The organism is Alteromonas profundi, from assembly GCF_010500865.1.
Lineage (GTDB): Bacteria > Pseudomonadota > Gammaproteobacteria > Enterobacterales > Alteromonadaceae > Alteromonas > Alteromonas profundi.
Map to the genome: position 1 here is coordinate 57,672 of NZ_JAAAWN010000008.1, position 57,671 is coordinate 115,342.

The window sequence follows — 57,671 nt, forward strand, 5'->3', positions numbered from 1 at the left end:
TTGTCTTTCTTCGCACGCGCCGCATTTTCCGCAGGCCTTTTCCCGTCCATTATAGCAAGTCCAAGTAAGCCCATAATCCAGCTTCATTCTTAGTCCATCCTCAAGAATAGCGCTCTTACTTACCTTTAGGTAAGGGGTTACTATTTCAACAGGGGTATAGTTTGCAATGCCGCATACATCATTCATCTTTTCGACAAATTCTGGGCGACAATCGGGATAAATAGCATGATCTCCCGAATGGGCTCCGTAGTACACCTCTTTCGCATCTAAGCTAACAGCGTATCCCACAGCAAGTGATAGTAATATCATATTGCGATTGGGGACCACGGTTTGTTTCATACTAGGCTCTTCATAATGCCCTTCAGGAACATCAATATCTGAGGTGAGTGAAGAACCACCGATTAATGTATTAATAGCACTGATATCAACAATCTTGTGAGGAATATTAAGCGAGGTACAGACGTTCGCAGCGTAATCTAGTTCCTTTTTATGGCGCTGGCCGTAATTGAACGACAATGCATGTACTTTCTTGCCGTCTAGAAGGGCTTTGTGCAATACGGTGAATGAATCCATTCCACCTGAGTAGATAACAACAACGTTTTCAGACATAGTTTTAAAGAATTAAGAAATTATACCCGAATTTTATGTGATCCTTGGTAAAATCCCAACATACAATTGCGAAAGGGTTATATTTTGTCTGCATCGAGCACATTAAACATCAATGAAATGTTTGAAACTATTCAAGGGGAAGGGTCGTTTACGGGGATCCCTTCGGTATTTGTGCGCCTACAAGGGTGCCCGGTAGGGTGCCCATGGTGCGACACTAAGCATACTTGGTCTTTAGATGACGCCTTAGTTACAACAGCACACGAGGTCATCAATAAACCCCAGGAAGATGAGCAATTTTTCACAACCGACGAAAATGGATTATTGTCGCTTTTTAATGACGAAGGTTATGTGGCAAAACACGTGGTGATAACAGGCGGTGAGCCTTGTATGTACGATCTACGCCCGCTCACCACCTACTTGCACGATAACGGGTATACAACACAGATAGAAACAAGCGGTACCTATGAGGTATTGTGTGACCCACGTACCTACGTTACCGTTTCCCCTAAGATTAATATGAAAGGGGGCATGGAAGTACTTATTGGTGCTTTAGAGCGCGCCAACGAGATTAAGCACCCTATCGCCATGCAAAAGCATATTGATGAATTAGATGCGTTGTTAAAAGACGTGTCGAGCCTTGAAGGTAAACAGGTGTGCTTACAGCCGATTAGTCAACAAAAGCGCGCCACAGAGTTGGCAGTAAAAACGTGTATTGCACGGAATTGGCGTCTATCCTTACAAACGCACAAATACATTGGCATTGAGTAATACGAAATAGGAGTTCGGCAGATGGGGTATCGCTTAATAAGGTGTGTCGTTGCGTTCTGGTTGTGTGTATTTGCCACTTCTAGCGCGGCTGCACTTTGGACTATCACCTATCCTCGGCCCATAGATGAGGGCGATGCGCGTGCTGAATACCCCATTGCGTTACTAAAACTTGCTTTGGACAAAACCGGCGTAAATTACGAACTACGACCTTCAGATCGTATTTTGCTAACCGCAAAGGCTATGCGCCAGTTAAAGGAAAACCGCGAGGTGAATGTGGTATGGAGCATGACAGACAGCCAACGAGAGAAGGAACTAATGCCCATTCGCGTACCCATCGCAAAGGGGCTTATCGGCCTTAGACTGTTTGCTATTAATGAAGAAAAAGCGGCCAGGTTTAATCGGGTGAGGTCAATAGGCGACTTACTTAAACTCACGCCATTACAGGGCGAAGAGTGGCCGGATACAAAGATATTACAGGCCAGTGGCTTTAATGTCTTTACAGTACCCTCGTATGCGCAAGCTTATACTTTACTCATGCAAGGCAAAGGCGATTTTTTCCCCCGTTCTTTAATTGAAATTATGCCAGAAATGGAAGACCAAGGGCGTGCTGCTGTTTTGCGCATAGAACCGAGAATGGCGTTGTATTACCCTACTGCGATGTACTACTTTGTGAGTAATAGTAACCAGACCTTAGCGAATTTAATCGAAACTGGCTTACAGCGGGCAATCCAGGACGGCTCTTTTGATGCGTTGTTCACCGCTACTTTTAACGAGGTTATCGATGAATTGCACATCGAAGAGCGGGAGGTATACACCTTAGACAACCCACTATTGCCACCTAAAACCCCTTTAACGGACGAACGCTTGTGGTATAGAGCGGGCAGCGAGGCAGCATCTCAATAAGGGATGCCTGATTGTTCATTGCCTATATGGGCCTGTTTAAAGTCTCCGTATCGGTATAAAGAAAGCTTACCTTACTCGCTTATGTACGGGCTTACGTAGCAGGCATTAAAAAAGCCCTTACAACCTAGGTTGTAAGGGCTTTCTATTAACTATTATTTCGTCTATCAAGCGCAGTTGACGTTAAGACTCACCCGCATGTACATCTTTCATCGAACGGCCAGACGGGTCTGCATTATTTTTAAAGCTTTCGTCCCATTCTAGGGCTTCAACGGTACTACAAGCGATAGATTTACCCCCAGGTACACAATGAGCTGCACTTTCCTGTGGGAAGTAACCTTCGAAGATTGTACGGTAATAGTAGCCTTCCTTCGTATCCGGCGTGTTCACCGGAAAACGGAACTCGGCGGTAGCAAGTTGCTGGTCAGTTACTTGTTGCCCCACAAAGTCTCTAATAGAGTCAATCCAAGAGTAACCTACACCATCGCCAAACTGTTCTTTTTGACGCCAAAGTACTTCGGCCGGAAGCGTATCGCCATTGTCAAAAGCTTTACGTAAAATCCATTTTTCCATTTTACCGTCTAAACACATCTTATCCTGTGGATTAAGGCGCATCGCTACGTCAATGAAGTTTTTATCGAGGAAGGGAACACGCGCTTCAACACCCCATGCTGAGGTTGCTTTATTAGCACGCGCACAATCGAACATATGCAGACGGTCTAACTTACGTACCGTTTCTTCATGAAATTCTTTCGCGTTAGGCGCTTTGTGGAAGTAAAGGTAGCCGCCAAAAATCTCATCAGCACCTTCACCCGACAACACCATCTTAATTCCCATGGCCTTAATTTTTCGGCTCATAAGGTACATAGGTGTGGCTGCTCGGATAGTAGTTGTGTCGTAGGTTTCCAAGTGGAAAATAACGTCACGAATAGCATCTAAACCTTCTTGAATGGTAAAGTGAATTTCATGATGCACTGTACCAATCATATCAGCAACTTTCTTCGCTGCTTTTAAATCAGGGGCGCCTTCTAAACCTACAGCAAAGCTGTGTAAACGAGGCCACCAAGCGTCAGATTTATCTTCGTCTTCAACCCGTTTAGCCACATATTTTGCCGCCACGGCAGATACCAGTGAGGAATCTAAGCCACCTGAAAGCAATACTGCGTAGGGTACATCAGACATCATATGTGATTTTACTGATTTTTCGAACGCAACACGAAGGTCATCTAAGTTAGTGCTATTGTCTTTAACCGCATCGTATTCCATCCAGTCACGCTGGTAGTACTTAGTAACTTTACCTTCTTTGCTCCATAAGTAATGGCCCGGAGGGAATTCACTGATGGTTTTACAGATTGGGGCTAACGCTTTCATTTCTGACGAAACATAAAAATTGCCATGCTCATCGTAACCTGTGTACAAAGGAATTATACCTATGTGATCTCGGGCAATAAGATAGGCGTCTTGAGATTCATCATAAAGTACAAAGGCAAACATGCCTTCTAGGTCATCAATAAATTCGATGCCTTTTTCCTGAAACAGGGGCAAAATAACTTCGCAATCTGAACGGGTTTTAAATTCGTACGGCTGGGCTAAATTTGCTGCTAATTGCTTGTGATTATAAATTTCACCATTGACAGCAAGCACTTTGTTGCCATCTTGGCTTATCAGCGGCTGGGCGCCAGTATCAACATCTACAATAGCCAATCTTTCGTGACAAAGAATGGTATTGTCATTATTCCAGATTCCCGACCAGTCAGGGCCACGGTGGCGCAAAAGTTTTGATAAATCGAGGGCTCGGGTTCTGAGTTCAGACACATCGGTTTTGATATCAAGGATACCGAAAATACCACACATATAACGGATTCTCTCTGTTCACTTGTTAAAAAATAATTGGAATATTCTGTCGATTACGCTTTAAAGCGTGCGAAGGTATTATTGGTATTTTTGTTTGACTCTTTCGCTTGCCCTTGAATGTGCCAGTCTGACAGGAAATTGCAAGTATATTATGATGAGAAAATGGAAATTGTTGGGTGAAAGGTAGAGTTTTTACTGCATTGCTACTTAGAACGGTTAAAAAATATAAAAACAGGGTGTGGCGGCTTAAAGAATACTGGGTGCTTAACCCTTGCTTCGAAAGTAGGGAAAAAAGAAAAGGGCTGTATAATGTTAAATTTTGGTATCAACGCCCCGCAAAGTAGAAATCTAAGCAGGGCGAGAAACACTAGAAAAAAGAACCTAATTTTTACGCTGGAATTCGCTACTGGATTTCCAGTTAGGCCATTGTTCAGCATTGGCCACTTGCACCCCGACATCGAATAACATTTGGGTGTCTTCCACAATGCCACCAAGATCCCACTCATCGCGATATTCATCGCAAACTTGGTGATAGCAACCAGTATCAATCACTTTCATACGTTTGCGATAGGTAGCTGTAGCTTCATCAATGGGCTCATCACCACCTTCTGCATAAAGTGCCGGGATACCTTGTTTAGCAAAGCTAAAGTGATCTGAGCGATAATAATAACCTGCTTCAGGCTTATCTTCTTGGGTAAGTGTTCGGCCTTGTTTTGTGGCCGCCACGTTAAGGTAGTCTTCTAATTCCGATTTACCCATTCCTACCACTGCAACATTCTTGGTTTTACCCAATACATTCATGGCATCCATGTTTATATTTGCCACTGTATTTTCAATCGGTATAACAGGGTTTTCTGCATAGTATTTACTACCGAGTAAGCCTTGTTCTTCCGCCGTAACAAAAAGGAAGCTAACTGAGCGCTTAGGCGCAGGGCTCAATGATGCGTACGCCTCAGCCATGGCTAACATAGCGGCAGTACCTGTAGCGTTATCGCGCGCGCCATTGTAAATCTGATCGCCTTCTTTGCTTTCATCTTTTCCCAGGTGATCCCAATGTGCGGTATAAATAATATGCTCATCTGGCTTTTCAGACCCAGGCAATGTGGCCATCACGTTATGGCTAGTAGATTGCTTGAAGCTGTTATTTACGGTTACCGAGGCTTTGATATCCATGCTTTGATGATAAGGGCCTTGGTTGGCTTTGTCTTTTTCGGCATTAAAGTCGAGGCCTGCATCGGCAAATACTTTCTTCGCCGCATCTAACGTTAGCCACCCTTCAACGGCAACGCGACTTGCCCCCTTATCTTTGCTTAGCAAGCCATATTGTGGGCCGCTCCAACTGTTTGCCACAACCGACCAACCATAGGACGCCGGGGCTGCTTCATGTACAATAATTGCTGCTGCCGCACCCTGGCGGCTGGCTTCTTCGTATTTGTAGCTCCAACGCCCATAATACGTCATGGTAGAACCCTGAAACTTATCGCCTTCAGGGTTTGCAAAGCCGGGGTCGTTAATTAGAATGACGACAGTTTTTCCTTTAACATCAACCCCTTCATAATCATTCCAGTTATATTCTGGCGCGTTGATACCATAGCCTACAAAAACTAACTCAGTGTCATTTACGGTCACCTGAGATTGCTCTCGTTTTGAAGAGGCCACCATGTCTTGTTTATATTTAAATTGGTTCTTACCAATCTGCATGGTCATAGCAGGGTCGGCGGTAATCTCCATTAAAGCAACTTCTTGCAGATAACTATCGCCATTAGTGGGGCGTAAGCCCGCTTGTTGTAATTTTTTTGTTAGGTAGGCGAGGGTCTTTTCTTCTCCAATTGTAGTGGGCAAGCGTCCTTCAAACTCATCGGAAGAAAGTACTTTTAACGGTTCACGGATATCACTATCACTAATAGAGGCATAAACGTGTTCAAAATTTGATTCCGCTGGTTCGTTTACGTTTTGCGAAGTTGACGGGGTATCTTGCGGTGAACAGGCACTTATCCCCAAAAATGTGGGGATAAGTAGAAACGGTAAAAACATTTTTTTCATTGTTAGTCTTTGTTTGTTTTACAATGTTTAGCAGTATATGTAAAACCACTATGTAACCCAATAGGTAGTATGAAATTCGATGCAATGCCGTGGTGTCAACGCACCCTTTACACACATGCAGCCAAGCCCGTATTGGATGTTTTGTCGTTTTACCGCCTTCTTGACAGTCCGGTTTTCCCTACCGCTCAGCAATTAAACTGTTTAGCTAAGCAGTATTATGATGGCTGGGAAGGCCCTGCGTTTAAGGCGCAATCCTCATTTAGTGCAGATGACACGCGCTACTATGAAGCGATAATTAAAGAAGATGGCCAGGTACCCACACGAGAGGAAAGCTGGCACGATCTCTTTAACGGGCTCATTTGGCTACAGTTTCCAAAGACAAAATCCCTGCTTAATAGGCTTCACATGCAAGATATTTGTCGCAATGGGGCACATCCTCGTACACCAAGAAGAAATCGTATAACCCATTTCGACGAGTGCGGTGTCATATTCGCGGTGGAAGAAGCAAACCTTGATGTAGGAAATAGGTTATTAGGCGCGCTGGCAAAGCATGAATGGAAATCGGTATTTGTAGAACAGAACACGCAATGGCAGAAGTGTGTTCACCCAGTCATATTCGGACATGCTAATTTCGAAATGCTGTTAACGCCATTTACAGGGCTTACTGCGAAATGGCTATGTGTAAAAGTACCTAATGGGTTCTCAAGTAAGGAAAGAAAGACGCAACTGAGATTGTTAGACGCAGCCTTATATGCACGGATACGTGAACTTGATGATTTTACTCCATCAGCCATATTAAAGCCTGTTCCCTTGTTGGGGATCCCCGGTTGGTATCCTATCCAAGATTCAGCCTTCTATGATGATAAGGAATATTTCCGCCCGCTTAGCGCAAAGGCGAAAAACACAATACAGCTGCCGCTAACCTAGCTTAGCGGCAACCGATAGATGTAAAAATGAGAGGGACTAGAGTATGGTCACCACTAGGTAAATAGTGGTGATGATTACTGTAGGGGCCGCAGCGATGATAAGGCTTTTTTGCGTGGAGAAAGAGGTCCAGCGCGCTACGCCTACCGTGGTTAAATAGATTGTCCAGATAGACACAAGATTTATTGCCGTTAATAAGCCATACCACTTTGAGGTCACTTCCACTCCAAACAAATATGCTAAAGAGAGGGGGGCTAATACGCTGGGGGCAACTTGGTGGTTATCAGATAGCAATAAAATAACCACTGAAACAAGCGAGCTAAATACTATTGGCATAGATACCCACCAGGTAAAGCCATACCAGTCGGTAAAGCCAAATACATGGCTATCGTCATTACGGGTACATAGGTGTAAGTAAACCGCTAAGATGGCATTTATGATAATAAAGCCAATCGCCGTACCTATTACGTGCTGTGCCATAAATGATGACTGCGTCATAAAGCCACGGCGAGCATCGATTTCCGCAGGGCTTAAATCGCCTTCCGCCGAAATAAGTAAATCTTGATACCAAGTAATATCCACAAAATGGACATATAGGTACTGAGGCAAAATTGCCATAAGTAACACAATAATAAACGCAAGCCATGACCAGTTGTTTTTCTCACCCACTGCCGTAAAAACGCCACCAGGTTTAAAGTATATGTCATTACAAGCTTGCAAGGGGTTCGTCACAGTATGCATCCTATGCTCCAAATTTTATGTGATTATTGTTAGTAAAGTTTCTATTCAGAGTACTGATTACTCGTAACTAAGTACAGATAGCACATACAAAAAAGACACAAATTTTGGTAAAAAAATGTGTCTTTTTAGCGCCACATAGAGGTGAGCTATTACTATCCAGCTATTGCAAATACGTAAGGTTAAGCAACACCAATACTATACTGCTATAGAGAACGGATATAGGAAGCCCCACCTTTATAAAGTGTTTAAACTGGTAATTCGTTGCATTAAATACCAACAGATTAGTCTGATACCCAAAAGGAGAAATAAAGCTCGCGCTTGCGGCAAAAGCCACCGCTAATGCAAAGGGCATAAGGGGCGCCCCTATAATTTCGACTAAGCCATAAGCAAACGGAAACATGAGGGCAGCGGCCGCATTATTGGTAACAAATTCGGTGAGTAAAACGGTGACCAAATATACCACCACCAAGGCGATAAACCAGTCGGTACCGGCTAAAAAGGGCATTAGGGTAGAGGTAGTAAGGCCAATGACCCCTGAGGTTTCTAACGCAGTTGCAAGGCTCAAAGCGCCCACAATAACCACGATTAGGTTTAACGGTAAATTACGTTTCATCTCTCCGTTATTGGTAACTTTTACCCCTATCAGTACAGCTGCTAGAAACAATAGCCCTATAGCCAATGGCACAAGGTTGGTGGCGGCTAACGTTACAACACTAAGAAAACCTCCTAGCGTTATCCATTCTTGTTTATTGGTGAGCGGCCGAGTTATCTTCTGCTCGGAAAGAATAAAGAAGTTTTTGCTTAAGTTTTGACGCGTATTGAAATCGGGCCCCGTGGCTAACAACAAGTAGTCGCCGGCTTTCATTTTAATTTCGCCGAGCTTGCCAGAGAGTTGTTCACCATCTCGTCGAATGGCAACGACGGCAGCATCAAATAAGGCGCGAAACCCTAAATTTTTAATGGTTTGCCCTATTACTTGTGCACGGTTCGCTACCACAACCTCAGTTAAACTTTCACGAAGTACACCATCGGTTTCGGCAAACATGCTAAGGCCTTTAATATGGCTAAGGTTATCCAGTTTTTGCACGTTACCTGAGAAAATTAATTTGTCATTTTCTAAAATTATTAGGTCGGGTGTAACCGGAGATATTAGGTTGCCTTCTCTCACAACTTCAACCAAGAATAACTCAGGCAGGTTTCTTAAGTGGTTTTGTTCTACGGTTTTGCCGATAAGCTCAGAGTCTGCTTCAACTTCCGCTTCCACCATGTATTCATGGTAATCACCATTTTTTCCCGAAATTGAAGGCAATAAGGGCGTCAGTAAATACATTAACACCCCGCAGCTCAATCCAGCGACCATGCCGTATAGTGTAAAGTCAAAGAAATTAAAGCCGGGGTGACCATGCTCTTGCAAAAAACTATCGACAATTAAATTGGTAGAGGTGCCTATCAATGTCACTGTGCCGCCCAAGATAGCGGAATAAGATAACGGGATTAATAAGCGTGAAGCAGGGTGATATTGATTCTGTTTAATTGGGCCAATTAAACTGGCCACTATGGCAGTATTATTGAGCAACGCAGATGAAATAAAGGTCAGTGAAAAAAGTTTCCAGTAACTTGCTCTAAAGCTTGAACTGACGAGCTTTCTTCCTAATCGTTTTATTAATGCGGTCTTGTCTATGGCGCTGCTAACCAATAGCAATAAGACTAAGGTAATAAGCCCTTTATTGGTGAGGTTTAACAGTATCGCGTCTAGGGTGAGTTGTTGCGTAACAAGCAACCCTAACACCGTACCAGAAAACACAGTTGAGGGGCGCTGATTGCTAAACACCAGCGCCAAAATCGTACTGGCGAAGATCGCCAGTACGATGAACTGGTTAATATCCATCTATTTCCAGTCCTGTTTACAGCTTGCTAATATCCACAGAGTTCCAATGTGGGAAGTGTTTACGCACAAGCGCATTGAATTCTAGTTCGAATTCAGAGAAATTCGGTGATGCATGTTGCGCATCGCTTGCAATCTCATCAATTACCATACCGGCACCTACGGTACCATTGGTCAATCTATCGATAACGATAAACGATCCTGTTGGACGGTTTTTCTTATAAGCATCACATGCTATAGGTTGCGTAAATTTCACATCAACCACACCAATTTCATTTAGATTAAGGTGCAACGCATCTTTCTCTTCTAATGTGTTGACGTCAATTTGGTTGTCGATATGTGCTACTACGCCCGGTGTAGATTTTGTTGCAAACTTAAATAAGTATTGCTTGTTAGGCATTAATGGCTCTTCTGACATCCAAACCAAGTGGGTTTTAAATTGTGTAGATAGCAGAGGTAGATTGTCTGACTTAACAATCATATCACCCCGGGAAATATCAATTTCGTCTTCAAGGGTCAAGGTTACCGCTTGAGGTACATAAGCACGCTCTTGCTCACCTTCGAAAGTCACAACTTGCTTAACTTTTGACGTCTTACCTGAGGGAAGGGCAGTTACTTCGTCGCCCGGGGCAATTTGTCCAGAAACCACGGTTCCTGCAAAGCCGCGGAAGTCGAGGTTGGGACGGTTTACATACTGTACAGGGAAACGAAAATCATCATGGTTGTCATCTTCGCCAATTTCAATGTTCTCTAACATTTGCATTAGTGGCGTGCCATTAAACCATGGCGTATTTTCGCTTTGAGCAACCACATTATCACCCTCAAGGGCTGATAAAGGCACAAACTGGATATCTGGAATATCAAGTTGCTCAGCAAAGTTCAGGTAATCTTGCTTAATCTGGTTGTAAACGTCTTCTGAGTATTCCATCAAGTCCATTTTGTTGATAGCCACGATAACGTGTTTAATACCAAGTAAAGACACGAGGAATGAATGGCGTTTAGTTTGTACTTTTACGCCGCCTCGAGCATCAACCAATATGATCGCTAAGTCACAGGTTGACGCGCCTGTAACCATGTTACGCGTATACTGCTCGTGCCCTGGGGTGTCTGCAATAATGAACTTACGCTTATCCGTTGAGAAGTAACGGTAGGCCACATCAATGGTAATACCTTGTTCACGTTCTGATTGCAGGCCATCAACCAGTAGCGCTAAGTCTACTTTTTCGCCGGTGGTACCTACTTTCTTACTGTCTTTAGTAATAGCAGCAAGTTGATCTTCATAGATCATTTTTGAATCGTGTAGCAAACGACCAATAAGGGTGCTTTTGCCATCATCTACGCTACCGCAAGTAAGGAAGCGAAGCATATCTTTCTTTTCGTGCTGTTCTAGATAGGACAAAATGTCCTGTTTCAATAATTCGTTTTCGTTGTTCATGTTATGCGCTCACAAGGAAAAAGGGGTTTAATACTGATTCTTTCTGGTTGTAGGTAAGAGCTTCAGCATTGTCATCTAAAGGGTTAGCTGGGTCGAGAACCGTAACATTTGCGCCCGCGGCTAGTGCTACCGCGTGGGCTGCTCCAGTGTCCCACTCTGACGTAGGGCCTAAGCGTGGGTAAAGGTGAGCTTCACCTTCTGCAACCAAACACAGCTTTAACGAGCTTCCCATCGCCACTAACTCGGTTTCGCCGTTAAGCTCTGCAAGCAAGTTTTGAATCTCAGGGCTTTGATGCGAACGGCTACCTACTACTTTCCACACTTCACTGCCGTCATGTTTGCGCGCTGAAATTGGGGTAAATGTACCTTCTACCTCAGTCCAAGCGCCTTCACCAACAATACCAACATAGCTCTTGTTAAGCGCTGGTGCGTAAACCACACCCATTGTAGGCTTACCATCTTCAATTAGCGCAATGTTAACGGTGAACTCACCGTTCTTCTTAATAAACTCTTTGGTGCCATCAAGGGGATCAACCAACCAGTATGACTGCCATTGTTGGCGTTCGTCCCATGGGATATCCGCTGACTCTTCAGATAAGATAGGAAGCTCAGATTCTGCTTCTAACGCGTTCACGATTACATTATGAGCAGCAAGATCAGCTTCGGTAAGTGGGCTGGTATCTTGCTTTTCATAAATGGCGAAATCGTTTTCGTAAATGGCCATTATCTTATCCCCAGCTTGCTTAGCAATGCGTAGGATATTTAGTGCCAAAGTATTTTGTAACGTTTCCAAACTCGCCATTACACCAATCCCTTCTCTTGAAGCAAAGCATACAGGCGCTCCGCCGTTTGCTCTGCTGGTTCTTCCTGATACGTTAAGTGAACTTCGGGTTGCTCAGGCGCTTCGTACGCAGAATCAATACCGGTAAAGTCTTTAATTTCACCACTACGAGCTTTCTTGTATAGGCCTTTAGGATCACGTTTTTCGCATACTTCAAGAGGGGTATCGACAAATACTTCGATAAACTCACCCTCTTCTAGGAGGCTACGACAATAATCGCGATCGGCTTTAAAAGGTGAAATAAACGCGGTAAGAACGAGGGTGCCCGAATCTACGAACAATTTCGCTACTTCACTTATCCGTCGAATGTTTTCTACACGGTCTTTATCGGAAAAACCCAAATCTCCACATAGCCCGTGACGTACGTTATCGCCATCAAGCAAATAGGTATGTTTGTTTTTTTCGTGCAGCTTTTTCTCAAGTAAGTTGGCTAATGTCGACTTACCTGAACCACTTAAACCTGTTAACCAAAAAACACGGGGCTGCTGCTTCAATTTTGCAGCGCGCGTTACCTTATTAACTTCGTGTTTATGCCAAACAACATTGTCGGTGGCCATTAAAAGTACCCTTCCATTTTCTTCTTCTCCATCGACCCTGCGCTATCGTGGTCGATAACACGGCCCTGGCGTTCTGAGGTTTTAGTCAGCAACATTTCTTGGATAACTTCTGGTAATGTCGCAGCTTCAGATTCAACAGCGCCCGTCAGCGGGTAACAGCCCAAGGTGCGGAAGCGCACTGAACGCATTTCAGGCTCTTCACCTTCTTCTAATGGCATACGATCGTCATCTACCATAATAAGAACACCATCACGCTCTACCACTGGGCGAGGCTTAGAAAGGTAAAGTTGTGGAATATCAATGTTCTCTAGATAGATGTACTGCCAAATATCTAGCTCAGTCCAGTTGGACATTGGGAATACACGAATACTTTCGCCTTTGTTTACTTGCGAGTTATAGATATTCCACAATTCTGGACGCTGGTTTTTAGGATCCCAGCGATGGTTACTGTCACGGAATGAGTACACACGTTCTTTAGCACGTGACTTTTCTTCATCTCGACGTGCACCACCAAATGCGGCATCAAATTTATATTTATTCAATGCTTGCTTAAGGGCGGCAGTTTTCATGATGTCAGTATGTTTCGCTGAACCATGAGAAAATGGACCTACGCCCTGTTCTACACCTTCTTCATTGATGTGGACGAGTAAGTCAAAACCATACTTTTCAGCCTGCTCGTCACGGAACTTAATCATTTCCTGAAATTTCCAGGTTGTATCAACGTGAAGAAGAGGGAACGGGATTTTACCCGGCGCGAAAGCTTTACGTGCTAAATGAAGCAGTACAGAAGAGTCTTTACCTACCGAGTAGAGCATAACTGGGTTTTCAAACTCAGCAGCAACTTCGCGGAAGATTTGGATACTCTCGGCTTCGAGTTGTTTCAAATGCGTTACAGACGGGATACTAGCAGTCATTTTGAAGTCCGATTTTTATGTTATATACAAAAAAGTTATATGCGGGTTATTTTTCTGCATAGAAGATAACATATTTAATTTGGAAAGTGGTATGCCATTTTGCTATTTAAAATTGCCGTCTTATTCCAAGTAAAAAAACTGTCACAATAAAACAGGTAAAGATGAATGGAAGAAAACGATTGTTGAAAACAAAAAAGCCCCGAGTCGCGGGGCGCTTCGGGGCTTCTAATTGCTGCTGAGGATTTACTTCCTAGCGTTTAGCTTTTGCTGGAAAACATCGAAGGTATCGACAACACCTTCACGGGGCGTACCGGATTTACTTAAAATCATTATTGTTAAGCTGGATAAAATAAATCCAGGAACAATTTCATACATCCAATCGCCTAGGGCTTGTCCACCAATAGTAATTGGCAGATAAATCCATAGCAATACGGTAACCGCACCTACAATCATACCGCCTAGCGCTGCACGACGAGTCATCTCTCGTTTAAACAAGCTAAACAGTACTAAAGGACCAAATGCAGCACCGAAACCAGCCCACGCATTACTCACTAGCGTAAGAATGGTGCTATCTCTGTCATAGGCAAGGAAAATTGCCACTAGCGCTACCACAATTACACTGATTCGCCCGGCGATAACCAATTCTTTATCTGTCGCGTCTTTACGCAGAAATGCTTGGTAAAAGTCGCTGGTTAACGAGCTTGATGTCACCAATAACTGAGATGAAATGGTACTCATAATTGCGGCAAGTATTGCGGCCAGCAAAAAGCCACCGATAAGCGGGTGGAAAAGAATTTGTGAAAGATAAATAAAGACAGTTTCAGGGTCGATACTATTGCCGTTACCCGTAACGTACGCAAGGCCAAATAGGCCTGTCATTAGCGCACCAATAATTGAAACAATCATCCAGCTCATGCCAATATTACGGGCAGTAGGAATATCATCCACTGAACGGATAGCCATAAAACGAACAATAATATGTGGCTGTCCGAAATAACCAAGCCCCCATGACATCAAAGAAACAATGCCGATAAACGTAATAGCCTCGTTGGTAGACGCATCCATAAACGCGTCAAAAAGTGCAGGGTTAATGTTATCGAGGGCATCAATGGATGCGCCAATACCACCTAAATCGGCGATAACAACCGCTGGAACCATAACCAGCGACACAAACATAATACACCCTTGAACGAAGTCGGTCATACTTACTGCCATAAAGCCGCCTACTAGGGTATAAGCGACCACGACGCCTGCGGTTACATAAAGGCCTGTGACATAAGAAAGTCCGAAGGAGGTTTCAAATAGTTTACCACCAGCAACGACACCTGATGAGGTGTAAAGTGTGAAGAAAATAACAATAACAACTGAAGCAATAACGCGAAGCATACGTGAGTTATCGGCAAATCGGTTTTCGAAATAATCGGGGAGTGTAATTGAGTTGTTAGCAACCTCGGTATACACCCGTAAGCGCGGTGCTACAAGCATATAGTTTGCGAGAGCGCCGAGAGTTAAACCTACTGCTATCCAGCCCGCTGAGAGCCCAGATACGTACATAGCGCCGGGCAATCCCATGAGCATCCAACCGCTCATATCTGAAGCGCCGGCTGATAATGCTGTTACTGCTGGGCCTAATTGCCGACCGCCTAGCATGTAGCCTTCAACGTTAGTATCGGTCTGTCTATATGCGAATAAACCAATGCCAAGCATGACAATAAAATACAGACCCAAAGAAATAATCGTACCAGTAGCCATATAAATTCCCTATGTTTTTTTATTTATGCTAACACCTATGACACTGAGTCTCTATGCCAGTGTATACCCTTGCATAATTTTTATACGCCATTAGACAAATAAAGTTCGCGAGGCTCGGTTTACGTGCAGCTATAGGAGGAAATTAAGGCGTATCGCTAAAATATTTCGCGAGGGTTATCGTCTCAATCTTACCGCGGCCGTTACTTTTGGCTTTATACAGTAGGTGGTCGCAAACTTTGATGATCTTGGTAATATTTGATTCACCCTTAAACTCCACAGCACCGGCAGAAAAACTGGCGCTAAATCTTGTTTGTGTTGTAGTCCAGCTTGCATATGCTTCGATAGAGGATTTTATTTTAGTTAATAGGGTATAGGCGTCATGCTCATTGGTATTGTGAAGGTAAAGTAAGAATTCTTCCCCCCCATAGCGACAAAAACGGTGATTTTTGCCTATGTGCGCCCGTACGATCCGACCAAAAGTGGATAAAACCTCATCGCCAACAACATGGCCGTATCTATCGTTTATTTGTTTAAAATAGTCGAAATCGATAAGCACCATGCAAGATGTTGCATTGCTAGCCATCGATTTGGCAACGGCCTTAAACATGGCATTTCGGCTCATCGCGCCGGTTAAATCGTCGCGTTCAGCTCGTAGCGTTCGCTTACGCTGTGCACGCCAAAACCCAAATAATAGAGTGGCGAGCAGGATGGCGAAAAGCGCAAAGGCGAGCGCTTGGAATCGTTGCGCTTTTAATAGCAGGTTTTGTTTATCTTTTTCGCGGGATAATTTATGGAGTTTGCTTATTATTATGTCACGCTCTAGCGGAGAGTCGTTCACTGCGTTTTCTGCATTGTCTAGAGAGAAACGTGATTGGACCAACAGTTGTTCATACTTCTGTTGATAGAAAAACGCTTTTTCGAAATCGCCTCTTAGTTTATAGATATCTCTGAGCGTTTGGAGTTTACTTAACTCCACGGGTTTATTGTAATAGCCGTTATTCACCCGGGCATCCATAACATGAATGTATTTATCGATAGCATTTTCGAAGTCGTTGTCGCTACCCTCTATCGCTGTGTGATATAGGTTAAGAACATATGGCGTAGTGGTTAAGTTGACGGGTAATCCTATATTTTCATATTTTGATAAATCTTCCGTTAATTTGCCTATAAACTCTTTGTCGCCTGGAGCCATCCTATTTACGTAGACGCTAATTCTCATTATCAAAACAAAAAATTCTTCTTTAATACTGTTACTCTTTTTGGCAACTGAACTTGCATCTTTTAACAACTCAAGAGCGTCATCATACTGGGCTAATGTATTTAATGCCTCAAGGGCTCCAGCATAGTTAAATGCTTCTATGCTACCGTTTTTTTTCTGCAGTCCTATTAGGTCGTAATTATGCTTCAACGCTCTACTTGGCGAATTAAGGTGCATGTAAGCTTCAGCCAGCCATGCATGGGCTAACGTGCTGTCTAATGCAGTTTCTAAGCTGTTGGTTTGATCATAGGGCTTCAAGTGGGGAAGGGCATATTCTAGCTCTACAATTGCCTTCATAGGGTTAATTTCAGAATATTCCATGGCCAACCACATTGAAACTAGAGCAACTGCTTGCTGGTTTTCTGATTGGATAACTTCCTGCTTAAGAGAGTGAAGAGAAGGTATTGTTCGTTTTAACCGCTCGCTCGTAACGTCAAATTGGTTTGCGTTTTTTGCTATAAGGTAGTAAGCCTTTACTGCTGCATATCGAGTTACATTTAACGTCTCTAGGTAGCGCCATTGCTCTTCAGTTATGTCTTCGGGTTTTGCTATAGGTAATTTATGTTCTGCATCATCTGCTGCAGTCATTTCGTACATGACAGCTTTTATCACAGTAGCTACAGTGGAAGTATCGTCGATGATTTGACTGTCATCTATCAAGATGCTTATTTGCTCGTTGGTGTATCCGGAGGGAAGATTCCACTCATATATAACTGTCTTTAACAGATTAGAATACTGTCTGAATTTTTCATTTTCATCGGCTTGATTGGCAAAAGCGCGCGCCGAGACAAGTGAGATAAATAGCGTAAGAAAGATGAAGCGAAGCGTTAGTGATGCGGTGTAAGATAACCGTAATTCCATGATGTAACCTACTCTTTCCCTTTCCTTTAAATATGACTACGTGAAGACGATGACGATATTTAATACAACTGGTTAGACCTTAGTATAAAGGAAATAAAAGAGGAACACACTTTTTCAGGTATGCTTATGATTAAAAATAAAAAATCGGCCAGAAGCCGATTTTTTTAACGCAAGATCATGTGAGAGTGAACGTAAACTACTAAGCGGAAAATTGTATACGTTGTGTAATTATGTTCTTCATCTCGCCTAAGTCAGCTTCTTTACTACCTACAACCATAATATTTGCGTGTTGCATTTTGATACTTTCTCCATGGAATTGCTGGTCGTTGAACTCGCTAGGTACCCGGATATCATTGCGTTCTGGAACAATAAATACCGACATTTTTCCTTGTGGTGTATCTACTATCAAATGTAAGCTTCTAACTGTGCTCAAGTGACAAAAGTTGACAACTTCAACATCACCAATCATTTCGTCGAACCTAGCACCAAAGCTGGCTAGTTTTGCATTTACCATATCAAGATTTACCGGTAGAAGAGAATGAGATTCTTCTATCTGAGCATACTGCATGTGCGCTAAAGCTTGACCACCAATACTGATAGGTTGGTGATACCACATGGTAAAGCCTATACCCACGGTAAAGGCCACCGAAGCTGCTAACGCAATATACCATCGACTTCGCTTTTGGTATCGCGCAAACTCATTGGCAGATTGTTGCCAAATTAGCCTATTTGCTAAATCATCAGGTACGTCTACTTTCGCGGCTTTTCGCAATTGCTTATCGAATTGTAATTGCTCATTCCAAAATTTACGCTTACTTTCGTCCGCTTTGGCAGCAGCCACTACCTCTTTGTCCGTCGCTTCAGGATCGGCATAAATTCTACGTCTAAACTCTAGTTCATCCATTTGCTCGACCTCTATTCTCACCTTGTCTTTCTAGCGTCTCCCTAAGTTGGTTTCGCGCTCGAAATAACCGTGTCATTACTGTATTTTTATTTAACCCTAATTGGGTTGCAATTTCTTCGCCGCTAAACCCAAACAGTAGCTGTAACACAAGCGGCTCTCTATATTCATCGCTTAGGCCTCCAAGCATTCTATGGAGTTCGCGGTCGCTAACATCTGCATCCGCCTGTTGGGTATCGTCATGCACTTGTACATCTTCAATATCTACTGTTTCTAGTTGCTTACGCTCGAAGCGACGGGCGTTTTCACGTCGCAAAATAGTAATAAGCCAAGATTTCGCAGCTTGCTCATCGTTCAATGCATCGAGGGAGCGCCAGGCACGCAAAAAGGTTTCCTGCACGATATCTTCAGCCACGCTTTGGTCTTTAACTAACCAATAAGCGTAGCGATAAATATCAGCATGGAATGCGTGAATTAAGGCTTCGTAACGTTTTTGTTTTGCTTTCATGGTGGATAAGACCTGACTATTGCCCGATCTATTTCGTGCAAACATAAAAAACCTGTGTTTTTATCGTTTTTGTTATTATGGCATAACAAAAAGGAGCGCAATGAAAAACATTTCGCTCCTTTTATGCATTATCTTCCCGGCTTCTTGAACGGGTCTATTAATTAGTTTGTTGCGCCGCAATCCAGTTATCGATATTTTCTTCTAAAATTGACAATGGTACAGGGCCATATTTAAGCACTTCGTCATGAAAGCCTGGCCAGCTAAATTTATCGCCAAGGGCGTTCATAGCACGGTTTCTTAACTCGATAATCTTGAGCTTGCCAATCATATAGGCTGTAGCCTGCCCCGGCATTGCAATGTAACGTTCTACTGCTTTTTGTGCGTCATATTCTGCGTTTGGCGTATTTTGCACCAAATAATCGATAGCTTTTTCGCGACTCCATTTTTTAGCATGAATACCGGTGTCTACTACCAATCGACACGCTCGCCATAGTTCCATAGCTAAACGGCCAAAGTCGGAGTAGGGGTCTTGATAAAAGCCCATATCTTTTGCCAATTCTTCAGAATATAACCCCCAGCCCTCAGTATAGGCAGTAAAGCTAAGGTATTTCTGCATTTGAGGAACACCTTCTCGTTCTTGCGCTATCGCGCGCTGCATATGATGGCCAGGGATCCCTTCGTGATACGCCAGCGCCTCTAATTGATACGTAGGCATGGCTTGCATGTCATATAAATTGGCGTAATAAATCCCTGGACGACTGCCATCTAGTGCTGGGCTCTGGTAAAAAGCTTTTCCGGCAGATTGCTCTCTAAACGCTTCGACCCGTTTTACTATCATAGGGGCTTTAGGCAAGATCCCAAAGTAATCAGGAAGGGCTTCGCGCATCGCATCAATGGCCGCCTTTGTATCATCTAAATATTGTTGACGTCCCTGAGGGGTTGCCGGTAAGTAAAATTGTTCATCTTCGCGCATAAAGGTGAAAAAGGCGTTTAAATCGCCTTCAAAATTTACCTCTGCCATTACCTCTCGCATAGCGTCGTGTATGCGTGCAACATTTTCTAAACCTATCTTATGTATTTCATCGGCAGTTAGCTCTGTGGTAGTAAACCAATTTAGGCGGTTTTGATACCAAGCTTCACCGTCAGGTAAACGCCAAACGCCATCGCCCTGCGGGGTTAACCTTTTTTGATGTTCAAATGCTTCTATAAGTGCCAAATAAGCGGGCTTTACCGACGTAAGTAAAGCTGCTTTCGCTTCCTCTAAAAGGGTGTCGCTTTCTGCCTCATCCAATTTTAGTGAGTTAACTTTCTGCTGAAAATCGGCCCATAGGGTAGAAGGAGTCTCACTTAAGTCAAAGGGGGCGCCGGAGATCACGTTTTCAGACGCGTTAATCATTTGTTCGTAGGACCACGCAGGGGGGAAAACGCCCGCTTTTTCTCGTAGCTTCATTTGCTCAATAACTTGTTTGAAGTAAGCGCCAATATTGTCAAGACGGCTTATATACGCAAGTGCGTCTTCTTTCGAGGCAACGTGGTGAATGTTAATTAAAAAGCTAGGTACTTGTGTATGGGCGGCCCTAAATTGATGGACGATGTAGTTGTGGTGACGAAACTTATCATTGGCAATTTCTCTTTCCAGACTGAGTTTAAGCAACCGTAGACTTAGCTTTTCCCGTTCGTTTAACTTGTCGGTATCAAAGGTAGCAAGTTCAGTTAATCGGTTCTTCGCCGTGATAATACGCTGATCAACTTCCTCTTCAGACACATTATCCCATTTATCATAGTCCCACTTTTTACCTAAGTAACTTTGTAGTAGAGGGGAGCGTTTGAGGTTTTCATCGAAAACACGGTCGAAAAATTTGGCTAAACGTTCAGACTCATCTTGTACACGGACGGATTGAGGCGTAGGGGAGTCAGGGGATGTTGAAGTGTTCTCGGGCGCCGGTGAGCAAGCGCTAAGGCTTGCTAATATTGCCGCAATAGGCGTAAGCGCATGTAACTTCTTACTCATGGTAGTCTCCCTCTATCATTCATGCGCTAGTGCACCGCTAGCGCATTGTCATTCGTATATATAGTGTTAAACAGTACTTAGTTTTAGGCTCATTTATCCGGATATAGTGGAGATAGCGTCACTTCACCTTGCTTCAATCGGTTTAACCACTTTTTCCGTGCGTTATCAACGGCGCTATTTAATGCTTCTTTATTCCACGAGCCATTTACTTGGCTAAACTTGGCTCTTAAAAGCTCATCATATGGCCCTTGAATGTCCTTGGTTTCAGGAAAAGAGCGGGGGCTAAGAGTGCCTTTTTGTTGCGGATACAGGGTCGCCATCCAATTTTGTAGTGCGGGCGTTATTTCACTCGTGTCATTTCTTCCTAACGCATTTTTTAGTGCACTGAAAGCCTTTTTCTCGCTGTCGGGTAGCGAGGGCGGCGCACTCGCCATCTGATGTTTGGCGCGGCGTTTAAGTACGATATACGTCGCTAGCCACCCTACTAACGTTATCACCCATAGCCCTATAAATAGCCAAGTGATAGACCGGGGGGGGGCCTTTTGGGCCTTATCTTCGTGGGGTTGAGCGTCAGCTTGGGGTAGGCGCTCACCTTCATTTGTAGGCCTCTCTATTTCGCTTTGATTGTCTCCTGTCATAGGTGTTGTTGCGCTATTGGTGGCATTTGCAGGAGCGATAGACACGGTTCTTGCTGGTAGGGTAGCGTACTCAGTTTGTTCGGTTAGGGTATTGAACCAAGGGATGGTTACTTCTGGCAATACCATATCTCCGGATTTTGTAGGTATTAAGGCTAATGAGGTAGTACGTTGAGCGATTAACGCGTTATCCTTTTCCACCGTAGTAGTTGTGGACTGATCTGGATAGAGTTTAAAGTTAGGCGGATAAAATTCGGGTATGTCAGGTAGTTGCTCTTCAACTACACCTATCGCTGTCAGGGTGACAACGCGGGTCACCGGTTCTCCCACTGTAAATGTCTCACCTTGCGGCCACTCTTCGTCAATTCTGACCATTTCTGATGGCAGCCAAGGGTAATCGATATTCGAAGGAATAGGTTTAATCGTTACTGTGATATCAGGGCCTACACGGCTAACCTGTTGAGTGCGGTTAAAAAAACCAAATCGTTGGGTAGTATTGGTTGCCATCACTTCACCGCTGAAAATGGGCCCGCGAATAGTAAATTCACCAGAAGATTGAGGAACAATAGCAAACCGGCGCTCAATAACTTGGTAACGGCGACCATTGATAATATCGGTATATTGTTTGTCATCACCAAGCTGGCGAATATCCGCATTGGGCATTTCGGGGCTTTGTAAGCTTCCCCGTTCTATACTCGAGGCGAGATGCAGTTTTACTGTATAAAGAAGTTGCTGGTTTAGGTATGCATTTTTAAGATCGATATCCGTAGTGACAAAGTAATCTCTCGCAACTTTGCTTGAAGATTGCACTGGGATGACGTCTACCGCAATGGGGGAGGTTTTCTTACCTTCAATAGTAAATGCCGGAATGGTGAATGTACCCTCAGCACGGGGAAACAAGGTTGTAGTCCAGGTGGTGGTACGGGTGGTATCAAAATTGACGATTGATGTTTGGCTACTCACTGACGTTCTTCCCACTACAAAGTCTTTCAGTAGCGCAGAACTATCGAAGGCATCTCTGTCCGCACTGCCTTGGGCGGTAACCGTCAATCTTATCGCCTCATCTACCATGACAGGGTTCTTATCAATCGTTGCTTGAACGGCGTCTACATCAGCAGCGGCTGAAAAGCTGCTTAACAGCAATAATAAACTTGCCGTGAATAAAAATACTCTCATCTACCAATCACTCCGATTTGAAGGCATACGTTGACGTTGTCGTTTTTGTGCTTCTAATTGCATTTTGCGCTTTAATAAAAACGCGGGGTCATCGGGTACCCGTCGCATTAAACTTTCAATCCGCTGTTGTTGCTCTTTTTCTTCATCTGTTAGTTCACCTTGCTGAGCGGCTGCTTGTGATGGTTTATCGTCGGTATTACTGTTTTGCTCATTTTCCGGTTGAGCATTTTCTTGTTGTTCTCTATTTTCATCTTCTGCGGTATCGTTGGGTGGCTCATCGCCATTTTGTTCTTCTGAACCCTGCTGCTCACCACTGTCTTGGTCCTGAGAACCTGAATCTTGCGATGCGTTGTTTTGCTGCTGCGCGTCATCTGAATTTTCGTTTTGTGAACTTTCACTGTCATTTTCAGGTGACTGCGGGCTTTCTTCGTTTTGAGGCTGTTCATCAGATTGACCGTCTTCATTTTGCGACTGCTGGTTCTGCTGTTCTTGTTGTTCCTGTTCTTGCTGCTGTTTTAACGCTTCTAAAAGCGCTTTGTTATCTATCGCATCTTGATGATCGGGTGCTGCCTCAAGCACTTCCTCATAGGCCGCTATCGCTTCATCTAGTTTTCCTAAATGGGCTAAGCTGTTCGCTTTGTTGTATAGGCCATCAATAGTATTGACCTGTTGGTAGGCATTTAGCGCAGCCTCATAATTCCCAGCTTTATAGTGCGCTGCGCCTTGCCAAGCAGGATCGTCGAATTGTGATGCGGCGGTTTCATAGTTACCCTCACTATAGTGTTGAAAGCCTTCTTGATCTTTATTTAAAAAAGGGGCTTTCCACCATCTTGTATCACTTGTAGAGGAGGAAGCCTTCGTTTGTTGTGCATACGCAGTGTCACTTGAAAAAGGAAAATAAACGCAAAGTACAAGACTGAACACAAGCCCTTTTCTAAAACCTAAGGCAATAAATGGCAACATGACTAGCAATAAATAGGGCCCCAGTTCGCGCCATTGATCCCCTTCGTTCTCTTCACTTTCTTGTTCGGTTTGAACGCCAGTCTCAAGCAAAGAAAGTGACGCGAGGGCTTCAATATCATCATCGTTATTGGTTAAACGTTCAGCAATTCCATCGCCAGCATTGGCAATACGAGTGACTGCATCTGCGTTTACCCGAGGGATCACAATACCGCCGCTATTATCTTTAAGTAATTCGCCATTTTTCTGCGTAATCGGTGCTCCTTCATCGGTGCCCACGATAAGTGCGTTTAACGTAAATGGCATAGACGAGACAAACGCCTGTAGCTCTTGTTGCTGTTGCCTATCTATCCCGTCGGTTATCCAATAAATCGCGCCTTTGCTATAGCCTGCATTAGTGAGAAGTTGGGCGGCCTGTTCGATACCCAACAAAGGGTCGCTGCCAGGAATAGGCATTATTTCGGGGGCTAGGCTTGGGATAAGCGTAGTGATATTCGCCGCGTCTTTAGTCAACGGACTAATCACAAATGCATCTCCAGCGTAGGCCACTAATCCCATTTCCCCCTCGCCGATACGATTAACTAGGTCGATGGCTTTATATTTAGCCCGCGTTAAGCGGTTCGGATTTACATCGGTAGCGCGCATAGATAACGACATATCTACCACTATGACATGGCCTGTTTTAAGCTGATATACCGGCTGAGGGAGCCGTTCCCAAGTAGGTCCCGCCATCGCGAAGATACTGAGTAACCAGATAAAAAAGAGCCAACTGTAAGGAGGCCTTTTACCTTTTTGAACCTGTCCAATGAGCATATGCTTATATAAATGAGGCGGGATGACGCTTTGCCATCCAGATTGCTTTTTATGCGCCATTTTTAGCCATATCAATAGGCCCAAAGCAGGGACGATGGCCCACAGCCATTCAGGTCGGATGAAGTGAAAATCTTGAATAGGCATAGCTATAACTTTACTCGCTTATTAACACTCGCGCGCAGATTGGAAAACACGCTGCTTATGAGGTGGGATAGTGCCCATATGAACGACAATAAAAGTGCGCCTGCTAGGGGATAATAAAACAACGCTGTAAGTGGACGCATCTTGCGGGTTTCCCCTTTAATCGGCTCTAAGGTATCAAGGGTGGCGTAAATAGATTCTAATTCATCCACATCACGTGCCCTAAAATACTCTCCGCCGGTTGATTGCGCGATATCCCTTAGCATGTCTTCATCAAGTTCTTGTGAAGGGTTTACCTGGCGAGTGCCAAAGAAGCTTTGGATAAGCATTTGATCAGCGCCCACCCCTATGGTGTATACTTTAACGTTTTTATCCATTGCGAGGGTTTTGGCCTGTTCGGGGGTGATATTGCCGGCCGTATTTTGCCCATCCGTTAGCAGAATAAGTACATTATTCGACTCATCCTTTGCATCAAAACGCTTCACGGCTAAACCAATGGCATCGCCGATAGCAGTTTGCTCGCCAACTAAACCTATCACCGCCTCAGATAAAAGAGTAGACACTGTATCTCTATCATAAGTAAGAGGCGCCTGTACGTATGCGGTATCAGCAAATAGAATGAGCCCTAATCTATCGCCCACCCGTCTTTGAATAAAGTCAAAGAGTACCGACTTGGTCATAGTCAATCGGTTAACCTGTCGACCATTTAATTGCATATCATCAATTTTCATGCTGCCAGATAAATCCACGGCAAGCATCATTTCTCGGCCCTCGTTGGGTATACTAACAGGCTCGCCAAGCCATTGCGGCCGCGCCGCCGCAGCTAACAGTAACAACCAAATTAAGCTGGCGAGTAGCATTAAGCGTGTATTAGATTTCACTGGGGTATCTAAACGGGACGCCTCAGGTCGCAGACTAGGTACGCGCAAAGCGGCTAATGCAGTTTTTTGTTTTGGTTTCACCAGCCAGCGAATAATTATCGGTAAAGGGGCAAATAGCCACACCCACCACCAAGCAAACTCAAGCATGTGTTGTCTCCTTAGCATGAGAGACATGAGAAGGCGCTGTAGAGGAGGGAGAGAATGAACCATGCCGTAGCCATAAATCAGCCGCTGCTATGCAGGTTTCAAATTGAGCGTTATCTTTCACCGGTGCGTACAGTTGTGTTTGCAGTGTATCTAGCCCAGCTGCAAGCTTTTTATTATGTTTATCTGCAATATGGTGAAGCATAAATTGGCGCCAACCATTGCCGTACAACTTTGCCACCTCTTCGCGGGAGAAATAGTACAAAGCGGTTCGCTTAAGCACTTCATTAATTTGCATAGGCCAATTTTCATCAGTGTCTTTAATTAATGTGAGTAAGTGCCTTGCCTCTTTTCTAGGCCGATTAAAGGCACGCTTGCGCTTCCAGTAAATGAAGAACCCTATAAGCACGCCCACTAAACTTAAGATAAGCAACCACCAACCCCAATCGAGCGGCCACCAGTTAATCTCTGTAGGGGGATGTATATCTTTGAGTTGCGCAAGGGGATCTTGCCCAGGCATGGGTTGCGTTACTTGCATTACATGCGCTCCCTTTGTAACCCTTGTAACTGCGTATCAAGGGGGCTCCCAGCTGTAATATGATAGCGGGCAACATTGGACTGTTTAAGCTGTTGTTCCATGTTTACTCTGGCGTTGGTACGCCACTGCGCGTAGGCACGTTGTTCTTTTTTGTCACCAAGCAGCCAGCGCTGTTGTGTGATGCCATCTGACACATTAACGTCTTGCAAAGTTGAGGTGGCAGGTAAAGCATGTTCGATAGGATCATCTACAATAATCGCGCGTACCTCACAGTGCCTTGATAGGTGGCTGAGGTGTTGTAATGCCGTATCGTTTATATGCTGAAAGTCTGAAACTAAATACACCAAACTTCCAGGGCGGGCTAATCGTCTAGCTCGGGCACAGGCATCAGAAAAGGCATTGGCGCATTGCTGCGGACTAGGTGGCAATGCACTGCTATTGTGATGCACTGCAGTGAGTTCTTTGCAGATATGTAGCACCGCCTTTTTTCGGGTCAATGGCTTTATTTCTTTGTGCGTCGCCTGATTAAAAATAAGCGCGCCCACTTTATCCCCGCGTGCCGCGGCTGACCAACTTATTAAGGCACTAATATGTGCTGCTTGCACAGACTTCGTAAGAAGTTGAGTTCCTACCATCATTGAGGGGAGAAAGTCGCAAAATAGAAATACGGGACGCTCTCGCTCTTCGCGGTAAATTTTAGTGTGGGTTTTGCCGGTTCGCGCTGTTACTCGCCAATCAATGGCTCGAATGTCATCACCAGGTTGATAATGACGCGCTTCGTCAAACTCCATGCCTCTACCTTTATGCTTTGTAAGGTAGCTTCCCGCCAGTTTTGCCTGCGGTGTTCGTTTCGGCGTCAAACTAAAAAGCTTTGCTAACTGTTGATAACGAAGCAATTCGCCAGTAGATAGCGTAACGCCATCACTTTTCAGCATGTCCAGCTGTGATTGTATGTCGCTCATAGCTTATGGAACGGCTACAGTGGCTACAATTTTATCCAGTACATCGTTCACCGTGATACCTTCAGCTTCCGCTTGATAAGACAGAATGATACGGTGTCTTAGAACGTTATGCGCCACGGCTTGTATGTCATCTGGCCCGACAAAGTCTCGTCCGGCTAACCAAGCATGGGCGCGAGCACACTTATCTAAGCTAATGGTCGCTCTTGGACTGGTGCCTAATGCAATCCATTGGGCAAGGCTGTCGTCATACCGCTCAGGCTTACGTGTTGCCATGATCAGCTGTACTAAGTATTGCTCGAGTTCCGGCGCCATATAAAGCCCGAGAGCCTCTTTTCGCGCGGCAAAAATATCTTCTTGCGACAAGGTAGGGGGCATTATGGGCGGAACATCGAGCGCTTCTCCGCGGGTTAATCGTAGAATTTCAAGTTCTGTTTCAGCGTCTGGATAATCTATGTCCACATGCATTAAAAATCGATCTAACTGCGCTTCTGGCAGGGGATAAGTTCCTTCTTGTTCCAGCGGGTTTTGTGTGGCCATTACAAGAAAAAGCGGGGGCAAGGGGTAGGTTTTACTTCCTACCGTTATTTGCCGCTCTGCCATGGCTTCTAACAAAGCCGATTGCACTTTGGCAGGGGCGCGGTTTATTTCATCTGCTAACACGAGGTTATGAAACAATGGGCCTTGTTGGAACACAAACTGGCCGGTCTCGGGACGATAAATGTCGGTACCGGTAAGGTCGGCGGGTAATAAGTCTGGCGTAAACTGTACCCGATGAAAATCGCCATCTATGCCATTCGCTAGCGCGTTGATAGCACGGGTTTTAGCAAGCCCTGGCGGGCCTTCGACAAGTAGATGCCCATCCGCTAAAAGGGCAATGAGAATGCTCTTAGTTAGCGCACTTTGACCAATGATTTGTTGGTCGAGATACTGGTGTAATTGCTGAAACTGCTGTGCCGCCATATTTTCAAACATCCCGTTTAAATTCTAGTTATCAGGAAAATCAATCATTCAATCTTAACTATCTCACACAGGCGTGAGACGATTGACATAAAACAGACTATGGTTTTCATATATGGTTCACTTTAGCAATTCTCAAGGCGTTAAACTTGTTGATTTTCACGCTAGAGTGCTTAATTTCAGCTAGATAGGCGAAAACTTGTGCCGAAGGCTCGTCGATGATGCGCATAATTTGCTATTTTGTTCATAGTTTGTAAAAATCATATCATTACAGGTCAGACCACTTAAATGATTTTAAGCAATGGTCAATAACGTAGGTGCAATATGGCTACAAAACAAACAGTTACTACCCGAGAGGGTGATCGCATCGCCATTGTGGCGGGGTTACGTACCCCATTTGCTAAAATGGCCACGTATTTCCACGGTGTTCCTGCAGTTGATTTAGGCAAAATGGTTGTTAATGAACTGCTGGTACGTAATGGCATTCAAAAAGAGTGGATAGACCAAGTTGTTTACGGTCAGGTTGTACAAATGCCAGAAGCGCCTAACATCGCCCGAGAAATCGTTTTAGGGACAGGGATGAACGTACATACTGACGCATATAGTGTGTCTCGCGCCTGTGCTACCAGTTTTCAATCCACGGTGAATATTGCTGAAAGTATGATGGCAGGAACCATACAGGTAGGTGTGGCAGGTGGGGCCGATTCAACCTCTGTGTCGCCCATTGGCGTGTCAAAAAACCTCGCCCGAGCGCTCGTGGACCTTCAAAAAACCAAAACGCTTGGTCAAAAGCTAAATATTTTTAAACGTCTTGGTCTTAAGGACCTCGCTCCGGTACCTCCTGCGGTTGCCGAGTATTCTACCGGCCTATCGATGGGACAAACCGCCGAGCAAATGGCAAAAAACCATGCTATCTCACGTCAAGAACAAGACAAGCTGGCCCATCGCTCTCATACGCTTGCAGCCCAAAGCTGGGAAGCAGGTAAGTTATCCGATGAAGTAATGACGGCCTATGCAGAACCTTATAAAGGCGCATTGGAACGGGATAATAACGTTCGTTTCGACTCGAGCTTAGAAGGGTATGCCAAGCTTCGCCCTGTTTTTGATAAGAAATATGGCTCGGTTACCGCCGCCAATGCGACCCCTCTAACTGATGGTGCGTCTGCGGTTGTAATGATGACCGAAAGTCGCGCAAAAGCGCTAGGTTATACCCCACTTGGTTATATCAAAAGCTATGCTTTCTCGGCTATCGATGTATGGGAAGACATGTTAATGGGGCCATCTTATGCTACGCCAATAGCGTTAGATCGCGCAGGCATGACGCTCAATGACCTAACGTTAATTGAAATGCATGAAGCTTTTGCCGCGCAAACCCTCGCCAATATTAAAATGTTTGCCAGCGATAAGTTTGCTAAGGAAAAACTGGGGCGTGAAAAGGCGACAGGTGAAATCGATATGGATAAATTTAACGTAATGGGAAGTTCGATTGCTTATGGGCATCCTTTTGCGGCCACAGGTACCCGAATGATCACGCAAATGCTTAACGAATTGAACCGTCGAGGTGGTGGGACTGGGCTAGTCACCGCGTGTGCAGCAGGTGGTTTAGGTGCAGCCATGATTGTGGAGACAGAATAAGATGACTGAACAAACAGAACTTAGCCAAGAACAGCAAACAAATTCGAGCGCTTTTACGTTAACTAAACAAGATAACGGCATCGCTATATTATCTATGGATGTTGCTGGCGAAAGCATGAATACGCTAAAAGCAGAGTTTGGTGATGAAATATCTGCCATGCTTGATGACATCGACGCCGATAATAGTATTAAAGGGGTAGTGGTTACGAGCGGAAAGCCAAACTCTTTTGTCGCAGGTGCAGATATTACTATGCTAGCGGCATGTAACACTGCAGAAGACGCCGCGTCTATCGCTGCCGGCGGCCAAGCAATTTTTGATAGAATTGAAAAAATGTCGGCTACGTTTGTTGCGGCTATTCATGGTCCGGCACTTGGCGGTGGTTTGGAGCTTGCCCTTGCCTGTCATTACCGGGTGTGCACCGACTCACCAATTACGCAATTGGGCCTACCAGAAGTACAGTTAGGTTTGTTGCCAGGCAGTGGTGGAACGCAGCGACTCCCGCGCTTAATCGGCGTTCAACAGGCGATGAAAATGATGCTTACTGGCTCGCCCGCGCGTGCGAAGCAGGCCAAAAAGTACGGAATTGTCGATGATGTGGTGCCATATAGTGTGTTGATTGAGGTTGCAGAAAAATTTGCACTGAAATCGAAACCTCACCGTGAAGCGCCGCAAAAAGGCGTAATGAATAAGTTATTAGAGAACACTGGCCCTGGCCGGAACATGATGTTCAAAAAAGCACGCGAAGCGACGTTTGCCAAAACCAAAGGCAATTATCCTGCTCCAGGCTACATTATTGATGTGATCGAAAGGGGGATGAATGACGGGATGGAAGCTGGGCTTAAAGCGGAAGCAGAAGCCTTCGGTAAGCTTGTTATGACCCCTGAATCATTTCAATTACGGCAGATCTTCTTCGCGACCACAGAGATGAAAAAAGAGCATGGTGTTGTAGGCGTTAAACCCGAAAAGATGAACAAGGTTGGGGTGCTAGGCGGTGGTCTTATGGGCGGTGGGATAGCCTATGTAACCGCCACTAAAGCCGGCGTACCTGTACGTATTAAGGATGTACGAGCTGACGGTATAGCGAATGCGATGAAGTACAGCTACGACATACTTAATAAGAAGGTGAAGAAGCGCTTTATGGCTAAGAGCGAAATGCAAAAGCAACTTTCGCTTCTTACAGGTACACTCGACTACAGTGGCTATCAAGATATAGATATTGTGGTTGAAGCTGTGTTTGAAGACCTAGAGCTAAAGCAAAAAATGGTGGCTGATATTGAAGAGAACTGTAAATCTAGCACTATTTTTGCCTCTAATACCTCATCAATACCGATTACGCAGATAGCAGCAAAAGCAGCGCACCCAGAAAATGTGATTGGCTTACACTACTTTTCACCGGTAGACAAAATGCCATTAGCAGAAGTTATCGCCCACCAAGCTACCTCTGAGCAAGTGATATCTTCTACGGTTGAGTTTGCTAAAAAGCAGGGGAAGACCCCCATAGTGGTAAAAGATGGCGCCGGCTTCTACGTTAATCGTATTTTAGCACCGTACATGAATGAAGCTGCCAGTCTCATTCTGGCAGGCGAGCCAATAGAGCATATCGATAAGTCGTTAGTGAAATTTGGTTTCCCCGTAGGCCCGGTTAAACTTCTTGACGAAGTCGGTATTGACGTAGGCACTAAGATTATTCCTTTCTTGGTAGAGGCGTTCGGTGAACGTTTCACTGCCCCTAGCGCTTTTGACAAAGTGTTAGCAGATGATCGAAAAGGGAAAAAGAACCAAAAAGGCTTTTACACATATCAAGGTAAAAAACCCGGTAAAGAGGTGGATGAAAGTATCTATGAACTGTTAGGTTTATCACCTTCTACTACACGAAGCGAAAAAGAGATTGCAGAGCGTTGTGTAATGATGATGTTGAATGAGGCAGCTCGGTGTCTAGATGAAGGTGTAATACGTAGTGCCCGAGACGGTGATATAGGGGCTATTTTTGGCATCGGTTTTCCCCCTTTCCTTGGAGGACCATTCAGGTACATGGACACACTAGGCATTAGTGAGGTGGTTTCACGTTTGAATCATTACAGCGACACAGTAGACGAAAAATTCAAGCCCGCTGAGATCCTGTGCTCCATGGCAGAAAAGAAAGAAAGTTTTTATTGATATGTAATCAGCATGTAAAAAGCCGGGTGTTTCCCGGTTTTTTTGTGTCTAATCGTCGAAAGTGCTGGTTAATTGACCACTTTTACGTAAAATCTCGGCGGTAATTTTATTCTCTTGTCAAATATTTGGCGAGATACTCAATACGTTAACTCAGTAACGTGCTAAAACCACGAATGGAGGGCAAATGTTAGGCCTTATCGTTTTAAGCGTGCTAAGCAGTATTTTCTTTTATGTCGAAGCGGTGAAGTGGGGGATGAATGCAAAGTGCTGGGGGGCCGCTGCATTAGTGTTAGGTCCATTGTTATACCCAATGTTTAGTATTGCTCGGCACGTTCAGTGGCGCCGCTCTGTGGGCTTTAATAACTTACTTATTATTGCGTAAGGCGTAGTAGGTGAGATATATACGTTAATAATCGGCCTTACAAGGCATTCTTCATACATAAAAAAAGAGAGCAGAGGCTCTCTTTTTTGACGAAATATAGATGATTAGATAGCCTTCGGCCAACCCACACCGTTACCTGATTGAGGGCGGTACTGGTGCGGTTGTGTAACTGTGTCTTGCTTTTTCTCGGGAGCTTTATTCACACCGTCTTGTTTATCAGCAGCAACTGGGGTAGCGGTAGATAGTACTAGTGCAACAGCATACTCTTTTAACATTCTTTTATTCCTCTGATTTTTATTTTTTGAACGAACAAACAAAACCGACAGAAAGGTTATTCATCGGTTACAGAGGATATTGCGAGACCCGTGCCAGTTTTAAAAAAATCAATTATAACAGTGGCTTGGGTCTTTGTTTCGTAGCGGGTGTGGTTTTTTTGACGCTTTTTTATGCTTTCGTTTAATAAACTAAAGTAGGGGTCAAATTTTTGATTGCCCCAGTAGCGTATGAAGCTGTTGATTTTCGGTGAGTAATTTTTCAAACCGTTCGGCATTTAGCGGGCGGCTATAAAGGAAGCCTTGCAACATTTCACAGTCGTAGCGTCGAAGAATAGACAGTTGTTGCTCATCTTCTACTCCTTCAGCCACCACTTTAAGCCCTAAATTATGGGCAATATTGATAATAGCGGCTGCCATATGGCGATCGACGCTGCTTTTGGCAATATCGTCAATAAATGCCTTATCTATCTTTAACGTATTGAGTGGAAAACGTTTTAAGTATGCTAATGAAGAATAACCCGTACCAAAGTCATCAAGGGCAAGATGAATACCTCGTTCACGGAGACGATGCATCATCCTTAAGCCATTTTCTGGGTTCTCCATAAGTGTGCCTTCAGTAATTTCACACTCTAGATGTAACGGCGAAAGCCCTATCTCATTTAGGATTTTGTCGATTCGATCATCAAGGTCGGGCAATTCAAACTGCTTGGCTGAAATATTCACCGCTACGCGTCCGGTAAATACGCCACGGTTAACCCATCGTTTTACATCGGCGCATGCTTTACGCAGTACTTGTTCACCTATTTCAATAATTTGGCCGGTTTGTTCGGCAAGAGGAATGAATTGACCTGGACTAACTATACCTTTTTGCGGATGCTCAAAACGCACCAGGGCTTCCATACTTACTAATTGGCCTGATGCAATATCCACCTTGGGTTGATAGTAAACAGTAAAGAGATCGTCTTTAATACCCTGGCGAATTAAGTTTTCTATTTGAAGCTGGCGTACAGCGTTTTGGTTCATCTCTCCACTAAAGAATTGGTAGCTGTTGCCCCCATTATTTTTAGCAAAATACATGGCGGTATCTGCATTTTTAAGCATTTCTTGGGGCGTGGTACCGTCGTCAGGGAAAAACGCGATACCCACACTTGCGCCAAGTACAAATTCTTGTTTATTAATAATAAAGGGACGCGAAAGGGTATCGAGTAAATTTTGGGCGTAGTGCGTTACTGTGTGAATATCCGCATCGTCTTCTACAAGTACGCTAAATTCGTCACCGCCAAGACGGTAGCAAGTGGCACTTTTTCCTGTAATACGCTGTAACCTTTTGGCAATTTGTTTGATAAGAATATCGCCGGTTTGGTGCCCTAATGAATCGTTAATCTTCTTAAAGTTGTCCATATCTAAACACAAGAGCGCGTGTGTAGAGGTTTTGCGCACTAAGTTTTGATGACTTGCTTGGAAAAATGAACGGTTCGGTAGTTCGGTAAGAGGGTCTATATTGGCTAACTTTAAAAGCTCTTTTTCGGTGCTCTTACGTGAAGTGATATCACTAAATACGCCCACAAAATGACTGATTTTCCCATCTTCGTCATGTACCGCATCTATATTTAACTCCATTTCGTAGCGGTCGCCGTTTACGCGAACAGATTCTACCTCGCCTGACCAATTGCCTTTTGATTTAAGCGTTTTTTTAATTTCTTCGGTAAAAGCCTCTGGATAAAGATGGAAGTTCATATAGCTTGCTAGCGCTTGATCGCGGGTTTCGCCGGTGTATTCACAGTAAGCATGGTTGACAGAAATAAACTTAAACGCAGTATTGGTAATAAAGACGCCTTCGGAGATATTTTCAATAGACCGCTTAAATAAATTAAGTTGCTCTTCCGCTTCTTTTAGGTGGTTGATGTTTTTTAGTGTGCCAGTCATTCGCACGGGTTGCTGATTATGATCGCGCTCAACAACCTTTCCCCGATCTAGCAGCCAAACCCACTTATTATTAAAGGTTCTGGCACGATAGGCAAGTTCATAAAAATCGGTTTTGCCCTCTAAATGAGCCCGTAACGCGTCTTTTACCCGAGGCAAATCGTTGGGGTGAATATTTGCATCGAACGCCCCTGTAGTTCTAATGTCGTCTTGTGGGAAGTCTAGCGTTCCCCAAGTGTTAGCTCTATGTACTTGGCCTCGGTACACATCCCAGTCCCAAAGTTCGTCGCCAGAGCTCCATAGGGTAAGCTTTAAACGTTCCTCAGATTCTTTAATCGCTAACTGATTTGACTTTCTAATTTGATACTGGCGGATTACGAAAGTAAGAAATACCGTGAGTAATAAGGCGTAAAACACTAACGCTACTGTATGCAACCAAGGGGGGCGAGCAATATCTATGGCTAATGTGCGACTGTCTGACCAGAGTTTTCCCGCTTCCTTTGCTTGCACTTCAAATTGGTAATTACCAAAGGAAACATTGTTAAACTGCGCGGTATGTTCACCATCTGCGGTGAGCCAGTGTGTATCATAACCTTGAAGTCGATAGCGATATTCTACCTCTTGGGGATATACGGGGTTGATTAAACCAAAGGCCACACTGAATCTTGATTCAAAATACGCGAGACTGGTTTGGGCTAAGTAGGTAATGTTTTGTTGAAACGATGAATTGTTTTCAGGGGTAGCTGGCGTTGGAGCACTTTCCATTATTTGATTGTGCGCCTGGCCGAACACATTAAATTCAAATAATTCCGGCGTACGGCTTTTCGCCATGGGTTTCGGCGCTTGCTTGAAGCGAACTCGGTTAAACCCCTTGTTACCCCCGAAGTAGATATCACCAGAACGGGTGGCCAGCACAGCACTTTCTCCAAGCGAATTAAACTCTAATTGCATATTCGATATGTTAGCCACTTCCCGTAAAGAGGGGAGTTGGACTTGGTGTACACCCGCGCTATCGGCGTACCAAATAGCGTTATTTATACCAATGGAAGAGAATATGTAACCATCTTTATCGTTGCGTGCTTGTTTACGTTCTACTTGAAAGCTTGCTTTAGAGAGTTCAACAACACCGTCGGAGCGCGTGGTAAGCCAAAACGACTCTGAGGTTTCATAGACACTGTATACCAATGAATTTAAGCCATTTTCAGAATCTAGCCGCTGAATGATCCGCTCGCTCGTAGGGTCGAATACTACAATACCATCCTCGCGCCTTAACCATATATATCCATTATTGTCAGTAAAAATAGGTAAGTGAAACACTTCTACGTCAAGGTCGAGGGTGTAAGATTTAACAAGGGCCGACTCTGAGGCGGCAGAAGCATTGTGCACATTAACCGAGTACAGGCCTTGGTTTACACCCCACACCCATAAGTTATTGCCATCGTAATGAAGATAATCGATAAAGTTACCTTTGAATAGATGTGACTTTAAGTGTAGGTAGCCATCTATATAGGCGTATTGCAATAAGCCGACTGACGACGCTACCCAAAAATGGTTCGCCTCATCAATAATTAGATCCCAGTAGGTGGTTTCTTTTTTCTTAGCCGGTATAGAGGGGATATAACTCACTTTGCCCGAAACATTGTCTAAACTTCCGATTCCATTTTGTTGCGACGCGAAGAAAATATTGCCATTGCTGTCTTCATCAAGCCCCCAAATAATGGCATTTTCCGCACTTTCTTGGGCATCAGTGGTGCTGGGGTGAAACTTAATGCGGGAAAAGTTTTTGTTGTACTTAAAGGCCCCCTGGGAGGTAGCAAGCCACATGCTCCCAAACCTATCTTTTTCTTGCGCGAATATGAAATTTTGGGTTAGTCCCGTCATATTCCCAATATCTGCATCTACATGAATGAAGTCGTCGGTGGATATCTTAGATACTGATATGTTTTTGTTATCTAAAATAAAAAGGCCGTTGTCTTGGGTTCCTAGCCAAATGCTATCTTCGGTTGTTTCTACGCTAAAAATAGCCGTGTTTTTACTCTTGTTTTTAGCTTTAAACTGTAAGTTATTAACCAAACGTCCTGCTGCATCAAGAATAAGTACGCCTTCATTTGTGCCTAACCAGTAATGGCCCTCTATGACCTTAATAGCTTGTGTAGAACTGATATCTAGTACTAGCCCCCATGGATTAACTTCGGACGTTGTATACAACTTTCGCTCTGTTTTGTCGAAAATCTGCAAAGGTGTTTGATGAGACCCAACCCAGATTCTGTTAGGTTCATCAAATATAACTTTTGTATCTACGGGGGTGCTGTGTATCTGAGTGACGATTTTAACAACCCCTGTTTCAGGTGAAAGAGAGTAGAGGTATTTAGGGTCAGTGAATAAAATATCGCCGTTAGTTGACTGAGTTATAGCCGTAACAGAGTCGTATTTCATCACACTATTAGCACGGGTGAAACGCTGGAAGTCGTCAGTGAGGGGGCGGTATTTTGCGAGTCCGGAATGGGTGCCAACCCAAAGTTCACCCGCTCTATCAACCAATAATGTATAGATTAGCCCGCTAGGGAGAGCATGGGGGTCAATATCGGAGGGGTGGTACTGTGTTATATCATAGCCAGAATAACGATTTAGGCCATTCATGGTTGCTAACCAAATATAACCTTTTTTATCCTCCGCAATGTCGAGAACATTCGTACTAGATAAACCGTTTCGGCTGTCTAATTTTGTAAATTGGAGATTCGAAATCTCGATAGCCATAGCGTCGGAGAAAAGTAATCCGAACAACTGCAGCCACAAAAAAACAATTGAGCTAGTTAGGGTTGAGCGCACCTACACACCTTTTGGCATTACGCCTTATCATTATAATTTATATTTAGGACTGGCCGAGTCCCTAACAACCAGAGTAATAAATATGCCCAATTAAGGTGCTCGCTACAAGGACTTTTTATTTTTATACAGGTGATGGTCTATTTGTTGAGCTATCACGGCATTAAAGTAGGTAAAGATGCGTAAATTGCCCACTAATAATAGGGAACCTGTTCCTTAAATGCTGAAATGCTTTCAACTGTGCGATCGCTTGGAGAGTCCAAGGGGGCAAACGAACCGCTAGCGTGCAAAATAAGTTCTCCACAATGTTCACGCTTTGCTAAGCGTTGTGCATACTGCTGAATATCTTCAAATGCGAGGTTTTCAATACATTCAGCCAATTGGGTATTGCGGTTAAAGGCCAAATCTTGGGTGCCTAATGCTACCCACAAGCGCTGAGACTTCATTGACAAGGAGAGATCACGTTCTTCTAACTGTTTCAGCATGTTTTGTTTAATTGTGGGCCAATAAAAGCGATAAAACTCAATTTCATCGAGCTGTTGGAACAAAAAGGCTGTCATAGCTTCTAGAAGGTTTTTGGCTGAAGCGGTTGGGCTTTGTACGTAAAACGCCATGCCGGGGTGCTGGTTATGGGGTACATAGCCCGTGCCAACGATATAACCAAGTTGCTGCTCGGTACGCAGGGCATTGAAAAAGGGGGCCGCTAACATTTGCTCTAATACCATACACAGTGCGGTATCAAAAAGTTGTGCGGTGGGGGCCTGCAAATAAAGGACAACCGCTGCATCTTCATGTTCACAGTGCACATGGTGGTAGAGTGCTTCGCCGGGAAGCAACTTTGACACCGCACGAGACAAAGGCATTCCTGTGGTATTTATACAGTGCTTTCGTAAGCGATCAGTAAAGGTTTGTGCATTCTCTAATGACCAATTTCCATGCATAAAGCTATCTACATAATATTCTTTAAATGCGCGTTCTCGCGCGTCTAGCATTTGCGCGTAACTGGCTGAGGATACGGCATCTAATAGCTCAATTGGTGCGTGGGTATTACGCTGAATAAGCACGCTTAAGCGAGAAAATAGGCGGTTTGTCGGTTTGTTTAACAGGGAGTTTTGGAGCCCCTGAATTTGCAAGGCTTTATAATGGTTAAAGCTTTCCAATGAGGGAATAAAATCCATCACGGTCTGAAGTAATTGTTCAGCTAATAATGTCTGCTGGTCGGTGAAACCTCGGGTATGAATAGTGAAACCTGCTTGGTGGCCATAAATACGATAATGAAGACCTGCTATTTCGGCGCGATAGTACTTAGCTTGTAGATGGTCGTTCAATGCACTTAGCCAAATACGTTTTGCAGCTACAGCTTCAATAGTATTGGTGAAAGCCTGCATATCAAAGGAGATGTAAATATCGCCCTTCGGACTTCTAAACTGGTGATCTTGCGCAAAGCATACCCGCATACCGTTATCGTCATGCAATTTGGTTGGTTTGTCGTAGCCCATCTCAGGCATTACCAAATGATACTCACTGCCTAAGTAAGGGTTTGGAGGGGGTAGGCTTAAGGCGTCTATAACAGGCGGGCGCATACATTTTTCAAGCAAACCTACACTTAAGGGTGCAACACTGTAGTGCGCATCGTAAAAAGCACAGCTCTTGTCGGTATAAACATCAGGTGCGATAACTTTTAGCCGCAAATTGTTTGCATTGAAAAAGGAAAGCGCCTCACTAAGCTTGTGAACATCAAAGCTCCCTATCGTGGTTCTTAAACGGTTTAACTGGTGAGGAGTGAACAAAAAAAGGTGCTGAGCATATTCGCTTATCAAATTTAGCGGTTTTACATTCTCTTCGTAGTTTAATGCCAGTGCGGTTAGTTGTGCTTTTTCTTCATATCGCCAGCGCTCTTCAAGGGCGCCTTTTATTAGGTTTAAGTAACTAAATAAAGCTAATAAAACCTCATGGTATTGAGCTAACCCTTGCTCGGTTAGCTGAAAACTTATATTGAAGTCTTTAAATTTATCCCCTTCGATCCCCGAACCTGCAATCAAATTCAGTGCCCAGTTTTTCTGCTTCAGATAGGCCAATAAGCTGCCTTTCCCCTCATCGCCAAGAAGATGGCTGATGTAATTAAGCGGCTTAGTTTCAAAGTCGTTGTGTATGCCCGGTAGCGCGAAGGTCACTATCATACGGCGAGCCGTTTGTAGTGGCTTAATATTAATTTGTATTCCCAATTGTTGCTTTGTATAGAGGGTCGGCCAGTCGTCTTTGGCCAATTGCCCGGCAGGTAACCCACCAAAGGCCTGCGTAATTAATGCTTCTAATTGTTCAGGCGGAACGGGGCTAGCTATGCACAGGCACATATTGTTTGCGCAATAGTATGTTGAATGAAGCTGTTTTAATGCCTCTCGCAACTCTGGCACAGTGAATTTTGAAAATATGGCATCATTACCTACCGAAAATTTACTAAAGGGGTGGGCAGGGTTGCAGGTTTCTTTATGAATTTGGTAGAGCCTTCGAAGATCGTCTTTTTTCTTAAACTTAAACTCGGCGTCTATAGAGCGAATCTCATTGATTAATGCGTCTTCATCTAAGATGGGTTGGCGCAGCATGTTGGCAAACGCAGGGAGGGTTTGGATTACGGCATCGCCATTACAATGGTAATGGTAGTTAGCGTACTCTGTTCCCGTCCACGCATTTATACTGCCGCCATGTTTCTCAATGTAGTTATTAATGGCGTTGGGCTTAGAGAACTGCCGACTTCCCATGAATAGCATATGTTCTAATAGGTGCGCTAAGCCTTGGCATTCATTGGGATCATAAAAGTGCCCAGCACGCACCGACATAGATACGTAGGACGTATCGCTGTCCGGTTGAGGACAAAGCATGACGCGCAGTCCATTCTCTAAGGTAAAATGATGGGCGTCTTCAAAATTCAAATTATTCTTCACATGATCTCGATACTAAAATTCGGGCCAAAAAATTCAGGAAACCACGAACCGCTTTTCTCCCTGACATGCGATAAGGTAATTTTATACCTAGTGCAAGGCTAATTATGCTAGGCGTAACAACCTCACTCTGCTATCTTTAGCGCATATATTCAATAGTATGCGCAATGTTATGTCAGGTCAAAGCAGCAACGATGACATTTATCTCTTTGTTATGCGTCATGGCGAGGCTGAATCTCCCCGTATAGATGATAAAAGCAGACAGTTAACGTCGTTAGGAAGAGCCCAGTCTACCCAGGCCAGCCAGTGGTTAATTTCGCACTATTGTCCCCAAGGGCATGTAGGTCTCGCCGTGGTAAGCCCTTATCGACGTACCCGTCAAACCTTCGACATGGTGGCGGCAGATATTACTGCTGATAAGCTTGAAATCAGTGATGATGTGGTACCTGATGGCTCAGCCGAATTAGTGGCTGATTATCTGCTAGCGCGGGTGCACAGTGCTTTTCATTCAAAACAGCCGTTAAAAAAAGTGTTGGTAGTGAGCCATATGCCGCTGGTAAGTTATCTTGTGGACGCTTTATGCGATTCTTACACCACAAGTCTTTTCGCGACAGCCTCAATTGCAGTGATCAAATATTCACCGAAAACCCAAAAAGGTACGTTAGTGAGTCACTATCAAGGGCTCTAGTGCCATACTAGCCAGTCACCCTTCTTGTTTTTCTTTCTAATTTAAAATTAAATGCATTTTTTACTGCAGAAGATTTACTTTTGTCCGATAACCCTATTGAGAGCGTCAAAGTTTATTCTATAGCAGGAAGGGAAATGACCACGAAATCTATTCCTGAACTTCTCAAACGATCACTGCAGTCGCATATGGCGGAAGCGGATCTACGTGAAGACGAGGAGATGCAGGAAATTATGGCTAAACTTTCTACGTTGTCGGACAAGGTCGCTGCTGCTAAGGCGCAGGTGCTTGCCCGACGGGCGAAGAAAGTAATCGATGAAGCTTAGTCGTTTAGGCTATCTTCTGACGGCCGATAATATTCTGGCATTACGCGTACCGTTTTTATCATGTTCTCTGTTATATCAACAATTTCAAGAGGATAGCCCGCTAAACGTACGCTAACCTTGTGTTCCGGTATTTCTTCTAGGTATTCAAGCAATAAACCGTTGAGGGTTTTAGGCCCTTCGATAGGTAAGTTCCAACCCATCTCTTTATTAAGATCGCGGATATTGGCACTACCATCTACCAGCACTGAACCATCTTGTTGTAAATGGGCTTCTTTGCTGTGATCCGGCACTATGCTAGTGGTGAAATCACCAATAATCTCTTCCAGAATATCCTCAAGAGTAACTAGGCCCATAATATCGCCATACTCATCTACCACTAGAGCTATACGTTCTTTTTCAGCCTGAAACTTATACATTAAGGTATGCAGCGGGGTAGACTCTGGCGTAAAGTAAATTTCGCGCACGGCACGAAGAAGGCTGGCTTTGGTAAATTGGTCCTTCGACAGCAGTCGCAACGCGTCGCGGGCGTGAACAAACCCTACCGAATCATCGATACTGTCGCGATAAAGCAGAACTCGCGTATGTTGCGCTTGGGTCAGTTGCTTTTGAATTTTTCGCCAATCATCATTGATGTCGATGGCTACAATTTCGGCCCGGGGCACCATGATATCTTCAGCAGTTACATTCTCTAAGTCGAGAATACTCACCAGCATATCTTGGTGTTTTTGCGGAATAAGGCTTCCCGCCTCGTAAACCACGGTGCGAAGTTCTTCGCGACTGAGTGAGTCATCACTACCATTAACAGGATTGATTTTTAGTAGTGCTAATATGCCATTGGTAATACCGTTGATGAAAGCCACAAACGGATAAAGGATCGTAAGTAGTGGCAGTAATATTACTGAACTTGGAAACGCAATTTTTTCTGGATATAAAGCCGCCAATGTTTTAGGTGTAACTTCGGCAAATATAAGCAAGATTAATGTTAAGCCAAGGGTGGCGGCGAAGGGGCCCCAATAGTCGCCGAATAAGCGAATACATATAATGGTAGCTAGGGACGCCGCAGCGATATTTACAAGGTTGTTTCCTATTAGGATTAACCCAATTAGCCTATCGGGTCGGTCCAGAAGTTTTTGAACCCTCTGCGCTGAACGGTTGCCTTCATTTTGTAAGTGCTTTAGTCGATAACGATTTATCGACATCATTCCAGTTTCTGAACTGGAGAAGTACGCTGAAAGTAATATGAGTACGCCGAGCGCGATAAACAGCGTACTCGTTGATATGTCGTCCAACTATTGGTGTCCTATCTGGTAATGGTCTTCAAATGTAGTAATTTGAGGGTAGGGTTTCAAGAAAAAAATGTGATTCATAGGTTGTAACTGCAGGTAAAATTAGCCTTTTGTCACATGTCGGGCACATTATAACAAAATTTCACGCACTAATTTACTACCAAAATAAGCTAGTGATAGTAGCACTACTCCCACAATGGTAAGGGCAATAACTTGTTTCCCCCGCCAACCGCGTAACTTTTGGCCAATTAATAGCCACAAATACACCACTAAGGCGGCGATAGACAGCACGGTTTTGTGAGCGTAGGTTTTATTGAACATGTCATCCAGAAATACAAAGCCACTTAGTAAAGACACAGACAATAAGCAGGTGCCTACCACTAACAACTTAAACAGAATGCCTTCAACTAACATAAGAGGGGGCAAGGAAGAATGCAGTAAGGCTGCGCCTTTCTGTTTTAGGCGGTAGGTTATGTAGGACATTTGAAGTGCGTATAAAAAAGCAATTACTAAGGTGCAGTATGCAAGAAGCGACAAACTAATATGGATAACTAATCCTGGCTGAAGCTCAATATGCATAATATACGACACGGGTATAAGCAGTGAAGCAAGCACACTTAAACACGCAAAGCCAAATACCACAGGCAACAAAATAAGATTAGGAATGGTACGCGCAAATACCAGCATTGACGCGGTAATTATCCAAGAAACCAATGAAAGCACATTGGTGATACTCATATTTTGCCCTGGCGCGCCCATGATAGCGTCAATCAAAAAACAAACGTGCGCAATTACCCCAACACTGGCAATGCCTAAGCCTGCCTTTTTATTTGGGCCTTCTTGATGGAAAAATTTTCCTACTAGCACAAAAGCTGCCACAGCATATAAAGCGGCCGCCACGAGTGCGAAAACGGTGTTCATGATATTTCCTGCATATAGATGGTGTTTTACACCAATGTGGCGGTATTGATACTGTAATTAGCCATTAAATTCAACCATCTCCTTGTTTTTCTTTAAAGCGATGCCACTTCAATAGCCTACCTAGCCTAAGGTTACCGGGACTATCGTGGTAACCTTAGGCAGGGAGGGGCTTTTGGGGCGGCCAAAAGCGAGTGGTGAAATGCCACGTGCAATGAATGTATAAATTCCGTCATTCGAAGGTACGTTCAGCACGCATTTTACGATACAATAACGTCATTACGTCTGAAATAAATAGAAGTTTCATACTATGTTTGAGAATTTATCTGAACGCTTAGGCCAAACATTACGCAATGTAAGTGGTAAAGGGCGTCTTACCGAAGACAATATTAAAGAAACACTTCGTGAAGTGCGAATGGCGTTACTTGAAGCCGATGTCGCGCTACCCGTGGTTAAATCTTTTGTGGCACAAGTGAAAGAGCGTGCCGTTGGAACAGAGGTTACTAAAAGCTTAAAGCCCGGACAGGTGTTCATTAAGATTGTTCAAAATGAACTTGAAGCGGTTATGGGCGAGGCCAATGAAAAGCTTAATTTAGCAACTCAGCCACCTGCTGTCATCTTAATGGCGGGCTTGCAAGGGGCGGGTAAAACTACCTCTGTAGGTAAACTTGCTAAGTACCTCGTTGAACGGGAAAAGAAAAAGGTGATGGTGGTGAGTGCTGACGTATACCGTCCTGCCGCTATTAAACAGCTTGAAACCTTAGCCAATGAAGTCAATGTCGCCTTTCATCCTTCCAGCATAGAAGAAAAGCCGGTGGATATTGTAGAAGGGGCCATTAGCGAAGCTAAGAAAGGTTTCTACGACGTTCTATTAGTCGATACCGCCGGTCGCCTTCATGTGGACAACGATATGATGGGTGAAATTAAGCAGCTTCATAGCGCAATTTCGCCTATTGAAACACTGTTTGTAGTCGATGCTATGACAGGGCAAGATGCCGCTAATACGGCAAAAGCGTTCAATGACGCGTTGCCGCTCACAGGTGTTATTCTTACCAAAGCAGACGGTGATGCTCGTGGTGGTGCGGCACTTTCTGTTCGTCATATTACTGGTAAGCCAATCAAGTTTATTGGTATGGGTGAAAAAGTCGACGCCCTTGAGCCATTCCATCCAGAACGTATTGCTTCTCGCATTTTGGGAATGGGTGACGTTTTAAGCTTAATTGAAGAAGTTGAGCGCAAAGTTGATAAGTCGAAAGCAGAGAAGCTTGCCAAGAAAGTACAAAAAGGCAAAGGCTTTGATCTGCAAGACTTCAAGGATCAACTTGAACAAATGAAGAATATGGGCGGCATGATGGGGATGATGGATAAACTCCCCGGCATGGGCGGTATGGCTGAAAAGATGAAAGATCAGGCCAACGAAAAGCAGTTCAATCAGATGGAAGCGATTATTAATTCTATGACCCCGGGTGAAAGAGCACGCCCTGACATAATTAAAGGGTCTAGAAAGCGCCGAATTGCTGCAGGCTCAGGTACACAAATTCAAGATGTGAACCGATTGCTGAAACAGTTTACTCAAATGCAAAAGATGATGAAAAAAATGTCTGGCGGCGGTATGAAGAAAATGATGCGCCAGATGAAAGGGATGATGCCCCCCGGCGGTCCTGGCGGTCCAGGTGGTTTCGGTGGCGGTGGTTTTCCTCCCCGCTAACAATGGCAATGCCCACCTGTAAAATACTAACCTTTATTCGATAGTTGCTGTTTTCGTCGCGCGCGTTCTTAAGCGCGCGTGTCTTAAGCAGCATATAACGGTACTTATCGCTTTCCTCTAGCAAGTCAATTATCACCTGAACAAAGCCCATGCTAGTTGAGCGGGCTAGACGGCGTACCAAATGCGACTTCCCCTATTTATTGTAAATGTTACAAAAGCGGGTATATCTTTTTCTTCAAGACACTAACACTTTCCAACACAATAAAGCTTCCTAATTCTTATCCCTCTTTATATCTCCCTAAAATTACTCAGAATACTCTTGTATTTATAATTGTGGCATGTCAATTGAACTCTTATTCATTTAAGGCTAGCAAGAGAATGAAAGGTAGGGGTGAACGACTGAGCCCCTAAATAGAGGGAAAATAAATTAGGGATGAAAGGAAGATGACTGACCCAACGTTAACAATACTAATGTACTTTGTCATACCTTTATGGCTAGTGGCAGGTATTGCCGATTGGTTTTGTCATCGTCGAAGCAATATTTCGACCACCAGTGGTGCGAAAGAGTCTTTAATTCACTTATTGATGTTCACAGAGGTGGGCGTGCCTCTAGTGCTCGTACTCCTATTTGAAGTTAATAGCTTCATAATTTTTATCAGTATTCTGTTCTTTTTTCTGCACGAGTTAACTGCACTTTGGGATGTTTCTTACGCAGTAAGTAAGCGAAAAGTAGGGCCCATAGAACAGCACATTCACAGCTTCTTGGAAATGATCCCACTTTTAGCGCTTGTGCTTATCGTCGCCCGACACTGGACGCAATTTACTTCTCTATTTCAGCCCGGTGGTTTTCCCCCGGAGGTATCGCTACAGTTTAAACAAACCCCATTGCCCCCCGTATATTTAATAGTGGTATTAGCTGTAGCATTGATGTTGGAGTTTGGCCCCTATTTGGAAGAATATATTCGTGGCAAAAGAGCCGAGGGTGGCCATGCTCGCCGTTAAAGAAACCTAGCAAGGTCATGCATTGACATAGGTGTGATTTTAATAGCGAGATGGTCACCACATCGTTAGATGAACCAAGTAATAGCAACTTATAGCCGTTTCTACCCAGCCATAAAGAGGTATTAGTATGAACAGTAAACATGAAGATAAGGAAACCAAAAGAGACGCAATGAAAGATTCCGATGCAGAGGCTGCAAGTCCTTATGCCGACTCGGTAGCAGGTGAAGAAGACCCTGGCGCTGCACTAGAGCAATTTGTGGAAGAGCAGCGAAAAGAAAGGAACAAAGAAAAATAGCCGGGCTATTTATACGCCTAACATTGAATTCGTATAAAGGGCACTAGGGGGGGCATAATAGGCCGCTCCTTTTTTTGTCTGTGCTCATCTTCCACCCAACAATTATCCCCTGAGTGTGTAAATTTTTCGCCTGCATTGTAAGTATCTCCCATAACCAACCTGTTGCTAATATTATGTTGTTGTTTTTTATGTTTTTTTCTCTATGGAATCTTACTTGCTTTCCCACCTGCGCAATATCTTTATATTTTCCTAAATAATATTTTTTGTTTGCAAAAGATGTGCGTTTAATTTTTCAACTGCAAGGAACTAACATGGCTGAATCATTTAAGTACGATGGAAATAAAGGACAAGGCGGCGAGTTGCATCAAAAGGCAGGTGATGGATATCCTACCATGACGACCGCGCAAGGCTGCCCCATACATGACGACCAGAATTCGTTGAAAGCAGGTACTCGCGGGCCTACGACGATGGAAGATCACGTGATGCGAGAAAAAATCTTCCACTTTGATCACGAACGCATTCCTGAGAGGGTCGTTCATGCGAGAGGGTATGGCGCACATGGTTATTTCGAAGCGTATGAATCTCTGTCGGACATTACCTGTGCCGAAATTTTCCAAACCAAAGGTAAAAAGACCCCCGTATTCACGCGCTTTTCAACAGTAGCGGGGAATCAGGGATCCCCCGACCTCGCGCGTGATGTTCGGGGCTTCGCGGTTAAGTTCTATACCCAAGAAGGGAACTGGGATCTGGTTGGCAATAACATCCCCGTGTTTTTTATCCAAGATGCTATTAAGTTCCCCGATCTCATCCATTCAGCGAAACAAGAACCGGATCGTGGTTTCCCTCAAGCGCAAACAGCACATGATAATTTTTGGGACTTTGTGAGTTTAAGCCCAGAGTCCACCCACATGCTTATGTGGATAATGTCAGACCGTGCTATCCCTCGCTCGTTTCGTTTCATGGAAGGGTTTGGTGTTCATACATTTAAACTAATCAACGCCAAAGGCGAAATGAAATACGTAAAATTCCATTGGAAGCCGAAACAGGGCCTTCAATCGGTTGTATGGAACGAAGCATTGAAAATCAACGGTGCTGACCCCGATTTTCACCGCCGCGATCTTTGGGACTCAATTTTGGCAGGTGACTTCCCAGAATGGGAATTGGGTATGCAGATTTTCGACCAAGAATTTGCCGATAATTTTGAATTCGATGTGCTAGATGCCACTAAAATCATTCCCGAAGAACAAGTGCCCGTGAAAATCGTGGGTAAAATTGTGCTCAACCAAGTAGTTGACAACTTCTTCGCTGAAACCGAACAAGTGGCTTTTTGCACTCAGAATATTGTTCCTGGCATAGATTTTACTGACGATCCGTTACTGCAAGGCCGTAACTTTTCGTATTTGGATACCCAACTAAAACGCTTAGGCAGTACCAATTTCACTCATCTTCCTATCAATGCGCCTAAGTGCCCCATGCGTCACTTCCAGCAAGATGGCCATATGGCTATGCAGAACCCTAAAGGACGCGCTAACTACGAGCCTAATTCATGGGAAGCAGATGAAACTAATCCGCGTGCATGTCCAGCACACGGCTTTAAATCACATAACGAAGACATAGCGGGTCAAAAAGTTCGTCATCGCTCAGAAACGTTTGCTGATCACTATAGCCAAGCACGACAGTTTTATTTGAGTCAAACCGAAACTGAACAAGAGCACATACGTGATGCATTTACGTTTGAGCTTTCAAAAGTCGAACACTTGCCCATTAGAGAGCGCGTAGTTTCACACCTTTTAAACGTAGATAAAGCGCTAGCCCAAGGAGTAGCGGAAAAGCTAGGATTTAGCGAAATGCCGGCGCCAGCAGAAGCCGCTATGCCTACCAGAGAAGACTTATCTGTCTCTGATCCCTTAAGTATTTTAAAGAATGCTCCACAAACCTTTAAGGGCCGCAAGCTGGGTATTTTAGTTAGCGACGACTTAGATGGCGAGTTGCTTGAGCAAGTGAAAGATGCGTTATCCAAAGAAGGGGCCATGTTCGAAATTGTTGCCCCACAAATTGGCGGCGTTACGTGCGATAAGGGCAATCACATTGAGGCCAATCAAAAGGTTGATGGTGGCCCTTCAGTGTTATATGACGCTGTACTGCTGCTTATGTCTAAAGATGGCGCTACTATGCTTGCTGAGAAGCCAGAAGCACGAGATTTTGTGTCTGACGCGTTTGCGCACAATAAATTTATCGGCTATACCGAGAATGCCATGCCACTTATAAAAGCGGTGTGTCTAGATAGTAAAATGGATGATGGTTTTGTTGATCTTAAGGCGAAAAGTTCAAGCGACTTTATTACTGCCCTAAGGGATGTTCGTTTTTGGAAGCGATAAATAGGCGACACTGGCTTTAACCTATAGATGATGGTGAAAGCTAACGCTAACAATCCATACAGAGCGCGCGTTACGCGCGCTCTTTTTTTCATTCCTCTCATACCCCACAGCTCATCCCATTGAATATTTTAGCAACGTCTATGTATTTATTACTCGCCTGTTGGCTAACGGGTAATAGTTAAAACCTATGTTTTACTTGCGGTTATCCTGCAAAGCTACATTAGCGATAGTTTATACGCCTTAACTAGGGCGCTGCCCGCTTTTTGAAAGCGATTACCGCGTAAAGGCTGAGCTACATCTTCGGCATAGGAAATGCACCTTCTTTAATGTGATGTATTTAAATCCATTCATTCAAATAGGAGGAAGCAGTATGTCGAAGCAAGACCAATACACGTTACAAGACCCTCGAACTCAATATTCGGCTGGCGATACCCACTACAATAGTAATCAACCCGAACCGGCTTTAGATAAAAAACTAGACCCTACCGCAGATCATGGCGAGCAGACCTACCGTGGTACAGGTAGGCTCGCGGGGCGTAAAGCGCTCATTACCGGGGGAGACTCTGGTATAGGACGCGCAGTAGCGATTGCTTTTGCCCGTGAAGGTGCTGACGTTGTTATCAACCATTTACCTTCAGAACAAAAAGATGCAGACAGTACGATAGAGCTGCTTCAAGAAGCTGGCGTAAAGGCAAAATCAATTGCCGGAGATATTAAAGACGAAGCGTTTTGTTCTTCATTAGTAGACTCTGCAAACAGTTTCTTAGAGGGGTTAGATATCCTTGTCAATAACGCAGGCAAACAGCAGCACGTTAAAGATTTAGACGACCTGAGCAGTGAACAGTTCAAAGCTACATTTGAAACCAATATTTTTGCCATGTTTTGGCTAACTAAAGCTGCGGTTAAACATATGCCCCCAGGCGGCACTATCATTAACTCAACATCTATCCAAAGCTACCAGCCCTCGCCGGGTCTATTAGATTATGCCTCTACAAAAGGAGCTATAACTTCCTTTACCAAGTCCTGTGCGAAAAAGCTTATTGAAAAAGGTATTAGGGTAAACGGTGTCGCACCGGGGCCTATTTGGACACCCATTCAACAAAGTGGGGGCCAAGCGCCGGAAAAACTCCCTAATTTTGGCGAAGACACGCCCATGGGGCGCCCAGGCCAGCCAGCTGAACTTGCTCCTGCCTATGTGTTTCTCGCTTCACAAGAATCAAGTTATGTAACGGCTGAAATAATAGGTGTTACAGGCGGAAAACATCTTCCATAGAAAGGGGCTGCGTGTTGCAGCATCGTCTAGCGGCGCGCCGTAAAAAATAGAGCGTAGATGAAGCCGCACACTACGTAAAAAAGGCGATGTTGGACTATCTCCAACATCGCCCCTATCTATTCGACCCCGCTATTAAATTGTGAGGTTATTCTTTATCGGCCGCGGCTGAAAACCATTGCTTATGACGCTTCTCATCATTGTAATGACGCTCTATAACAGCACGTTCTTCCACTGAAAAGTCATCATTATCAAGGGCCTTTTCATACGCTTTGGTGGTCACTTCTTCGTTAACATTCATGGCCTTTAAGATGGCCTTATCATTAATAAGGCCAGCTATAACAACTTTACCCTTGGTTAATACCTTTTTATAGTCGGTATCAGTAACCTTATCTTCGCCTCTTTTTACCAATATTGCGTTAAGCGCTTCGGTATGGGCTTTGTGATCATCCCTAAAACCCGCAATGGTATCTTTTAGTGCTGAATCCTCAATACGCTCTAACGAGGCTTCATACGCTGCTATTGCATCAAAATCTAAGTGGCACAGTTGTGAAATAACTTTTGAAGATGAAGACATGGTGTTCTCCTTGACATGTCGGTTAAAATTATTTTTACATCACTTTCGATATATTAGATTACATGGCGTTCTTCTTTTACAAGATTGGTGAAATATACCTAAGTTTAATAGCCTTTTCTGGTGGGACAGTTTCGGCCTACGTACGATTAATTATTAAAGAAAAAAAGGGTAAAAAAATACAAAAATAATAGGTGATTTGGGTTGCAAATTAATCCGCAAAGGTTGTTTTTGTACTATATTTGATGAGTGGGATTTTAAAATACACTAGTCATTTCGCTATAAAAAACATGCGATATCCCTTTTCAAACGATTCAGCCTGATGGCTTGCGTTTCAGTCTTTGAAGCTGGTGGTAGTTATTTAGAAATGGAATCTTAAACCATAGTCTAGTGAGGGAACCTCGCATGAGTTCGTTACTGCTGCGAATTATTATTTTTTTCTGTGTGGTAGTGCTGCCTACAATAGTAACACTTTGTAATGCCAGTGAAGCAGAGCGGGGCACCGTAATTTATCAACAAGAAGCATTAGAAGTTTATATTCATGCCTCTGACAAGGAAAATGCACGTACGCTCGCACACTTTTGTACGAATAAAGGTCGCCAAAAGGGAACAAAATATCGCGTTAATGTGAGTTTTAGCGCAGCATACGAAAGGCGAACGCAACTTATTGGTTCAAGTTATACGCAGTTTGTAAAAGAGAAGATTTATCCCAATTTAATCAAGCTATGTGGCGATATCCGCATAACTGAGATCGAAATGTCTATGACGCAGCAGGGGGAAAGCTCAGGTCCTAAGCGGTTTGAGTTGATGAGTTTTGCGATTGCAGATGAAGGGGAATCGATAACCTATACAAACTATCATCTCAACCATATTGCTGAAGCGCAAATGACCATGGAAGAGATAGCGGCACTTATGCCAGAAAACGTAGCGCACCTTTCCCCTTTAAATCGAGGTAAAGTACTCTACGAAGACGATAGAATTACTGTGTATGCACGAGAAAACCCTTGGTGTCTTCCTCTCAAGCATTCCCGAACGCGGCCTAGCCCAAATGCGGGATTAGATATTGTGGTTCCCGTTTCTTACAGCGAGCTTCACCAATGGCTCAAAACGCACTATGAGTATTTCGAACATAAAATAATTAAACCTCTTATAGAGTCGTCATGTTTCCCGGGGTCCACAGTAAGCGCAAAATTCTATCAAAAAGGAAAGAGCGCTTATCTTGAAGAGGTAAGTTACGGTTTCAAGAAGCCTAAGCCTCAAGCCGGTTATGCGTATTCCTCCTCTCCAAGGCCGCTCGTTTTTACTGTTGTTAACCGCCAGCCCGGACTAACCCGTGAAGCGCGTCTCGCATCGATTAGCGCGCGTAAAGCTGAGCGAGAAGTATGGAATAGTTCCTGCAAAGGTATTTTCTGCTGGCTACATGGCGGGCAATATATTCAAGCTATTTATGATAATAACCTTAATGCCATTAAAAAGTTGGATCGTAAAATTGATAACGCAATTACTTTATGGATCCGTCGTAATCTAGGTAACGATATTGCGAATACAAAGCATCAGGATTATTCTTTACTGCCGGTAATTGCCGATACCTACCTTTATCAATATCAACAATATGCATTGTATAAGTGTCCAGATAATTTATTGCAAAAAACTTACCTTTATAAAAATCCTACGTTTGAGATGCCTGATTATGATGGCCTCAGTATGCCGGACATGGGGGGAGAAATAGACTCTGCCACTTATGTCGTGCCCACAGAGCTTTTACCGCTATGTGATAAAGTATGCGACGCATTCGGCGGAAATTATGATCGTCTTATTATAAATAGCCTTAATGTGAGACCAGCGCTAGGAACAATTGATGGTGTGCACGAATTACTTGATGAATATCGCTGCGACCGCCCTGATGTAAAACAGTTCGAAGATAACTTGGCTCGTCTAACCTTCGCGTATTTAGATAATAAACACGCTTGGCTTACGTCTATAGAAGACGTGTCGACAGAGTCTTTAGGCACCCCCAAGAGCGATGTACGCGTTAAGCCTATTGCCCCACCAGTTGTAGACAATGGGTCTACAGCTAAAACTATCGATAGCGCTGAATCAGAAAATACGCAAAAACCAAAAACAACAGAACCGCAACGGCGGGCGATTGCTAAACGCCCCTCATCATCCGCGCCCCCACAAGCTACAGTTTATCAGAACAAAACACCGCAGATAAATTCGACAGCAGAAAATAACAATGCCATAAACTATGAGCAAATGAATAGTGAGATAGCTTCGTTAGCTGAAAAGTACACAGCACGTTTAAATACGCTAAGCCAGGACTTTCAAAAAAAAGTATTGGCTACCGCTGATCCCCGTACACGGTCAAAATTACTCGCTGAGTTTCAACAAGAAATGGCGAGGTTAAATTCCGAGGCACGAAAGGAGACAGAAAAAGTAAAAGCGAAGTATAAGCGTAATTAAAAGTAGGATAAGTACATTTAAGGGTAAACAAGAAGGCCAACGTACTTCTATGACTTCCAGACGCTATAAAAAATAACCAATAGCGCCTTAAATAATAATACGCCGTGATTTTAAGGCTAGCTTGTTGTTTCGAAGAGGACAAGGTTAATTTGCGCGTCCTTTTCGAACAACAAAGTCAGCAAATTTAACTCGCTCCTCTTCAGCACGTAATTGATCCCACTGGGCCGTTGAGCGGTAAATTCCCCATTTAGGGCGAATGAAGTCTTGTTCGCTTACCCCACGCCACATATCGATATTGTTTTCATGTATATCGATAATTACGGCGTGATCCCGTAATCGGGTAAGTTGCATTATAAGCTGACCATCCTCTGCAAATGTTGCTTGCACAAACACTTTAACCCATTCATCGGTAATATCGGTCCAGTTAGCCCTAACTAAGTACACGTCATCTGTACGTTGTCCCTCCTCGGTATTGCCCGTGCTGTGTCTTACTTGTAACTCTTGCCCACTGCTGTCTTTTTCCACCCCAGAGAGGGTGAGTACCGGCTGCTCATCATTACCATTACTGTTGTCTTCTGAATTATTGCGTGCCTTTAATTGAAAAAAATGACTAAATTTACTGGTTAATGACATCTCGCTGGAGACAAAAAAGAACCACTCAAACTGCATGGTTTCACCCTCAAACCCTTTTAGCGGCGCCGCACTCTTGTCATAGCTTTTAATTTCGTTGCGCTGCCTATCCGACTCTACGCCTTTGTTAAAATCTAAGTCTCGATGGGCGAGAAAAACAAAGTGATTGCCTACCCAGGTGTCATTTTCCTCAATAATGTGTGGTATTGCCGTATGATCGTTGCTAAAGAAGTCTGGCGCTTCAATGCTTCCCTCGCCAAATACTGCTTCAATAAGCGAGTAGGTGTTCTCAGGAGAAGAAGTCCCATCGGCCGCAAGCAACACCTCGGTTTCAGTAACAAAACCCGTATCAGGGGTTTGTACCGTCATAGGTATCTCCGGAGAAGGGAGGGGAGTAGATGTATCATCGGTGGAGGTGTCTTGCTGTGTTGCTGTGCTAGCGCTACTGCTACTGCCTGAGGGGCCGCTACCACATGCTGAGATACACGGCAACGCGAGGGCTATAGCAGCGCAGTAGCTTGCGTACTTTACGTTTCGGGCAAATAGTTTTCCAAGGATTTGGTTTTTCATTTTGTTATCCAAAAATTAACAATTGGTTTTATTTTGTTTTTTAATTGGTTAACCATCAAGCGAAATATGAAAAAATGTGTAAGCCTTTTTCTATCTTTTCTGCACAGCCGAAAAACGAATGACACGGCAAGGAAGCACATATTAAATGGCTGGATTTTTCACTTACCTGGTGGCAAAACCAGTAGGGGAACCGCGTCTTTAGCGACTAAAAAGTCGGCGCTTACAACACAATACACATTGCAAGGCAAACCACCTGTGAAAAGGGTACGTTTCGTAATACACTTCACGGCTATCAAAATTTAGATAACCCGGTATGTGTTCTTACTCTATGCTAATGACGGCACTGTCGGGTTAGGTTACGCGGGCGTGATTTATATTGGCCGGCATGATGCGAAGTTGAAATAATAATAGGAAGTTTATGGCAGGCTTAAATCGAATTGTTCTTATCGACACACACCTCCCCGGTGTGGTGGAATTAAAGCTTGATGGGCACACCAATATATGTGGCACCAATGCGTCAGGTAAAACGACCTTACAGCGGCTTATTCCGGTGTTCTATGGGGAATACCCTAGTCGTGTAGTACCCGCTACCCGAGACTCCTTTGAACGATGGTACCTGCCACGATTATCTAGTTTTATTATTTATGAATACACCCGCGCGGCGGGAGATCTTTGCCAAGCGGTATTGAGCTCTAACGGTAGTGGCGTAAACTATCGTTTAATAGGTAAACCGTTTGCCATTGAAGACTATCTTGTTGAGCAAAAAAACGGCAAGCATACCAGTGTGGGGAGCGCTGAGCTTGCCCGTGCACTAAAGCGCAACGATGTGTTGGTCACGAGTTTATTAACGACAAAAGATTTCCGCGCTATCATTCAAAACGATCATGGTGCATTGAACCAAAGCAGTAATGCTCGAGAGTTACTCGGTTACGCCAAAGTATTTAGCTTGTGCGAACCAAGTAAGCATATGCGTCATATCGAAAAGCTTGCCAAAGCCGTGCACTCCAAAGAAGGCAAGATGGAAACTATCAAAGCGATGATAGCGGCTATCTTAGAAGAAGACGGGGTGACTCCACCAACGTCAGGTCTAAGCCGTCATCGCGTAGATGATTGGATAAAAGAATGTCAGCTTATTAAGCAGTTCGACCATATTCGCCCAGAGTTTAGTAAACTTGAACAGGCAGAGATGGCACTTACTAGCACAGAGCAACTGCTTGCAAACCTAAAGCATAGTTTTGAGCTAGATAAAGTTCATTTATCAGCACGGATAGAAAGCACAAAAAATGAGCTTGAAGAAAACCAGTTTAACCGCAAGCAGGCCGATAACCAATGGCATGATACTCGGGATCATTTAAACCAGGTGATTTCTTCGGCCCGGGCCGATGTTGAAAAGTACGCCCATGAACTTGAAGCAGTAGAAAAAGAGTTCGATAAGTGGCAAGAGGAAGATATCGAGCAGCTAAAGGCTGACGTAGCCAATTTACCTCAATGGCAAAATTCTCGGGAACTGGCAGAAAGTCGTTACCACTTACTTACCGAAAAACACCAAGATATCGATGCCGCTTACAATCGCCGGTTAGCTGAATTGGGTGAAAACCTCACGCTAACGTTAGATGAACTATCTGCTATACGTCAGGAAGCGGGGGATACAAAAGCGCAGTATCAGCAACAAGAGCGAGAAGCCATCCAGCGCATTAAAGATGACTTTTCGGGCCAACTTAATGCCTTACACAATGAACATCAGGCGCAACTAAATGCACTTAATGTTACTGAAGCTGAACTGAAGTCGTCGCTGTCTAATGCTGGCTATAACGAATTTGAGCAATCGCAGCTTGATTTACTTGATGGTGCAATTAAAGATGCGTCTATTAACGAAGACTCAGCCCGCGTTGCTTATCGAGACGCGCAGAAAAACTATAACAAAGCGGTTCAAGTTCGCGAGCAGGCGTCCAACGCCTTAGATAAAGCACGTTTGGCTTTCCAGCAAGAAGAAAAAGCGGTAGCACAGACGAATCGCTTATTGTATCCCGGCGAAGGTTCGTTGTTAGAATTCTTACGTAAAAATGTAGATAACTGGGAAAATACACTGGGGAAGGTTATTCGCTCTGACTTGCTTTCTCGGACTGATTTGTCGCCCTCATTAAGTGAAGATAGTGCCAGCCTTATGGGCGTTACCTTAGCGTTCGATGAAGTTACTACCCCAGAGTTTGCGCAATCAGAACATGCGTTAAAACAACAATTAAAAGATGCAGAACTGCGCCAGGCCGCTTCGCTTGCTGCGCAAAATGAATGCGAGACAAACTTAGCTAAAGCCAATGAAGAGGTACGTAACCTCGAATTGGTAATGACGCAAAAAGACAATGAAGTAAAAAGTGCAGAAGCCAGTAGAAAGCGTGCGCAGCAAGACAGAGACACTGTACTGAGTGAATACCAGCAAGCGTTGTCGCAGCGTAAGCAAAAGGCGAAAAGTAAACTTGAAGCTAATCAGCAAGCACAAAAAAATGCCAAAGCGCAATTTGAACTTAGCCGTGATGAAATAAAAGACCAACAGCGCGAAGCTGAAACCGAACATCGTTTTCACTGGCAGCAACTCATCGCCGATAGCGAAGCACGCATAGCGCAAATTGATAATGATATTAATAAAGCCAAAGCCGATGCGGCCACTGCACGTAAAGAGATGCAGGCTTGGCTTGAAAATGAGTTAAATAACCGTGGCGTTGATGTTGATGAAATTGGGCAGCTTAAAAAGCAGATTGCTACCTTAAAAGATAACATTACACGTACCGAAAGCCAGCGTCATAAAGTTGCCGATTACGAGCGTTGGTATAGTACTGTATTTACTCAACAAAAAGTAACCTGGCAAGAAGGTTTGGCGAAAGCGCGTAAGTCGCTTGGAGAGGCAGAGCGTAGCCTTGCACAACAACAAAGTGACTACAAAAATCAGCGCGAAGCGCTGCAAGAACAGCATACTCAACTAGATAGTAAACTGAGAACGGCTAGCGAACATGCCGAACAGATTAAAACGTTAAGTAAATCTCTCAGTAAGCTTACGCTTCATGCGGCCTCACAGGATATTGAGGTGAAACATGATGATGTGAGTATTAGCCAGCGTATATCAGAGGTGCAAGGCTACTTGCAAGAGCGCGATACCTTGCTTAGCGATATCCGGGCTTATGTCGAAAGGTTCGATCAGCTTATCGCGGCGCAAGCGGGGACAGGGTTATCAGATACATGGGAACGTGCCCGCGAAGAATGTGCCACCATTAATGCTCATGGTGTAAAAAGCTTTGATCATAGACGTATGGTGAAACACTTGTCTCAACTGCTAAACGTCATTGTTCCTCAGAAGCTACAAGGGTTGCGAGAGCAAGGGCGCATATTCGGTGCAGACTTATCGCAGTACTACTTTGTACTGGCCGATATCGATAAGCGTATTGTTACGCAAAGCCGCCGGATTAC

The 57,671-nt window shown here is 44.1% G+C and carries 42 protein-coding genes (2 of these 42 cut by a window edge); 15 read left to right on the forward strand and 27 right to left on the reverse strand.

Annotation, left to right across the window (positions count from 1 at the left end):
- Positions 1-609 carry the 5' portion of a 7-cyano-7-deazaguanine synthase QueC gene (gene queC, locus GTH32_RS07870; protein ID WP_163084688.1) on the reverse strand. The gene continues 48 nt to the left of window position 1, outside the view, so only the first 609 of its 657 coding nucleotides appear in the window; its start codon is at positions 607-609; its stop codon lies beyond the left edge, outside the window.
- Positions 610-726: 117 nt separating this feature from the next.
- On the opposite strand from queC, the gene queE reads away from it, so the two are divergent.
- The gene (gene queE, locus GTH32_RS07875; RefSeq protein ID WP_163084768.1) at positions 727-1,377 is read left to right on the forward strand and encodes a 7-carboxy-7-deazaguanine synthase QueE; all 651 of its coding nucleotides are present in this window, start codon (positions 727-729) and stop codon (positions 1,375-1,377) included.
- Between the two features lie 21 nt (positions 1,378-1,398).
- Positions 1,399-2,280, forward strand: a complete 882-nt coding sequence (locus GTH32_RS07880) for a type 2 periplasmic-binding domain-containing protein (protein WP_163084689.1) — start codon at positions 1,399-1,401, stop codon at positions 2,278-2,280.
- A 180-nt stretch (positions 2,281-2,460) separates the two neighbouring features.
- Here GTH32_RS07880 and asnB read toward each other — a convergent pair whose 3' ends face one another.
- The gene (gene asnB, locus GTH32_RS07885) at positions 2,461-4,131 is read right to left on the reverse strand and encodes an asparagine synthase B (protein WP_163084690.1); all 1,671 of its coding nucleotides are present in this window, start codon (positions 4,129-4,131) and stop codon (positions 2,461-2,463) included.
- 381 nt (positions 4,132-4,512) lie between these two features.
- Complete coding sequence (locus GTH32_RS07890; RefSeq protein ID WP_163084691.1) at positions 4,513-6,174, reverse strand: M28 family metallopeptidase; 1,662 nt, start codon at positions 6,172-6,174, stop codon at positions 4,513-4,515.
- A gap of 69 nt (positions 6,175-6,243) precedes the next feature.
- Between GTH32_RS07890 and GTH32_RS07895 the strand changes: the two genes are divergently transcribed.
- Complete coding sequence (locus tag GTH32_RS07895; protein ID WP_163084692.1) at positions 6,244-7,101, forward strand: DUF3025 domain-containing protein; 858 nt, start codon at positions 6,244-6,246, stop codon at positions 7,099-7,101.
- A gap of 36 nt (positions 7,102-7,137) precedes the next feature.
- Here GTH32_RS07895 and GTH32_RS07900 read toward each other — a convergent pair whose 3' ends face one another.
- From GTH32_RS07900 to GTH32_RS07980, 17 genes are all read right to left on the reverse strand, one after another.
- Complete coding sequence (locus tag GTH32_RS07900) at positions 7,138-7,839, reverse strand: YIP1 family protein (RefSeq protein WP_163084693.1); 702 nt, start codon at positions 7,837-7,839, stop codon at positions 7,138-7,140.
- A gap of 160 nt (positions 7,840-7,999) precedes the next feature.
- Positions 8,000-9,727 carry an SLC13 family permease gene (locus GTH32_RS07905; protein ID WP_163084694.1) on the reverse strand — a complete coding sequence of 576 codons (1,728 nt, stop codon included), beginning with the start codon at positions 9,725-9,727 and terminating at the stop codon, positions 8,000-8,002.
- Positions 9,728-9,743: 16 nt separating this feature from the next.
- Positions 9,744-11,159 carry a sulfate adenylyltransferase subunit CysN gene (gene cysN / locus GTH32_RS07910; RefSeq protein WP_163084695.1) on the reverse strand — a complete coding sequence of 472 codons (1,416 nt, stop codon included), beginning with the start codon at positions 11,157-11,159 and terminating at the stop codon, positions 9,744-9,746.
- 1 nt (position 11,160) lies between these two features.
- Positions 11,161-11,961 (reverse strand): 3'(2'),5'-bisphosphate nucleotidase CysQ, encoded by an 801-nt coding sequence (cysQ, locus tag GTH32_RS07915; RefSeq protein ID WP_163084696.1) that lies wholly within the window; start codon positions 11,959-11,961, stop codon positions 11,161-11,163.
- Positions 11,961-12,557: an adenylyl-sulfate kinase gene (cysC, locus tag GTH32_RS07920; RefSeq protein WP_163084697.1), complete on the reverse strand. Its 597-nt coding sequence runs from the start codon at positions 12,555-12,557 to the stop codon at positions 11,961-11,963. The genes cysQ and cysC overlap by 1 nt, the downstream gene beginning before the upstream one ends.
- Positions 12,557-13,471 carry a sulfate adenylyltransferase subunit CysD gene (gene cysD, locus GTH32_RS07925; protein WP_163084698.1) on the reverse strand — a complete coding sequence of 305 codons (915 nt, stop codon included), beginning with the start codon at positions 13,469-13,471 and terminating at the stop codon, positions 12,557-12,559. The genes cysC and cysD overlap by 1 nt, the downstream gene beginning before the upstream one ends.
- Positions 13,472-13,714: 243 nt before the next feature.
- Positions 13,715-15,223: a sodium/proline symporter PutP gene (gene putP, locus GTH32_RS07930; RefSeq protein WP_163084699.1), complete on the reverse strand. Its 1,509-nt coding sequence runs from the start codon at positions 15,221-15,223 to the stop codon at positions 13,715-13,717.
- A 142-nt stretch (positions 15,224-15,365) separates the two neighbouring features.
- A complete protein-coding gene (locus GTH32_RS07935; RefSeq protein WP_163084700.1) occupies positions 15,366-17,342 on the reverse strand; it encodes a GGDEF domain-containing protein in 1,977 nt (658 codons plus the stop codon).
- A gap of 199 nt (positions 17,343-17,541) precedes the next feature.
- Entirely contained in the window at positions 17,542-18,267 is a 726-nt protein-coding gene (locus GTH32_RS07940) for a DUF3379 family protein (RefSeq protein ID WP_343033403.1), read from the reverse strand.
- Positions 18,239-18,796: a sigma-70 family RNA polymerase sigma factor gene (locus GTH32_RS07945; protein ID WP_163084701.1), complete on the reverse strand. Its 558-nt coding sequence runs from the start codon at positions 18,794-18,796 to the stop codon at positions 18,239-18,241. Before GTH32_RS07945 ends, GTH32_RS07940 begins: the two co-directional genes overlap by 29 nt.
- A gap of 112 nt (positions 18,797-18,908) precedes the next feature.
- A complete protein-coding gene (locus tag GTH32_RS07950) occupies positions 18,909-20,762 on the reverse strand; it encodes a DUF885 domain-containing protein (RefSeq protein WP_163084702.1) in 1,854 nt (617 codons plus the stop codon).
- A gap of 89 nt (positions 20,763-20,851) precedes the next feature.
- Positions 20,852-22,573, reverse strand: coding sequence for a BatD family protein (locus GTH32_RS07955; protein ID WP_163084703.1), 1,722 nt, complete (start codon positions 22,571-22,573; stop codon positions 20,852-20,854).
- Complete coding sequence (locus GTH32_RS07960; RefSeq protein ID WP_163084704.1) at positions 22,574-24,490, reverse strand: vWA domain-containing protein; 1,917 nt, start codon at positions 24,488-24,490, stop codon at positions 22,574-22,576.
- Between the two features lie 2 nt (positions 24,491-24,492).
- The gene (locus GTH32_RS07965; RefSeq protein ID WP_163084705.1) at positions 24,493-25,515 is read right to left on the reverse strand and encodes a vWA domain-containing protein; all 1,023 of its coding nucleotides are present in this window, start codon (positions 25,513-25,515) and stop codon (positions 24,493-24,495) included.
- Positions 25,508-26,050, reverse strand: coding sequence for a DUF4381 domain-containing protein (locus GTH32_RS07970; RefSeq protein WP_163084706.1), 543 nt, complete (start codon positions 26,048-26,050; stop codon positions 25,508-25,510). Before GTH32_RS07970 ends, GTH32_RS07965 begins: the two co-directional genes overlap by 8 nt.
- Entirely contained in the window at positions 26,050-27,012 is a 963-nt protein-coding gene (locus GTH32_RS07975; protein ID WP_163084707.1) for a DUF58 domain-containing protein, read from the reverse strand. The genes GTH32_RS07970 and GTH32_RS07975 overlap by 1 nt, the downstream gene beginning before the upstream one ends.
- Before the next feature lie 3 nt (positions 27,013-27,015).
- Complete coding sequence (locus GTH32_RS07980; RefSeq protein ID WP_163084708.1) at positions 27,016-27,972, reverse strand: AAA family ATPase; 957 nt, start codon at positions 27,970-27,972, stop codon at positions 27,016-27,018.
- A gap of 321 nt (positions 27,973-28,293) precedes the next feature.
- On the opposite strand from GTH32_RS07980, the gene fadI reads away from it, so the two are divergent.
- The 3 genes from fadI (at position 28,294) to GTH32_RS07995 (ending at position 32,144) form a co-directional block, all read left to right on the forward strand.
- Entirely contained in the window at positions 28,294-29,604 is a 1,311-nt protein-coding gene (fadI, locus tag GTH32_RS07985) for an acetyl-CoA C-acyltransferase FadI (protein WP_163084709.1), read from the forward strand.
- Position 29,605: 1 nt separating this feature from the next.
- Positions 29,606-31,762 carry a fatty acid oxidation complex subunit alpha FadJ gene (gene fadJ, locus GTH32_RS07990; protein ID WP_163084710.1) on the forward strand — a complete coding sequence of 719 codons (2,157 nt, stop codon included), beginning with the start codon at positions 29,606-29,608 and terminating at the stop codon, positions 31,760-31,762.
- 184 nt (positions 31,763-31,946) lie between these two features.
- A complete protein-coding gene (locus tag GTH32_RS07995) occupies positions 31,947-32,144 on the forward strand; it encodes a hypothetical protein (RefSeq protein ID WP_163084711.1) in 198 nt (65 codons plus the stop codon).
- A gap of 104 nt (positions 32,145-32,248) precedes the next feature.
- Here GTH32_RS07995 and GTH32_RS19365 read toward each other — a convergent pair whose 3' ends face one another.
- From GTH32_RS19365 to GTH32_RS08005, 3 genes are all read right to left on the reverse strand, one after another.
- Positions 32,249-32,419, reverse strand: coding sequence for a hypothetical protein (locus GTH32_RS19365; protein ID WP_203565413.1), 171 nt, complete (start codon positions 32,417-32,419; stop codon positions 32,249-32,251).
- 201 nt (positions 32,420-32,620) lie between these two features.
- Positions 32,621-37,171, reverse strand: coding sequence for an EAL domain-containing protein (locus GTH32_RS08000; protein ID WP_163084712.1), 4,551 nt, complete (start codon positions 37,169-37,171; stop codon positions 32,621-32,623).
- A 191-nt stretch (positions 37,172-37,362) separates the two neighbouring features.
- Positions 37,363-40,110: an insulinase family protein gene (locus GTH32_RS08005; protein ID WP_163084713.1), complete on the reverse strand. Its 2,748-nt coding sequence runs from the start codon at positions 40,108-40,110 to the stop codon at positions 37,363-37,365.
- 169 nt (positions 40,111-40,279) lie between these two features.
- On the opposite strand from GTH32_RS08005, the gene sixA reads away from it, so the two are divergent.
- Both sixA and GTH32_RS08015 read left to right on the forward strand, forming a co-directional pair.
- Positions 40,280-40,795, forward strand: coding sequence for a phosphohistidine phosphatase SixA (gene sixA / locus GTH32_RS08010; RefSeq protein WP_246223179.1), 516 nt, complete (start codon positions 40,280-40,282; stop codon positions 40,793-40,795).
- Positions 40,796-40,929: 134 nt separating this feature from the next.
- On the forward strand, positions 40,930-41,118 hold the full coding sequence (locus tag GTH32_RS08015; RefSeq protein ID WP_163084715.1) for a hypothetical protein: 189 nt from the start codon (positions 40,930-40,932) through the stop codon (positions 41,116-41,118).
- On the opposite strand, the gene GTH32_RS08020 is transcribed toward GTH32_RS08015, so the two are convergent.
- Both GTH32_RS08020 and GTH32_RS08025 read right to left on the reverse strand, forming a co-directional pair.
- Positions 41,115-42,407, reverse strand: a complete 1,293-nt coding sequence (locus GTH32_RS08020) for an HlyC/CorC family transporter (protein ID WP_163084716.1) — start codon at positions 42,405-42,407, stop codon at positions 41,115-41,117. The two genes, GTH32_RS08015 and GTH32_RS08020, sit on opposite strands and share 4 nt — an antisense overlap.
- A 126-nt stretch (positions 42,408-42,533) precedes the next feature.
- A complete protein-coding gene (locus GTH32_RS08025) occupies positions 42,534-43,325 on the reverse strand; it encodes a cytochrome C assembly family protein (RefSeq protein WP_163084717.1) in 792 nt (263 codons plus the stop codon).
- A 307-nt stretch (positions 43,326-43,632) separates the two neighbouring features.
- Here GTH32_RS08025 and ffh point away from each other — a divergent pair, with 307 nt between their 5' ends.
- From ffh to GTH32_RS08045, 5 genes are all read left to right on the forward strand, one after another.
- Entirely contained in the window at positions 43,633-45,030 is a 1,398-nt protein-coding gene (gene ffh / locus GTH32_RS08030) for a signal recognition particle protein (RefSeq protein WP_163084718.1), read from the forward strand.
- A gap of 444 nt (positions 45,031-45,474) precedes the next feature.
- On the forward strand, positions 45,475-46,032 hold the full coding sequence (locus GTH32_RS08035; RefSeq protein ID WP_163084719.1) for a diguanylate cyclase: 558 nt from the start codon (positions 45,475-45,477) through the stop codon (positions 46,030-46,032).
- A 127-nt stretch (positions 46,033-46,159) separates the two neighbouring features.
- Positions 46,160-46,327 carry a hypothetical protein gene (locus GTH32_RS19370; protein ID WP_203565414.1) on the forward strand — a complete coding sequence of 56 codons (168 nt, stop codon included), beginning with the start codon at positions 46,160-46,162 and terminating at the stop codon, positions 46,325-46,327.
- A gap of 311 nt (positions 46,328-46,638) precedes the next feature.
- Positions 46,639-48,705, forward strand: coding sequence for a catalase (locus tag GTH32_RS08040; RefSeq protein ID WP_163084720.1), 2,067 nt, complete (start codon positions 46,639-46,641; stop codon positions 48,703-48,705).
- Positions 48,706-49,075: 370 nt separating this feature from the next.
- On the forward strand, positions 49,076-49,978 hold the full coding sequence (locus GTH32_RS08045) for an SDR family oxidoreductase (protein WP_163084721.1): 903 nt from the start codon (positions 49,076-49,078) through the stop codon (positions 49,976-49,978).
- Positions 49,979-50,123: 145 nt separating this feature from the next.
- Here the strand turns inward: GTH32_RS08045 and GTH32_RS08050 are convergent, their stop codons facing one another.
- Positions 50,124-50,552: a DUF2383 domain-containing protein gene (locus tag GTH32_RS08050; RefSeq protein WP_163084722.1), complete on the reverse strand. Its 429-nt coding sequence runs from the start codon at positions 50,550-50,552 to the stop codon at positions 50,124-50,126.
- A gap of 402 nt (positions 50,553-50,954) precedes the next feature.
- Between GTH32_RS08050 and GTH32_RS08055 the strand changes: the two genes are divergently transcribed.
- On the forward strand, positions 50,955-53,012 hold the full coding sequence (locus GTH32_RS08055; RefSeq protein ID WP_163084723.1) for an OmpH family outer membrane protein: 2,058 nt from the start codon (positions 50,955-50,957) through the stop codon (positions 53,010-53,012).
- 144 nt (positions 53,013-53,156) lie between these two features.
- On the opposite strand, the gene GTH32_RS08060 is transcribed toward GTH32_RS08055, so the two are convergent.
- The gene (locus GTH32_RS08060) at positions 53,157-54,212 is read right to left on the reverse strand and encodes a hypothetical protein (RefSeq protein ID WP_246223180.1); all 1,056 of its coding nucleotides are present in this window, start codon (positions 54,210-54,212) and stop codon (positions 53,157-53,159) included.
- Positions 54,213-54,630: 418 nt separating this feature from the next.
- Between GTH32_RS08060 and GTH32_RS08065 the strand changes: the two genes are divergently transcribed.
- On the forward strand, positions 54,631-57,671 hold the 5' portion of the coding sequence (locus tag GTH32_RS08065) for an ATP-binding protein (RefSeq protein ID WP_163084724.1). The gene runs 658 nt beyond the window's last position; only the first 3,041 of its 3,699 coding nucleotides appear in the window; the start codon lies at positions 54,631-54,633; its stop codon lies beyond the right edge, outside the window.

Bases quoted from the DNA above. Each gene is read 5' to 3' on its own strand.
- queE (WP_163084768.1), top strand. From the start codon at position 727: ATGTTTGAAACTATTCAAGGGGAAGGGTCGTTTACGGGGATCCCTTCG.
- GTH32_RS07950 (WP_163084702.1), bottom strand. From the start codon at position 20,762: ATGAGTAAGAAGTTACATGCGCTTACGCCTATTGCGGCAATATTAGCA.
- GTH32_RS08035 (WP_163084719.1), top strand. From the start codon at position 45,475: ATGACTGACCCAACGTTAACAATACTAATGTACTTTGTCATACCTTTA.
- GTH32_RS08050 (WP_163084722.1), bottom strand. From the start codon at position 50,552: ATGTCTTCATCTTCAAAAGTTATTTCACAACTGTGCCACTTAGATTTT.
- cysD (WP_163084698.1), bottom strand. From the start codon at position 13,471: ATGACTGCTAGTATCCCGTCTGTAACGCATTTGAAACAACTCGAAGCC.
- GTH32_RS07970 (WP_163084706.1), bottom strand. From the start codon at position 26,050: ATGCAAGTAACGCAACCCATGCCTGGGCAAGATCCCCTTGCGCAACTC.
- GTH32_RS08055 (WP_163084723.1), top strand. From the start codon at position 50,955: ATGAGTTCGTTACTGCTGCGAATTATTATTTTTTTCTGTGTGGTAGTG.
- fadJ (WP_163084710.1), top strand. From the start codon at position 29,606: ATGACTGAACAAACAGAACTTAGCCAAGAACAGCAAACAAATTCGAGC.
- GTH32_RS08025 (WP_163084717.1), bottom strand. From the start codon at position 43,325: ATGAACACCGTTTTCGCACTCGTGGCGGCCGCTTTATATGCTGTGGCA.
- GTH32_RS07960 (WP_163084704.1), bottom strand. From the start codon at position 24,490: ATGCCTATTCAAGATTTTCACTTCATCCGACCTGAATGGCTGTGGGCC.
- GTH32_RS07965 (WP_163084705.1), bottom strand. From the start codon at position 25,515: ATGCTTGAGTTTGCTTGGTGGTGGGTGTGGCTATTTGCCCCTTTACCG.
- fadI (WP_163084709.1), top strand. From the start codon at position 28,294: ATGGCTACAAAACAAACAGTTACTACCCGAGAGGGTGATCGCATCGCC.
- GTH32_RS07905 (WP_163084694.1), bottom strand. From the start codon at position 9,727: ATGGATATTAACCAGTTCATCGTACTGGCGATCTTCGCCAGTACGATT.
- GTH32_RS08045 (WP_163084721.1), top strand. From the start codon at position 49,076: ATGTCGAAGCAAGACCAATACACGTTACAAGACCCTCGAACTCAATAT.
- putP (WP_163084699.1), bottom strand. From the start codon at position 15,223: ATGGCTACTGGTACGATTATTTCTTTGGGTCTGTATTTTATTGTCATG.
- GTH32_RS07995 (WP_163084711.1), top strand. From the start codon at position 31,947: ATGTTAGGCCTTATCGTTTTAAGCGTGCTAAGCAGTATTTTCTTTTAT.
- sixA (WP_246223179.1), top strand. From the start codon at position 40,280: ATGTCAGGTCAAAGCAGCAACGATGACATTTATCTCTTTGTTATGCGT.
- GTH32_RS07945 (WP_163084701.1), bottom strand. From the start codon at position 18,796: ATGTTTGCACGAAATAGATCGGGCAATAGTCAGGTCTTATCCACCATG.
- GTH32_RS07955 (WP_163084703.1), bottom strand. From the start codon at position 22,573: ATGAGAGTATTTTTATTCACGGCAAGTTTATTATTGCTGTTAAGCAGC.
- GTH32_RS08015 (WP_163084715.1), top strand. From the start codon at position 40,930: ATGACCACGAAATCTATTCCTGAACTTCTCAAACGATCACTGCAGTCG.
- ffh (WP_163084718.1), top strand. From the start codon at position 43,633: ATGTTTGAGAATTTATCTGAACGCTTAGGCCAAACATTACGCAATGTA.
- cysN (WP_163084695.1), bottom strand. From the start codon at position 11,159: ATGAACAACGAAAACGAATTATTGAAACAGGACATTTTGTCCTATCTA.
- GTH32_RS19365 (WP_203565413.1), bottom strand. From the start codon at position 32,419: ATGTTAAAAGAGTATGCTGTTGCACTAGTACTATCTACCGCTACCCCA.
- GTH32_RS07900 (WP_163084693.1), bottom strand. From the start codon at position 7,839: ATGCATACTGTGACGAACCCCTTGCAAGCTTGTAATGACATATACTTT.
- GTH32_RS07935 (WP_163084700.1), bottom strand. From the start codon at position 17,342: ATGGAATTACGGTTATCTTACACCGCATCACTAACGCTTCGCTTCATC.
- GTH32_RS07895 (WP_163084692.1), top strand. From the start codon at position 6,244: ATGAAATTCGATGCAATGCCGTGGTGTCAACGCACCCTTTACACACAT.
- GTH32_RS08060 (WP_246223180.1), bottom strand. From the start codon at position 54,212: ATGAAAAACCAAATCCTTGGAAAACTATTTGCCCGAAACGTAAAGTAC.
- GTH32_RS07880 (WP_163084689.1), top strand. From the start codon at position 1,399: ATGGGGTATCGCTTAATAAGGTGTGTCGTTGCGTTCTGGTTGTGTGTA.
- GTH32_RS08040 (WP_163084720.1), top strand. From the start codon at position 46,639: ATGGCTGAATCATTTAAGTACGATGGAAATAAAGGACAAGGCGGCGAG.
- asnB (WP_163084690.1), bottom strand. From the start codon at position 4,131: ATGTGTGGTATTTTCGGTATCCTTGATATCAAAACCGATGTGTCTGAA.
- GTH32_RS19370 (WP_203565414.1), top strand. From the start codon at position 46,160: ATGAACAGTAAACATGAAGATAAGGAAACCAAAAGAGACGCAATGAAA.
- GTH32_RS07890 (WP_163084691.1), bottom strand. From the start codon at position 6,174: ATGAAAAAAATGTTTTTACCGTTTCTACTTATCCCCACATTTTTGGGG.
- cysQ (WP_163084696.1), bottom strand. From the start codon at position 11,961: ATGGCGAGTTTGGAAACGTTACAAAATACTTTGGCACTAAATATCCTA.
- GTH32_RS07980 (WP_163084708.1), bottom strand. From the start codon at position 27,972: ATGGCGGCACAGCAGTTTCAGCAATTACACCAGTATCTCGACCAACAA.
- GTH32_RS07975 (WP_163084707.1), bottom strand. From the start codon at position 27,012: ATGAGCGACATACAATCACAGCTGGACATGCTGAAAAGTGATGGCGTT.
- cysC (WP_163084697.1), bottom strand. From the start codon at position 12,557: ATGGCCACCGACAATGTTGTTTGGCATAAACACGAAGTTAATAAGGTA.